The 42,014-nt window shown below is 48.4% G+C and carries 45 protein-coding genes; 17 read left to right on the forward strand and 28 right to left on the reverse strand.

The window, feature by feature from the left end:
• Positions 1–150, forward strand: a 150-nt coding sequence (locus tag JRI46_02860) for a hypothetical protein (GenBank protein ID MBW2038522.1), incomplete at its 5' end; no start/stop codon positions are given.
• Between the two features lie 65 nt (positions 151–215).
• Here JRI46_02860 and JRI46_02865 read toward each other — a convergent pair.
• On the reverse strand, positions 216–1,448 hold the full coding sequence (locus JRI46_02865) for an LL-diaminopimelate aminotransferase (GenBank protein ID MBW2038523.1): 1,233 nt from the start codon (positions 1,446–1,448) through the stop codon (positions 216–218).
• A 325-nt stretch (positions 1,449–1,773) separates the two neighbouring features.
• Between JRI46_02865 and JRI46_02870 the strand changes: the two genes are divergently transcribed.
• From JRI46_02870 to hisF, 3 genes are all read left to right on the forward strand, one after another.
• Positions 1,774–2,619, forward strand: a complete 846-nt coding sequence (locus JRI46_02870) for a diaminopimelate epimerase (GenBank protein MBW2038524.1) — start codon at positions 1,774–1,776, stop codon at positions 2,617–2,619.
• A 269-nt stretch (positions 2,620–2,888) separates the two neighbouring features.
• Positions 2,889–3,500 (forward strand): imidazole glycerol phosphate synthase subunit HisH, encoded by a 612-nt coding sequence (gene hisH, locus JRI46_02875; GenBank protein ID MBW2038525.1) that lies wholly within the window; start codon positions 2,889–2,891, stop codon positions 3,498–3,500.
• A 2-nt stretch (positions 3,501–3,502) separates the two neighbouring features.
• Positions 3,503–4,282 (forward strand): imidazole glycerol phosphate synthase subunit HisF, encoded by a 780-nt coding sequence (hisF, locus tag JRI46_02880; GenBank protein MBW2038526.1) that lies wholly within the window; start codon positions 3,503–3,505, stop codon positions 4,280–4,282.
• 28 nt (positions 4,283–4,310) lie between these two features.
• On the opposite strand, the gene JRI46_02885 is transcribed toward hisF, so the two are convergent.
• From JRI46_02885 to JRI46_02915, 7 genes are all read right to left on the reverse strand, one after another.
• A complete protein-coding gene (locus tag JRI46_02885; protein ID MBW2038527.1) occupies positions 4,311–4,706 on the reverse strand; it encodes a type II toxin-antitoxin system VapC family toxin in 396 nt (131 codons plus the stop codon).
• Positions 4,681–4,920 (reverse strand): ribbon-helix-helix protein, CopG family, encoded by a 240-nt coding sequence (locus tag JRI46_02890; protein ID MBW2038528.1) that lies wholly within the window; start codon positions 4,918–4,920, stop codon positions 4,681–4,683. The genes JRI46_02885 and JRI46_02890 overlap by 26 nt, the downstream gene beginning before the upstream one ends.
• A gap of 152 nt (positions 4,921–5,072) precedes the next feature.
• On the reverse strand, positions 5,073–6,407 hold the full coding sequence (locus JRI46_02895) for a glutamine synthetase (GenBank protein MBW2038529.1): 1,335 nt from the start codon (positions 6,405–6,407) through the stop codon (positions 5,073–5,075).
• A 264-nt stretch (positions 6,408–6,671) separates the two neighbouring features.
• Positions 6,672–7,106: a GAF domain-containing protein gene (locus JRI46_02900; protein MBW2038530.1), complete on the reverse strand. Its 435-nt coding sequence runs from the start codon at positions 7,104–7,106 to the stop codon at positions 6,672–6,674.
• Complete coding sequence (asd, locus tag JRI46_02905) at positions 7,107–8,156, reverse strand: aspartate-semialdehyde dehydrogenase (GenBank protein MBW2038531.1); 1,050 nt, start codon at positions 8,154–8,156, stop codon at positions 7,107–7,109.
• A gap of 20 nt (positions 8,157–8,176) precedes the next feature.
• Entirely contained in the window at positions 8,177–9,277 is a 1,101-nt protein-coding gene (locus JRI46_02910; GenBank protein MBW2038532.1) for a (Fe-S)-binding protein, read from the reverse strand.
• A 54-nt stretch (positions 9,278–9,331) separates the two neighbouring features.
• A complete protein-coding gene (locus JRI46_02915) occupies positions 9,332–10,309 on the reverse strand; it encodes a hypothetical protein (GenBank protein MBW2038533.1) in 978 nt (325 codons plus the stop codon).
• A gap of 183 nt (positions 10,310–10,492) precedes the next feature.
• Here JRI46_02915 and JRI46_02920 point away from each other — a divergent pair, with 183 nt between their 5' ends.
• From JRI46_02920 to JRI46_02930, 3 genes are all read left to right on the forward strand, one after another.
• Positions 10,493–10,975 (forward strand): hypothetical protein, encoded by a 483-nt coding sequence (locus JRI46_02920; protein MBW2038534.1) that lies wholly within the window; start codon positions 10,493–10,495, stop codon positions 10,973–10,975.
• Between the two features lie 166 nt (positions 10,976–11,141).
• Positions 11,142–11,843: a sigma factor regulator FecR gene (locus JRI46_02925; protein ID MBW2038535.1), complete on the forward strand. Its 702-nt coding sequence runs from the start codon at positions 11,142–11,144 to the stop codon at positions 11,841–11,843.
• Between the two features lie 4 nt (positions 11,844–11,847).
• Positions 11,848–12,483 (forward strand): transglutaminase domain-containing protein, encoded by a 636-nt coding sequence (locus tag JRI46_02930; GenBank protein ID MBW2038536.1) that lies wholly within the window; start codon positions 11,848–11,850, stop codon positions 12,481–12,483.
• 366 nt (positions 12,484–12,849) lie between these two features.
• Here JRI46_02930 and JRI46_02935 read toward each other — a convergent pair whose 3' ends face one another.
• Together JRI46_02935 and JRI46_02940 are read right to left on the reverse strand one after the other, a co-directional pair.
• Complete coding sequence (locus tag JRI46_02935) at positions 12,850–13,776, reverse strand: site-specific DNA-methyltransferase (protein MBW2038537.1); 927 nt, start codon at positions 13,774–13,776, stop codon at positions 12,850–12,852.
• Positions 13,773–14,495 carry a PaeR7I family type II restriction endonuclease gene (locus JRI46_02940; protein MBW2038538.1) on the reverse strand — a complete coding sequence of 241 codons (723 nt, stop codon included), beginning with the start codon at positions 14,493–14,495 and terminating at the stop codon, positions 13,773–13,775. Before JRI46_02940 ends, JRI46_02935 begins: the two co-directional genes overlap by 4 nt.
• Positions 14,496–14,686: 191 nt before the next feature.
• On the opposite strand from JRI46_02940, the gene JRI46_02945 reads away from it, so the two are divergent.
• The 3 genes from JRI46_02945 (at position 14,687) to JRI46_02955 (ending at position 17,168) form a co-directional block, all read left to right on the forward strand.
• A complete protein-coding gene (locus JRI46_02945) occupies positions 14,687–15,430 on the forward strand; it encodes a tyrosine-type recombinase/integrase (GenBank protein ID MBW2038539.1) in 744 nt (247 codons plus the stop codon).
• 125 nt (positions 15,431–15,555) lie between these two features.
• Entirely contained in the window at positions 15,556–16,728 is a 1,173-nt protein-coding gene (locus JRI46_02950; protein ID MBW2038540.1) for an acetyl-CoA acetyltransferase, read from the forward strand.
• A 2-nt stretch (positions 16,729–16,730) separates the two neighbouring features.
• Positions 16,731–17,168, forward strand: a complete 438-nt coding sequence (locus tag JRI46_02955) for a Zn-ribbon domain-containing OB-fold protein (GenBank protein MBW2038541.1) — start codon at positions 16,731–16,733, stop codon at positions 17,166–17,168.
• Positions 17,169–17,279: 111 nt separating this feature from the next.
• On the opposite strand, the gene JRI46_02960 is transcribed toward JRI46_02955, so the two are convergent.
• The 8 genes from JRI46_02960 to JRI46_02995 all read right to left on the reverse strand — a co-directional run bounded on the left by JRI46_02960 (position 17,280) and on the right by JRI46_02995 (position 26,324).
• Positions 17,280–18,389, reverse strand: coding sequence for a response regulator (locus JRI46_02960; GenBank protein MBW2038542.1), 1,110 nt, complete (start codon positions 18,387–18,389; stop codon positions 17,280–17,282).
• A 13-nt stretch (positions 18,390–18,402) separates the two neighbouring features.
• A complete protein-coding gene (locus tag JRI46_02965; GenBank protein ID MBW2038543.1) occupies positions 18,403–18,762 on the reverse strand; it encodes a response regulator in 360 nt (119 codons plus the stop codon).
• Complete coding sequence (locus JRI46_02970) at positions 18,759–21,068, reverse strand: PAS domain S-box protein (GenBank protein MBW2038544.1); 2,310 nt, start codon at positions 21,066–21,068, stop codon at positions 18,759–18,761. The genes JRI46_02965 and JRI46_02970 overlap by 4 nt, the downstream gene beginning before the upstream one ends.
• A gap of 25 nt (positions 21,069–21,093) precedes the next feature.
• Positions 21,094–22,200, reverse strand: a complete 1,107-nt coding sequence (locus tag JRI46_02975; GenBank protein MBW2038545.1) for an ABC transporter substrate-binding protein — start codon at positions 22,198–22,200, stop codon at positions 21,094–21,096.
• A 141-nt stretch (positions 22,201–22,341) separates the two neighbouring features.
• A complete protein-coding gene (locus JRI46_02980) occupies positions 22,342–22,500 on the reverse strand; it encodes a hypothetical protein (protein MBW2038546.1) in 159 nt (52 codons plus the stop codon).
• Between the two features lie 212 nt (positions 22,501–22,712).
• Positions 22,713–24,425: an adenine deaminase gene (gene ade / locus JRI46_02985; protein MBW2038547.1), complete on the reverse strand. Its 1,713-nt coding sequence runs from the start codon at positions 24,423–24,425 to the stop codon at positions 22,713–22,715.
• Positions 24,426–24,654: 229 nt separating this feature from the next.
• Positions 24,655–25,494 carry a nucleotidyl transferase AbiEii/AbiGii toxin family protein gene (locus JRI46_02990; protein ID MBW2038548.1) on the reverse strand — a complete coding sequence of 280 codons (840 nt, stop codon included), beginning with the start codon at positions 25,492–25,494 and terminating at the stop codon, positions 24,655–24,657.
• Positions 25,494–26,324 carry a transcriptional regulator gene (locus JRI46_02995; protein ID MBW2038549.1) on the reverse strand — a complete coding sequence of 277 codons (831 nt, stop codon included), beginning with the start codon at positions 26,322–26,324 and terminating at the stop codon, positions 25,494–25,496. The genes JRI46_02990 and JRI46_02995 overlap by 1 nt, the downstream gene beginning before the upstream one ends.
• Positions 26,325–26,697: 373 nt before the next feature.
• On the opposite strand from JRI46_02995, the gene JRI46_03000 reads away from it, so the two are divergent.
• Positions 26,698–28,185, forward strand: coding sequence for a radical SAM protein (locus JRI46_03000; protein MBW2038550.1), 1,488 nt, complete (start codon positions 26,698–26,700; stop codon positions 28,183–28,185).
• Positions 28,186–28,301: 116 nt separating this feature from the next.
• Here the strand turns inward: JRI46_03000 and JRI46_03005 are convergent, their stop codons facing one another.
• The 7 genes from JRI46_03005 to JRI46_03035 all read right to left on the reverse strand — a co-directional run bounded on the left by JRI46_03005 (position 28,302) and on the right by JRI46_03035 (position 33,039).
• Positions 28,302–28,712, reverse strand: a complete 411-nt coding sequence (locus JRI46_03005) for a DUF1844 domain-containing protein (protein ID MBW2038551.1) — start codon at positions 28,710–28,712, stop codon at positions 28,302–28,304.
• A 27-nt stretch (positions 28,713–28,739) separates the two neighbouring features.
• Complete coding sequence (locus JRI46_03010; protein ID MBW2038552.1) at positions 28,740–29,471, reverse strand: RNA 2'-phosphotransferase; 732 nt, start codon at positions 29,469–29,471, stop codon at positions 28,740–28,742.
• 171 nt (positions 29,472–29,642) lie between these two features.
• The gene (locus tag JRI46_03015; protein MBW2038553.1) at positions 29,643–29,900 is read right to left on the reverse strand and encodes a hypothetical protein; all 258 of its coding nucleotides are present in this window, start codon (positions 29,898–29,900) and stop codon (positions 29,643–29,645) included.
• 358 nt (positions 29,901–30,258) lie between these two features.
• Positions 30,259–30,624: an aspartate 1-decarboxylase gene (locus JRI46_03020; GenBank protein ID MBW2038554.1), complete on the reverse strand. Its 366-nt coding sequence runs from the start codon at positions 30,622–30,624 to the stop codon at positions 30,259–30,261.
• 1 nt (position 30,625) lies between these two features.
• Positions 30,626–31,474: a pantoate--beta-alanine ligase gene (locus JRI46_03025; GenBank protein ID MBW2038555.1), complete on the reverse strand. Its 849-nt coding sequence runs from the start codon at positions 31,472–31,474 to the stop codon at positions 30,626–30,628.
• A gap of 7 nt (positions 31,475–31,481) precedes the next feature.
• Entirely contained in the window at positions 31,482–32,288 is an 807-nt protein-coding gene (gene panB / locus JRI46_03030; GenBank protein MBW2038556.1) for a 3-methyl-2-oxobutanoate hydroxymethyltransferase, read from the reverse strand.
• Between the two features lie 106 nt (positions 32,289–32,394).
• A complete protein-coding gene (locus JRI46_03035) occupies positions 32,395–33,039 on the reverse strand; it encodes a deoxynucleoside kinase (protein MBW2038557.1) in 645 nt (214 codons plus the stop codon).
• A gap of 520 nt (positions 33,040–33,559) precedes the next feature.
• Between JRI46_03035 and fdnG the strand changes: the two genes are divergently transcribed.
• From fdnG to JRI46_03065, 6 genes are all read left to right on the forward strand, one after another.
• Positions 33,560–36,622: a formate dehydrogenase-N subunit alpha gene (gene fdnG, locus JRI46_03040; GenBank protein ID MBW2038558.1), complete on the forward strand. Its 3,063-nt coding sequence runs from the start codon at positions 33,560–33,562 to the stop codon at positions 36,620–36,622.
• A 13-nt stretch (positions 36,623–36,635) separates the two neighbouring features.
• A complete protein-coding gene (locus tag JRI46_03045) occupies positions 36,636–37,373 on the forward strand; it encodes a formate dehydrogenase (GenBank protein MBW2038559.1) in 738 nt (245 codons plus the stop codon).
• Between the two features lie 127 nt (positions 37,374–37,500).
• Positions 37,501–38,367, forward strand: a complete 867-nt coding sequence (locus JRI46_03050; GenBank protein MBW2038560.1) for a formate dehydrogenase accessory protein FdhE — start codon at positions 37,501–37,503, stop codon at positions 38,365–38,367.
• Positions 38,364–39,128 carry a formate dehydrogenase accessory sulfurtransferase FdhD gene (gene fdhD / locus JRI46_03055; GenBank protein MBW2038561.1) on the forward strand — a complete coding sequence of 255 codons (765 nt, stop codon included), beginning with the start codon at positions 38,364–38,366 and terminating at the stop codon, positions 39,126–39,128. The genes JRI46_03050 and fdhD overlap by 4 nt, the downstream gene beginning before the upstream one ends.
• A 73-nt stretch (positions 39,129–39,201) precedes the next feature.
• Entirely contained in the window at positions 39,202–39,342 is a 141-nt protein-coding gene (locus JRI46_03060) for a hypothetical protein (protein ID MBW2038562.1), read from the forward strand.
• A gap of 39 nt (positions 39,343–39,381) precedes the next feature.
• On the forward strand, positions 39,382–40,299 hold the full coding sequence (locus JRI46_03065; protein MBW2038563.1) for a hypothetical protein: 918 nt from the start codon (positions 39,382–39,384) through the stop codon (positions 40,297–40,299).
• A 153-nt stretch (positions 40,300–40,452) separates the two neighbouring features.
• Here JRI46_03065 and JRI46_03070 read toward each other — a convergent pair whose 3' ends face one another.
• The 3 genes from JRI46_03070 to JRI46_03080 form a co-directional block, all read right to left on the reverse strand.
• Positions 40,453–41,079: a class I SAM-dependent methyltransferase gene (locus JRI46_03070; GenBank protein ID MBW2038564.1), complete on the reverse strand. Its 627-nt coding sequence runs from the start codon at positions 41,077–41,079 to the stop codon at positions 40,453–40,455.
• A 9-nt stretch (positions 41,080–41,088) separates the two neighbouring features.
• Complete coding sequence (locus tag JRI46_03075) at positions 41,089–41,655, reverse strand: isoprenylcysteine carboxylmethyltransferase family protein (protein MBW2038565.1); 567 nt, start codon at positions 41,653–41,655, stop codon at positions 41,089–41,091.
• On the reverse strand, positions 41,645–42,014 hold a 370-nt coding region (locus tag JRI46_03080; GenBank protein ID MBW2038566.1), incomplete at its 5' end, for a hypothetical protein. The genes JRI46_03080 and JRI46_03075, both read right to left, overlap by 11 nt.

Raw genomic sequence — 42,014 nt, forward strand, 5'->3', positions numbered from 1 at the left:
AGTGATCAGAAGCAGCGGTGGTTGGCCACGGCACTGTTGGATATTGAGCCCCGGTTGAACAGGATCAAGGGGTATAGGTATTTACCTGCATTAAGGAAAGCGATCCAGCAGGAGTTTGGGATAGAGGTGCAGGAGGTAGTAGCTGCGTAATGGAAAAGATGGGCCGCTACAGAATTTCAACTAAAAATGGGATTGACTCATGCCGACCCCTTTCTTTAAAATGTAAGCTCAAGTCTTAATAACCTCCGTTTTAACTCCTCAACAATCTTCTTTTCTTCATCATATCCATCTGCTTCAAATGTAACTGAAAATCTTAAATATGATCCAGCCTCATCCCATGGTACTGTTGATATTAATGCCTTTTTGATTAGATACTCAGAAACCTCTCCAGCATTTTCAAATCTGATTCCTGACTTTGTTCCCTTAGGACATTGAACATAACAATAGAAAGTACCTTGGGGCTTTTGTGCTGCAAATCCCACTTCATTTAAAGCTGTACATAAGAGATCAAATCTTCTCGAATATCTTTCACAGATCCCTTTGGTAATTTCAGGATGATTCAAAGCATATATACCTGCCTTCTGGATAGCCCTAAACTGACCAGAATCCGTATTATCTTTAACAGTTCCATACGCCTTAATGATCTTTTCATTACCTACTACAAAGGCAAGTCTCCAACCAGTCATATTAAATGCTTTTGATAAAGAATGTACTTCTACTCCGACTTCTATAGCCCCCTTAACTGATAAAAAACTAAATGGTTCATACCCATCAAAAGTAATTGGTGCATAAGCTGCATCAGATAGAACTACAATATTATTTTTATAAGCAAACTCAACTACTTCTTTATAAAAATCGTCAGTTGCTACTTGTCCTGTAGGATTATTGGGATAATTTATATAAAAAAGCTTGGCCCTTTTTAAGACCTCTTTTGGTATGGCTGAGAAATCGGGATAGAAGTCGTTCTCTTTAAACAGAGGAAGGTTATAAACTTCTCCACCAATATATTTTGTATAGGTTGCTGCTACTGGATATCCAGGAGTTGTCATAAGAGCAATATCGCCTGGATTTATTAAACAGAGAGCAAGCATAGCCAAAGCAGGCTTAGATCCAATACTGTGCAAGATATTTTCATATGGATTTAACCCTCTTACATTATAGACTTTCTCAAGATAGCTGGCAGCGGCTTCTTGGAATTCTGGTATCCCATTATCTGCGTACAATCTATTTTCAGGCTTCCCCGCTTCCTGAGAAAGCACTTTTACAATACCAATATCAGCAGGTTTATCTGGTTCTCCTACACCCATATCTATTAAAGGAATATCAGGGTTCTTTTCTTTCGCTTCTTTCTTTGCCCTTTTTATCCGTTCAAATTTGTAAACTTCTGTCCCGCTTCCAAAATCTTTACCACCCAAACGATTTGCTATTTTATCTCTAAAAAAATCCACAGCAACTCCCTCCAATATTTTTGTCTGTATTTTTACGTACTATTTCATTTATCCTGACAGATAGTATGTTATCACAAATCTTTTTCTCTGTCTCTGGATACATACGGTTTCATGTTTACTTAAATTTTCCTTTTTACTCATTAGTGTCCCCGCAGGTTTATGAGAACCTTTTTCTTGACTTTTCCTGATTATGTTTCTTTAATCGTAAAGTAAGGTCCTTGGTAGTAGTTATGTGACCTTTTACAATGAACTGAAATTTTCTATGGTTATTGGGTTATACGGAAGTTTTTCTGTGTAAAGAATAGTTAGACGCAACGGAGGATTCATGGAATTTTTCAAATATCATGCACTTGGAAATGACTATGTCGTGTTAGATCCTTCCAGTGTTGGAAGTACGTTAAGCTCGTCCCAAATTCGGCTAATTTGCCATCGCAATTATGGCGTTGGTTCTGACGGTATTCTTCATGGTCCATTTGAAACTTCAGAATGTGACTTTGCCCTGCGCATTTTCAACCCCGACGGTAGCGAAGCAGAAAAGAGCGGCAATGGCTTGCGCATTTTTTCTCGGTATCTCTGGGACATAGGACTAGTTCAAGAGGAACAATTCACGATTCTGACGGCTGGGGGTAAGGTTAGATCCCAGGTCCACGAGGGGGGCAAAATTGTCACGGTCGAAATGGGTAGGGTCAGTTTTGATAGCAGCAAAATACCCGTCGAGGGAAAATCTCGGGAGGTCATAAACGAAAAAATCACCCTCGATGGGCAAGAGCTACTTTTTTGTGCTGCTACTATTGGGAATCCACATTGCGTCATCCTACGCGATGAGGTTTCCGCGGAAGAAGCCCGAAAATGGGGACCCCTGGTCGAAAATGATCCTCGTTTTCCAAATCGGACGAACGTTCAGTTTATGAAAGTTTTAGATCGTGCGAACCTTCAGATCGAAATTTGGGAACGCGGGGCAGGGTACACTTTGGCCTCGGGTAGCAGTAGCAGCGCAGCAGCAGCCGTTGCCTACCGGTTAGGGTTGTGTGGCTCTCAAATAGCTGTCCACATGCCCGGAGGGAAAATTGACATTACCGTCTCAGACGATTTTTCTATTTCAATGACCGGGCCGGTCACAAAGATCGCCCAAGGAACCATCTCATCGGAGATGTTTAGTCAGACCTTCTAAACAATCAGGCGCTGCCCTCATCGTCCTCCTGGTGCTGAACATCATGAGGCGAAGAAGAAGCCCTTAAATGGGTTTGGGGGCAAAAAACCTTGACAGCCGGTTAATTAATTGATAGAAAATTAATATAAGGCACCAGGGTGTGTCTGAAAACTGACAAGGGCGTCCACAAGGGCGTCCTTTTTTATAAACTATGAAAAATTTAAAAGGCATCACAGATGCTTTAACTTATAGAAAAGGTCTTTTTAGTTTTAACAGCATGAATATGGGACATGATTTCAATTATTGACTACAAGGCTGGAAACCTGACATCTGTGGAGAGGGCTCTAAGGCACCTCGGTGTGTCATGTAAGATTACCGACAGAGCCGAGGAGATTATCTCATCAAAGGGGGTAATATTTCCAGGGGTAGGTGCAGCGGGCAAGGCGATGGAGGTAATAAGATCCCAGAGACTTGATCAGGTTATTTATGATGTAATAACCCAAAATATACCATTTCTTGGAATATGCCTGGGCGCACAAATCATCCTGGATAAAAGCGAAGAGAATGACGCTACATGCCTGAAGATAATCCCCGGCGTTGCAAAGAGGTTTTCGGATATAGGGTTAAAGATCCCACATATGGGATGGAATGATGTCTCTATCGTGCATGATCACCCCATCCTTGAGGGTGTAAATCCAAAGGCGCAGTTCTATTTCGTACATTCTTTCTATCCAGAACCTGATAGCGATAAGGACATCGTAGCAACAACTCATTATGGTATTCAATTCGCGTCAATAATCGGACGGGGTAATGTAGTTGCCACACAATTCCATCCAGAAAAGAGTGGAAGATATGGCCTACAAATCCTAAAAAATTTTACCAAGTGGGATGGTGAATTATAACTATGCTGAGCAAAAGGATTATCATCTGCCTGGATGTCAAGGAAGGCAAGACCACTAAAGGTATCAAGTTTAAAGGAAATATAGACGTAGGCGACCCTGTGGCCATGGCCAAGGAGTATTATGAACAAGGTGTGGATGAGCTTGTCTTCTATGATATTACTGCATCATCTGATAAGAGGGATATCATTATAGATGTAGTAGAAAAGGTAGCAAGAAACATATTCATCCCATTTACTGTAGGAGGTGGGATCAGGTCACTGGATGACATGTACAATATCTTAAATGCCGGTGCAGAAAAGATAAGTATAAATGCTGCTGCTGTCCTAAACCCGGACCTCATTGCGCAAGGTGCTAAGTTCTTTGGAAGTCAGTGTATTGTTTTGGGGATGGATGCAAAGATGGTAAAAAGCAGTGCCAAGGTCCCCTCTGGATATGAAGTATTTATAAATGGTGGTAGGACACCCATGGGCATAGATGCTGTAGAATGGGCAAAAAAGGCCCAAAGCTTAGGTGCTGGTGAAATTTGCCTCAACTCCATTGATGCGGATGGCACAAACCAGGGATACGAACTTACCCTGACATCCATGATATCCAATGCTGTTTCCATACCTGTAATTGCATCCGGTGGTGCTGGTAAATCTGAACACCTAAGAGACGTATTTATAAAGTCTGGTGCAGATGCAGCGCTCATCGCCTCTATGGTTCACTATAACCGGTATACTGTAGGTCAGATAAAGGCCTACCTTGCAAAGGAAGGGATACCGGTCCGGGAGGTCATATAGGATCTCTGAAAGGTGATAGACACCCTTCTTACTCCTTAGCTTGTTTCCTTAGATTCACTATGTTAAGCCCCTTTTTTCCAAAAGACTCAAGGTGCCCATCAGTGGTGTATATAACGCTGCATCCTCCTCTGAGCAGGGAGGCGAGGATTAGCGAATCCACAAGGGGCATTCCGGTTCCATGGCTGATGCGGGCTGCCTCTTCGGCCTCTCCTTCTTTCACCGGCACCCAGACAATGGCCTCCTTCAGGAGATTCGAAAGCTCAGAGGCTACCCTTCCTCTGATGATATGCCTCAAGACCTCTGATAGCACTACGGTAGAGGATATGAGGGTTGCGTCAGAATTCATGACTCCGATGGCCTCGGTATTGCCTTCCTGGAGGGAGAAGAAAAAACCGGTATCAATGCCTATCAGCTGAGCGCTCACGATGGATCTCCTCCCAGGTCTCCCAGGTGCCCAAGGGCCGTGTCTCCAAGAGAAGTCTTACCACACCCTCCCTGGCCTTCCTTTTACGCTCTGCTTCCAGGTAAACCTTCACCGCTTCCCTTAGAATCCTGGAAACAGGCTTGCCTTTCAGTTGTGCCTCTGCCCTCAGCTTCTCTTCCAGATCCTTTGGCAGATAAAAGCTCACTGCCGGCATGGCTGCCTCCTTAACATATATCTTATTATGATATTATATTAACAGCCAGATTTTGTCAACCCTCGAATTCTGTAGTAGGGGAAACATCTATCGAAATCATCTCATCCTGCTGTTATCCAGAGGAGTTCTCCATAGCGCTGCCTGCAAAAATATCACAATATGGCTAGATAACGCTTTATCTCATACTCCGCCACCTGGGCCCTGTAGTCGTCCCATTCAGCCCTCTTGTTCCTGATGAAGCTATCAAAGATGTGATCGCCCAAACACTCCCGCACCAGTTCACTCTTCTCCATGAGGTCTATGGCTTCACCCAGGCTGCGGGGCAACGTAGCAATTCCCCGCTCTACCCGCTCTGCCTCTGAGAGGTGATAGACATCCACTTCCACTGGGGGCGGCAGTTCATGTTCTTCCTCAATCCCCTTGAGCCCTGCTGCCAGCATTACACTGAAGGTAAGATAAGGATTGCAGGCAGGGTCAGGGGAGCGAAACTCCGACCGGGTGGCCTTCTCCTTTCCTGGCTTGTACTCGGGCACCCGCACAAGGGCCGAGCGGTTCCTGGTCCCCCAGGAGATATAGGCAGGGGCCTCATAACCAGGGATGAGCCTCTTGTAAGAGTTTACCCACTGAGAGGTCACCGCCGTTATCTCCGGCGCGTGCATGAGCAAACCAGCGATGAAGCAACGGGCGGTCTTTGAGAGATGATAGGGGTCTTTTTCGTCGAAGAAGGCGTTTTTGTTCCCTTTGAACAGGGATTGATGCACATGCATCCCACTTCCGTTGATGCCAAAGACGGGTTTGGGCATGAAGGTGGCGTACACCCCGTTCTGCAAGGCCACCTGTTTAACCACTACTTTGTAGGTCATCACATTGTCGGCCATGGTGAGGGCGTCTGTATATTTCATATCTACTTCATGCTGGCTGTAGGCCACCTCATGATGGCTGTACTCCACTGATATCCCCATCTCCTCAAGGAGAAGCACTGTATGGCGGCGCAGATCTATGGCAAGATCGAGAGGGGTCATGTCAAAATAACCGCCCATGTCCAGAAATTCTGTCCCCTCAGAGTTCCTAAAATAGAAGTATTCGAGCTCTGGGCCCACATAGTAGGTAAAACCCTGCTCAGCGGCCTTTTTGAGGTTTCTTTTTAATACGTACCGGGGATCACCCTCAAAGGGCTCTCCCTCCGGCCTAAAGATGTCGCAGAACATCCTTGCCACTCCATACTCCTTGGGCCTCCAGGGCAGGATGCAGAAGGTAGAAGGGTCGGGCATGGCGATCATATCGCTTTCCTCTATCCTGACGAATCCTTCGATGGAGGAACCGTCAAATCCCACCCCTCCCTCCAAGGCATCAGGGAGCTCTTCCGCTGTTATGGTGAAACTCTTCAAGAAGCCCAGGATATCGGTGAACCACAGCTTGATGAACTTTACCTGTTGCTCCTTCACCACGTTGAGCACATATTCCTTTGCCTCCTTGGTATTTTCCATATCACGCCCTCCTTTTCAAAAATTTCTAGTTACACAATCACCAATTTATTACGGGAATATTACAGAACGAAAAAACTTTTTGGAGGTAATTACGCACGACGGCGCGCCACCCACGAAACATGAACATTCATTATCCTCCTTCTCCCGCCAGCGGGAGAGGGTCGGGGTGAGGGTGGATATGGTCTCAGATGGGTTCCCCCTCACCTTCTTCCTCTCCCCGAGGGGAGAGGAAACTTTGCGGTATATTTTCCAAGTGATAAAAGATCAGTTTATCAGCCCGATCCCCTTCCCCCTGACTACCATGGGGACGCTCAACATAGAGCAAAGACCCTCTTTGCGGGCCAACTCCTTTTCTTTGTAGTGGGGTTCTTCCAACACGTTGTAGATCTTGGCAGATTTCTTCTCCTGGGCCACCCAACCCACCACCCCCTCCCCCAGCCGCAGGACCCTCTCCTTTAGGTACTCCTCACTTATGCTCTGGGTGGCCTTCAGGGAAAGGGTCTTTTTGCGCTCGTCCAACAACCAGAGGGAGCAGATTTTGGAGTCCATCACATTGGCCGTCACCGCCACGATCAGCCTCAAGATGTCCTCCAGGTAAAGGTCGGAAGAGATGGCCTTGCTGATCTCTGACAGGGCCTTGATCTGCTCGGCATAGGAGGGCTCCTCCCTTTGTTCTTTCCTCCTGATTCCGGACGCCATCTATAAGTAACCTTTCTTGTACAGATATTCGGCGTTCAGGACGGCGGCCCCGGCCGCCCCCCGAATAGTGTTGTGGCTTAGAACAAAAAACTTGTAATCTAAGATAGGACACTCCCTCACCCTTCCCACCACACAGGCCATCCCCCTTCCTTCATCCCTGTCCCGGCGTGGCTGTGGGCGGTCATTCTCCCTCCTGACCACGATAGGGGGGGAGGGGGCTGAGGGTAGTCCATAACCGGCTAGGGGATCGAACTCCTCCCAGGTCTCGATCAAATCCTCGGGCGAGGCCTCTTGTTTCAACTCCACGCTCACGCTCTCCATGTGGCCGTCCCGCACATTCACCCTGGTGCAAGAGGCGCTGACCTTGAGCTCGGCAAAGACAAAACGTCCATCCTCCAGACAGCCCAAGATCTTGAGGGGTTCTGTCTCCACCTTGGCCTCTTCCCCGCCGATGAAGGGGACTACATTATCGATGATATCCAAAGAAGCCACCCCTGGGTATCCCGCACCGCTTAAAGCTTGAAGGGTTGTCACTATGGCCTTGGTAACCCCAAACCTCTTGTGTAGGGGGGCGAGGGGCATGACCAAACCGATGACAGAGCAGTTGGGGTTGGTGATGATATAGCCCCCCCTTGCCCAGCGTCGTTTCTGGATCGGGATGACCTCCAAATGATCGGGGTTCACCTCGGGGACCAGGAGAGGGACATCGGGGGCCATCCGGTGGTTGCGGGAGTTGCTACTCACTACATATCCTGCTTGGGCAAACTCCTCCTCGATAGGGCCGGCCACGTTGGCATCAAGGGCCGAGAAGACCAGACGACAGTCCAGCTCTGGAGTGCACTCCTTTACCAAAAGCTGGGCCACAGAAGGGGGAATGTCACCCTCCAGCTTCCACCTCCCCTCCATCACCTCCCCATAGGGGCGACCGGCACTACGCTCTGAGGCCGCTACCTCGGTTACCTCGAACCAGGGGTGTCCATCCAGGAGCTGGATAAACCTCTGACCCACCATCCCGGTGCCCCCCAAGATCCCCACTTTAATCCTCTTCATATCTGCAGCAACCCTCCAGATTAGTCCTTCAGAGAATCGAGGACGATTTGCGAAAAATAGACCACCTCCTTACCGATCTCCTTGGCCTTAGAGGTAGAACTTAGTTGAAAGGTACAGAAGGGGCAAGGGCTTACCACCACCTCCCCCGGGGCCATCTTCAGAAGCCGGGAGGCCATCTCCGTCGAGAGATCACGGTACAGAGATCTGATCCCACTGCCTGAACCGCAGCAGGGGGCCTGCTCCCTGCTGAGCTCGGTATCTCTCACCTCAGCTCCGCACCAGGCGAGCAGTTCCCTGGGCTCCTCAGTTATCCCCTCTCCCCTGGCCAGGCGACAGGGGTCTTGGTAGACGAGGGTCCTTTTTACCTTTTGCAGGAGGGAGCGGTTCTCCTTTAAGGCTTCGTATATCACCTCCACTACATGTGAGACCTGAAAGGGGAATTCCCCAAGGACATCAGGATAAAAATACTTGAAGCACTTCAGACAGCCGTTGCAGGGGATAATAAGTCTCTTTATCCCCAGGCCCCTGAACCTATCGACGTTCTTCTGAAAGAGCTCTCCTGCAAGATCGACGTCTCCCGCCTCATAGATGTAGGTACCACAGCAACCCTCATCCTCCAGGATCATAAAGTCGACCCCCAACCGTTTTAGGGCGAGATAAGAGGCGGTGGCAGCATCTTTCACCAGGTAAGAGGGAAGGCAGCCGAGGTAGAGGAGGGTTTCCGATTCCTTTCGGGGGAACTCTTCGGGTAGCCACTCCAGGCGCTTGCTCGGGTCGCCGTTGACAGCATTCCCCTTTTTGAAGATCCCCCCGATGATCTTCTTCCCCCGCTCCAGGGGTCCTAACCCCCTCTTCACCAGTCCTCTCCTGCCAGCGTTCACTATCTGGGTGATTTCTATCTCCACAGGGCAGACCGTCTCACACTTCATACACTTGGGACAATTGTAGAGACTCTCCACCATCTGCTCGGAGATATCACCACCTTCCAACACCTCCCGTACTGTCTGCAACCGGTGCATGGGCGAGAAGAGCTCTTCACCCGTGATCTGGTAGGTGGGGCAGACCTCCATACATTGCTCACATTCGTTGCAGGACTCTATCTGCTCGAGGACCTTCTCCATCTCTTACCTTCTTTTTTAAGGCGAAGCTTACTATAACAGAAGAGTTATTAAAGATCAACGACCTTGGCCGAGTTCCTTCAGGGGGTCTTTATGAGTGCCCTCCTTCTCGATGATCTGATGAAGCTTGGTAACCAGCTCCCTGAACTTTCTGAAATCTCTGAATCTGAGCTCCATCCTGAACTGATCCCCCTCGAAGAAGGCTGGAGGTTGAAAAGAGATCTGGGGGGGGAGGGAGAGGGACCGCCTATACTCAGCAAACCTCCCCTCTAACTCTGTCAGGCGGGGGTACCTCATCTCCTTGAGGACCCTCCTGGCCCTCTCGAGCCGCTGGGGCCGCGGGGTCTGCTGATCGCCAATGACTTCCTCTATCTCCCCCCTGGCCAATAGGGAGGAGATGGATACCCCATCCCTCAGAGAGATCTCCCGCAAAAAGGTGATGATCTCCTTAACGCGGTTTTCCCCCGGCCTCAAGGCCTGCAGCAGGGGGTGGATAGCCCGCTGCCCCTCCCTGTTGAGGTGGAGGAAGAGGACCGAGGCGGAGAGGGAAAGACCTTCCCTTACCAGATATTTCTTCAAGTCTTCTTCCAATCCTAAAAGGCCGGTTACCTGCTTTAAGATCCTGATGTTGGGCTGAAGACCCAGGAGGGGGAGAAAACGGTCTATCATCTCCCTCTCATCAACCCCGAAAGAGATGAGTTTCCCCAAGGCCTGGGCCTTCTCCATGAGGTTGAGGGGGCGCAGCAGATTGTGTCCCAAACTTAGCAGCAGGGCCTGAAGGTCGCCCAATTCGCCATGGGAATAGATGAGGGCCTCCGCCTCGGAGATAGAGAGATGACGCAAGGCTTCGGCCCTTTTAAAGCCACAAACGAGCTGATACCATCCATCACCCCTCACCCGCACGAGGAGGGGTTCCAGGAGGCCGACTAACTGGATGGAGGTAAGTAAGGGCTCCAGCTCTGGCATAAAGGTGATGGCAAAGGTGGTATCCTCCAGATCGATCTGGGCCAAGGAGACCCTCTCTAATCTGCGCATTCTTCTCCTCCCATTTTCAGGATTGGCGGGCCAAAAGATTATACCCTTCCTCCTCAGGGCTGCCAAGTTTTAAAATCTCACTTTTTTCCCATCGAAAGGCAAGGAAGGAAACAATAAATTCCTTGACGATTTCAACAACAAATGGTAAAGAGGCAAAAAATACAAATTTTGGGGGGGATAATTATGGGCAAAAAAGGTCTCATCTGGTCACTGGCAATATGCATCCTTTTTATGTTTTCTATAGGCTGCGCAGAACTCACCAAATCCACCAAGACAGAAGGCGCAAAGGCCGAAGGGGGAAAAGCCGGAAAGGTTTCCCCCATGTATTCTGAATTTAAAGATGTGATGATCCCCCCCGATATGGAGTTGGACCGTAATGAATCCCTGGTTTACGAGAGCCATAACCTGCGCATGGGGGTGTTATATTACTCCGGGCGGGCGGAATTACCCGAAGTCGTAGACTTCTTTAAAGAGAACATGAAAAATGATGGATGGGAACTCCTCAATAGTTTCAGGCACAAGACCTATATCCTCAACTTTGTAAAAAAGGGGCGCAACTGCATCATCACCGTGGAGAAAAAGGGCGGCAAGGCAGATATCCAGATCTGGATGGGACCCTTGCAGAAGAAATTGGAATCCACAAAGAAAAAGCTCCGGCGCAGATAAAAACCTTAACAAGGTCATCTAGTTTCGATAGCAGGCTTCAAAACATCTCACCCGCTTTTGAGTTCCGGTAGTGGTCGAAGATTATGGGATAGAAGGGCTCGAACCCCCTCTTTAAGCTCAGAGTTTAAAGGGGGCTGACAGAGTAAGAAACCCGATTTGCATGGCGATGAATGGAGATCTTGAACAAAGGATTGAGGTCCTGGCCCAGTGGCTTTATGAATTGAGCTATTTGGTGGTCTTCACCGGGGCAGGGGTGAGCACGGAGTCAGGGCTCCCGGACTTCAGGGGGCCCGATGGGATCTGGACCAGACAAGAAAAGGGGTTGCCGCCGCCACCCATGCAACGTCCCTGGTCTGAGGTGGACCCCAATCCGGCCCATTACGCCATCAGAGCGCTGCAGGATCTGGGAAAACTGAAATTTCTGATCTCCCAGAACGTGGACAATCTCCATCTCAAATCGGGGATTCGTCCAGAACTGCTGGCAGAACTGCATGGCAACATTACCAAACTGCGTTGCCAGCGCTGTGGGGCTATAGTAGATAGGGAAAAAGCAGAGTCAAGGTGCAGTTGCGGGGGGAGGTTGGTTCCCAGCGTAGTGGACTTTGGGCAGCCCCTGCCAGAGAAGGACCTGAGGGAATCATATTACCACTCGGAGCATTGCGACCTCTTTGTAGCGGTGGGCTCCAGCCTGGTGGTGACGCCCGCAGCCGACATGCCGGTGGTGGCCCTGAGGGCAGGGGCAAAACTGGTGATCATCAACCACGGTGAAACCCCCCTTGATCAGTACGCACACCTCCGCTTCCACGAGAGTGCCGGAGAAGTCCTCCCTAAGGCCGTGGTCCTGTTGAAGCAGAAATTGAGGGGATGAGAAAATGGATCCCTTTCTCCAGGCCACCGAGGCCATTGATTGCGATAACCCGCTGATCCAGGACCTGGCACATAAAATAATCGAAGGTGCACCAGATGTGCCCGGACGGGCACGGCGGCTCTTCTATTTTGTCCGGGATACCATAAGATATAATCCTTATTCCCCCTTCTTCCTCATGGATCACTACAAGGCCACCACTACCCTCCGTCGGGGCAGGGGATATTGTGTCCAAAAGGCGGTCCTGCTGGTCGCCCTGGCCAGGGCGGCGGAGATCCCGGCACAACTGGTCTTCGCCGACATCCGCAACCACCAGGCCTCAGAGCGGCTGGTGGAGATGATGGGGACCGATCTCTTTGTCTTCCATGGCTATGTGGAGTGGTTCTTGGGGGGGCGAAGGGTGCAGGTGACCCCCGCATTCGAGACAGAGCTGTGTCAAGGACAAGGCTATCCCATTGTAGAGTTCAACGGGCGTAAAGACGCCATCTTTCCCCCCTATGACAGCAGAGGCCGAAAATTTGTGGAATATGTGCGACACCATGGCACCTTTTCCGATGTCCCTTTAGACCTGATCCTCCGGGGCTGGGAAGAGGCGTACGGAAGCGAGAGGGTACGAGAGTGGAAGAAGACCTTTCATGAATAGCGTTCCCGAGGTTTTTATTGGCATCTCTTAGCGCGGGCAATAAAAAGGCCCTTTTTGGGGCTTGATTAGCAGATATTTTGTGGAGGGATGGCTCTAATTTTCTAATTTCCTTGGTTAAACTTGGTTATTCCCTGTAGCTTGCTACAGGGTTACCTTATCTTTTCCTCCCCCTCGATGGGGGAGGGGAGGTGGGGGTGATTCTAGGTGTCTTTTTCTCACCCTCCCCTTTATCCCCTCCCATCAAGGGAGGGGATAATAAGATACCCCGCAGCTTGCTGCGGGGAGGTTCATTGAACCTTACGACTAAGCTCACCTGCTGCTATGGAGCGCCAGCGGAATAGCGGTTGGGTGGAGCGCTTTGTTGGCCTATACTAATACTTTCCTGGCTGGTCGCACCTCATACAAAGCACGATCTTCACATACTTGCAGTTGCCCCATAGGTTGTTTCTCAATCTTTTCGAATTTTAACTGAACATTGTTGAACAAGGTGCTCGCTTCCGCCTTAAGTTGACGAGCAGCCATTCTGCAATACTCAGGTTCAATTTCAACACCAATACTATTCCTACCACTCCTTATAGATGCTATCATTGTTGTTCCTGTTCCGCAAAATGGATCAAGCACGGTATCACCTACGAATGAGAACATTTTTACGATTCTTAGGGCCAGCTCAAGAGGAAATGGTGCGGGATGATTTCTGGTAGAAGCACCTGGTATATTCCATATTTGTTGAAACCAATTATTAAAGTCTTTTTTGTTAATTTTACTTAGTTCGCGCTGTTTATTAGTTGGTTTACGATATCCTCTAGGTTTTCGTTGCATCAAAATAAATTCGATATCATTTTTTATTATTGCATTTGGTTCATATGGCTTTCCAAGAAATTTAGAGCCGTTAGCAACTTCATAATTAGCATTTGTTATTTTGTGCCATATTATTGGATTCAAATTATCAAATCCTATTTTTCTGCAAATCACGCAAATATCTGCATGCAACGGAAAAACAAGATGGCGACCGAAAGATCGCCTGGAGACACATACATCACCAACTACACATACTAAACGTCCGCCGGGTACCAACACACGATAGACTTCCTTCCATACCTTTTTTAATTCAGATAAGAATTCCTCATATTGATCAATATGGCCGAGTTGATCTGGGTTATCTTTATATTTTTTAAGATTCCAATATGGGGGAGAGGTAAGTACAAGGTGAACACTCTCATCCTCGATGAAAGACAAATCTCGTGCATCACCTTTGACCAATTTATGTACGGTTGGTATTTGTTCATTTGTCATATAAATGACCTCACATGGGAGCTTAGAGTTTTTGCAAAATTTTTAAAAGAAAGATCATCAGCAGGCTCTCTGTAAGTTCCATGTTCTCCCCGAGAACTATCTGAAACAATAAACGATGATGCGGTATAATGCCGTTCTAATACCAGTTTACGACAAAAAATCTCATATCTCTTCAAGTAAGAGGCACCAACAAATTCTGGAAAAACTTTGAAGTGAGGTTCTTTTACGCGAACAGGCCTATTGGAGGCTTCGCAATCTTCAAGCATGAAAAAATATCCAAGAAATGGTTGTCTGCCTCCGTTGAAGGCCCCCTCTCTAAAAGCAGTCCATAAATCCAGCGCACTCCCCATTGCCTCTTCAGTTCTATTGTTAAAATTGTTGCCAAATGAAGGTCCAACTTGAGATTTTGCCTCAATAGCAACAACCAGACATCCATCCTTAATCACGAGCAAATCCCACTCCTTTGTTGGCCTAAAAAATCCTGGAAGTTCTATGTGTCGTTTGTAAAAAACATACTCTTCTTTGATACCAGATTCGACAATTAACCTGGTAAACAGATCAATGAAGCCGTCCATTTGTGCTCCACCAGTTACAGCACTTCTTAGTCCGGCATCATTGACACCCCTTTTTTTCTGTCTTTCTCGTTGCAGCCGTCGTGTACGCCAGTAATGCGCGACAGATTTGCTGATATATTTATCAATATTATCTATTATTGCCATATATACCCTCTGATGATCGTATTTTTAAGGCCAACAATTAATATACGAAATTACCGTTTGCTCTGAACATGGGTATACTATACCATATGTTAAGCATGGTGGGGAGAGAAAATTCTTTAAAAATCAAGTTGGGGAGGGTATACTACGTCGTATTTTTCGGTAATATGGACTAAAAGCGAAATTCGTATAATATGGGAAATCTGTCCAATAAAGCCAAAGTGACCCTGCCGGAGTTCCAGAAGTTTCTTCTGGAGCGGAAGCTTGTGCCGGCAAAGAACATGACGTTCTTTGCCTACTGGGTGAGCCGGTTTCTCGACTATGCCAGGAAACGTGACCTTTCTGCCACGGAATATCAGGAATCGGTGGTCATCGAATTTCTGGATGTCCTGCGGTCAGAAAAGCGCATTCATGACTGGCAACCTCGTCAGGCTGATGATGCCATACGGCTCTATTATTTCCATTACCTCGGCAAAACAGGCAATCGGGCGTCGGACGGCGATATGCCTGCTGATGTTCTAGGAACGCTTCAGGAGATCAGGCGACTGATCAGGCTGAGGCATTATTCCTACAGCACGGAACGCACCTACCTGCAGTGGGTCGAACGTTTCCTGGCCTATGCGCTAAAGCCGGCATCCAAGCTGCCGGTGGACCCGCGAAGCGGAAAGATCGGTCGTCACCATATCAGCGAAAAGGCAATCCAGGTGGCAGTGAGAAACGCCGTGAACAAGGCCAGCATCGCAAAGCATGCGACGGTGCATACATTCCGCCACAGCTTTGCGACACATCTGCTCCAAAGCGGTGTCAATATCAGGGAGGTACAGAGTCTCCTCGGGCACAAGAATGTTGAGACGACCATGACCTACACCCATGTCCTTCGCGATATGAAAAACGCGCCGCAGAGCCCGCTCGACGCCCTCTATGGGAAGCGGGAGTAAAGGGACTTTACTGAGAACGATGGCCTACTTTTAGCTTGACAAGCGGTACATTGTGATTTATGGTACAAACTGCTGCTTGTTGACAAGGATCTCTTATAAGGAAAAATCTACGAGGGGGTGTACGTATGGAAAAGAAGGTTGGAATTATAGGAGTAGGGCAGAGTGCCTTTGTCCGAGGATATCCCGGTTCTATCCGGGAGTTGGCCTTTGATGGTTTTAAAGAGGCGATGGAGGATGCAAAGATATCGGTTAAGGATATAGATGCCTCCATCATTGCCTCTGCCCCAGAGTATGATAAACAGAGATCACCTGCAGGGGTAATTGCTGAATACCTTGGGCTTGTCCCTAAACCCACATGTTATGTTGAGACTGTCTGTTCTTCCAGCAGTATGGGAGTGATGGTGGCCTATTCCATGATTCAAGCTGGTCTCTATGATGTGATCGCAGTTGTTGGGTTCCAAAAGATGTCAGAGCTCTCCTCGATGGAGGTCCAGGAGAGGATGGGAAGGGGTGCCGATATCCAGTGGGAAGCTCCTTTTGGAACTATGATGCCGGCATATTATGCCATGTATGCCCAGGCCTATATGGCAAAATATGGGTTAACCCTTGATGATCTGGCCAATGTCAGGGTTAAAGCAGCTACCTATGGCCAGTTAAACGAGAAGGCGGTCTACCGAAAGGCAGTAAAATTAGAAGACTTTAGTGATCCAGAAAGTCGGATCTCAGGTCCGATAGCGGATCCATTGAGGGTAGGTGACTGCTGCGCCAATGCAGATGGTTCTTCTGCTATTATCGTAGCGAGCGAAGAAAAGGCCAAGGCCATGTGTGAGAAACCGGTCTGGATTTTGGGGGTGGGGGCCGCCTCCGAAGCGGTCAATATGGCGGGGAGACCTAATCTTACTGGTGGTTTAAGGGTAGGGATTGAGGCAGGAAAAGCGGCCTTCAAGATGGCAGGGTTGACCCCTAAGGATATTGATGTGGCTGAGGTTCACGATTGCTTCACCATCGCTGAGCTGATGGCCTACGAAAACTTGGGGTTTGCCAAACCAGGCGAAGGTAAGGAGCTGATCCGATCAAAGGAGACTTATAAGGAAGGGAGTATCCCGATTAATGTTGATGGTGGACTCCTCTCCAAAGGCCATCCCATCGGTGCTACTGGAGGCTCTCAGATCAGGACAATCGTTTTGCAGCTTAGGGGAGAGGCAGGAGCAATGCAGGTCAAAGACCCTGCTATTGGCCTGGTTCACAATATTGGCGGTGTGGGTCTGTATGGAAATGTGACTATATTAGGGAGGTAAAAATGGCTAAAAAAGAAAAGGAAGAAGATACCAGGTTCAGCAAGTTCGGTACGGTAAGTTTTACTGCCCTTACCAAGACTAATGACTTTATAGACTACCTGGAAGGAGGAAAGGTCATGGGGACAAGGTGCAAGAATTGTGGCAAGGCCTTCTTTCCTCCCCGTGCCGATTGCTATAATTGCCTCTCCAGTGATATGGAGTGGTTTGAAGTTTCAGGGAAGGGAAGGCTTTTGAGCCACACGAATCTGATGTATGCCCCTGTCGGTTTTGAGGATGATCTCCCCTATGCCCTGGCATTGGTTGACTACGGAGACTATAAGATCTTCGGGAGGCTGAACAAGGAGATCCCTGGAGGGGAGATCAAAGTAGGAATGGAGGTGGTACCCAAGGTGGTAAAGCTACCTGAAGGGCACATAACCTATGAGTTCACTAAGGCATAGGAAGAAGTGCAGGAAAAGGAGAGGTTCCTTTCGTCAAGAAGGAAATGGGTTCTCTTGACTCAGGGTTTATTTAATATGTGTGTTCGTTAAAGTTGCTGCCTTCGTCTCTTACTAGAACTTAAACTCTTTCTCATAAAAAAGCTTCAAGCAGGCATCTACAACCTTAGGATCGTAAAGGATACCCTTATTATGTAAGATCTCCTCTAGTGCATCACCTATACCGCGAGCCGCTCGGTAAGGTCGGTGAGAAGCCATGGCCTCAACAACGTCAGCTACAGCCAAGATCCTTGTCTCTAGGAGGATATCATCACCAGAGAGCCCCTGGGGATATCCAGAACCATCCTGTCTCTCGTGATGTTGCAGCACTATTTGGGCAACAGGCCATGGAAATTCCACGGTCTTCAGTATATCGTAACCAACTCGGGGATGAGTTTTAATCATATCGAATTCGATCTCGCTCAACTGCTCGGGCTTGCTGAGAATTTCGGCAGGTATATGTATCTTGCCGATATCGTGAATAGACGCTGCCAGTCGGAGCCCCTCGATCTGCTCCCCAGAAATGCCCATCTCTCTGGCGATGGCACAGGCAAGATCCATCACCCGCCGTTGATGACCAGCAGTATAAGGATCCCTTATTTCAACTATCAATGCCATAGTCTGGATGATTCCCCCCAAGATTTTTCGCACTTTCTCTAGACTATGTTGTAATTCTTTCTCTACATGCTTGCGCTCGGTGATTTCTCTTTCCAGGTCCAGCATCTTTTTCTCCAGCTTTTTCACCAGACGCTCGCTGTAGAGCTTAAAGACCTCTTTCTCCTCTGAAATCGGCTTCCTGGGCTCTACCTTGCCCTTCTCAACATCCCTAATCAAACTTTTAATGGTCTTTATGAACTCATCCGGCTCAGCGGGTTTTCGTATGAACTTATCCGCTCCCAGCTTTAAGGCGAACTCCTCATCTTTTTCATCGATATAGGTGGCTGTGTAGAAAATAAAGAGGCTATCCTTCAGTTTGTCGTCCCCCTTCACCTCCCTGCAAAGCTGAAACCCATCCATGACCGGCATGAGGATATCGGCGATTATCATACCAAAGCGCTCGGCACGAAGTTTTTCCAGGGCTTCCGCTCCATTGGTAGCCGATACCACCTCGTAATCGTTGCCTTTCAGCAAAGTCTCCAATAGGTAGAGGTTCTCTTTCTCATCGTCCACGATAAGGATTTTCATTTTCTCCCTCCGTTCATAGGTATTTCTCTATCTCCGCCATGAAGGTTTCAGGGTTGATGGGCTTTTCGATGTAGCCGGTGCAGCCGGCAGCCAGGGCCTTCTCCTTATCACCTGCCATGGCGTAGGAAGTTAGAGCGATAATGGAAATCTCACTATCTGCCTCAGATGCTCTTATCCTTTTCGTGGCTTCCAGACCGTCAATGTCCGGGAGTTGAAGGTCCATGATGATCAAATCCGGCTTCTCCTTGACCGCCAATTCCACACCCTCAGCACCCTCCCTCGCCTCGATGACCTCGAACCCGTTCTTCTCAAGGATGAACCGGATCAGATAGAGATTGGTCTCGTTGTCCTCAACAACCAGCACCCTCTTCATTTCTTTGTTCCTCCTCTTAGTGGTATGGTAAAGGTGAACTCGCTTCCCCTGTCATATTCGCTCTTCGCAGAGATTTCGCCACCCAGAAGGGCGAGCAGCTTCTTGCAGAGGTATAGCCCCAGCCCGGTTCCTTCGTACTTCTTCGTAAGGGACATGTCAATCTGCTGGAAAGGCTCGAAGAGCCTGTTCACGCCCTCTTTTTTTATCCCTATCCCCGTATCAGTGACGCGCATCTCCAGATTCTCATCTCTTAAAACTCTGGCGGTAATCCTTACGCTCCCCTGGTCGGTGAACTTGACGGCATTGCTCACAAGATTCATCAAGACCTGCTTCACACGTCTCCTATCGCTGAAGGGCGTGATGCCTTCGGGTACTTCTGTGAGAAGCTCCAGGCCCCTCTCCATTACCGCAGGTGAGAAGGTCTCAACCACCTCTCCCACCACATCATCGAGCCTGAATTCCTCCAGCGAGAGTTCCACCTTTCCGGCCTCTATCTTGGATATGTCCAGAAGGTCGTTGATCAGGCTCAGAAGATGATGGGCGCTGTTCTTCACCATGATGAGCTGTTTTCTCTGCTCCTCGCTGATTTCCCCGACCATGCCCATCAGGATTATGCCAGTGAAACCTATGATTGAGTTCAGCGGCGTCCTGAGTTCATGGCTCATGCTGGCCAGGAATATGGATTTAAGGCGGTCAGCTTCCTTAAGGCGGATATTCGCCTCTTCGAGCTGTTCTGCAGATTGCTTCAGCGCCTCCTCCGCCCGCCGGCGCTCGGTGATGTCTCTTGCGGCGGCGAACACCCCGGCTACACGCCCCTGTGCATCTTTATAAACAGAAGCATTGTAAAGGACAGGAGTAACTCTTCCATCACGGTGCTTGATCTCAAGTGGATAATCCCGGACATAATTATCTCGGAAAACCTGTTGGTAAACCTTACGAGCCGCATCAGGGTCAATGAAGTAGTTTGAAAAGTCCGTCCCGATAAGCTCCTTGCTGGATAGTCCCGTGATTAACTCCATTGCACGGTTTACATCAGTAATCTTGCCTTCGGCTGAGAGCGTCACCAAAGCATCCAGATTGGCTTCAAAGAGCCCGCGCGTATAATCTCTGGAAACTGTTGTCCGCCGCAAGTCTTCGATCATCTTTTTGAAAGAAGTAGCCAGTTCACCGATTTCATCATTTGACTCGACCTCAACCTGGGTATCCAGGTTCCCCCGGGCAATTTCGATTGTAGCATCTCTGAGTTTTGTAACAGGTTTAGAGATGGAACGGGAGATAAAAAAGGCAATAAGAATACTCATTGTGATCAAAATAAGAGAAGCGGCTATCATACTGTTTCTTAATACAAAAGCGGGTTTTAATACCTCTTCTGCATCATGTCTCACCACAAGCATCCATTGCAGTCCTTCAAAGTCCCTGTAACCTTTTGAGTGTGCATAGGAAAACAATTTTTCTCTTCCGCCCTCTTCGGCAACAAAGAATCCGCTTTCACCTTTTATATTCTTGAAAAACTCTTTCTCAGATACATCTTCTAAAAATTTGTATGGTTTTGTTGCATAAATTAGTCTCCCATCCTTTGTGATTAATTCGATTTCTGTTGTTTCATATTTTTTTGTAGCAATCACTGCCTCCTTTATAAGTCCGGTAACATCAATTGCTGCCTTTATTATCCCTATAAAGTTTCCTTTTTCATTATCAACCCTTATCCCAATACTAATGCTATATATTCCAGCACTTTCACCATATTCAACGTCACCCACATAAAGACCTCTTTCTTTTGCAATTTGCCACCATTCTTCATCCTCCTGCCTGTAATCAGAAGTCCTTCCAGTTTGAGCAACATTTGCTCCGTATTTATTCGTCACAGAAACTTCTCCAAAAACCCGGTAGCCATATTTTTTTTCATAAAGTTCAATAAATTCTTTTCTTAGATTATTTGACAATTCATTGCTAATCAGTTCTTGCATGAAAGGGGTTATTTCTTCTTTTGGTGCAGAAGTCCATTTTTTATCTTTTTTGTTAATATACTCTTGTATATTATCTAATTTCTCAAATTCTTGATTTGATTCTGAAACGGTTTTTTGTAACCACAAACCATGGGAGCGTGCCCGAAGGTGCTCAATCCTAAAATAGATGATATTATCAATTCTTTTAAGCATTTCCTCAATCAATGACGTAGAACTCTCACCAACAGATTCCTGCAGCGATTTCTGGCTCCTATTAACTGAATACAGTGTAAGAGCAACCATTAGTAATACAACCAGCATAAAGCCAATAATTAATTTTGTGCTTATTTTTATTCTCATGTCTTTTATTTTTTATTCCTCCTTTTTATCGCAGATACTTAACCTCTCCATCTACAATCTGGGCAGTATCCAATAGAAAAGCTATACCGTGTTCTCCTCGTTTTACATCAAGATTTCCAAAAACTCCGGGGTATATGAAACCGTCTTCCAGCAGACTCTTCACACTCTCACGAGAAATTTCTTTATCCTCCAACAGACCTGCCAGCAGTTTTATGAGGTCGTAACCGTTTGCTGCATAATGGTTGAAAGGCCTGTTGTATTCGGTCTCATATTTTTCCTTTACCTCTTTGGCAAAGAGATAGTTTGGATTGTAAATGATGGGTGCGGCTACATATACCCCATTTGCCTCTGGCATGCTTCTGACAGAAGGCAAGGTAGCAGTGGCTGGCCCAAGTATAAACCCGCTAAAATTCTCTTTTTTCAATTGCTTAAACACATTCTTAAGATTACTGTCAAAACCCACAGAATAGATTGCTTCCATATCTTTAAGTTTTGCTATTTGCTTTTTGAAATCAGAGTCCTTCGCCTCAAAGGTTTTACCTCTGACTATTCCCCCAGTTCTTTCAAACTCTTTCTTGAGTAATTCAAAGACAGATGTACCATAATCATCATTTAAGTAAAGTATGCCAAGCTTCTTGACCTTCAGTTCTTCCAACATTGACAGGATTGGTGGCACTTCAGCCTCTGCTGTTGCGTAATACCTGAAAACCCATTCATTTTGCTCTGTAAGTTTTGGATTTGTTACTACTAATCCAACAAGAACAACTTCATTTTCCTCTGCCAGAGGAGCTAAAGCCATCGAAACAGAACTTAAGGTTGAGACATACAAAACAGGGTGATGAGTTGCTTCTATTTTGCTAAATGCCTCTTCACCTTTTTGTGTGCTTGTTTTGCTGTCTCCAATAATCAATTCTATTTTCTTTCCATTTATTCCACCCCAGGAATTGATTTCATCAACAGCCAAAAGCATACCACCCTTTACTTCCTCTCCCACATATGATGCAGGGCCAGAAATTGAAAGCACTGCACCTATTTTAATTGCCTTTTCTGCTTGCGACATAAAAAATATGACAATCGCTGCAATAACAACAACTGCAAGAATTCCAGAGATTAACTTAACACTTATCTTCATTTTTTTGACCCCCTTTTTGATTATTTCGCATAGTTTGCCCTATGGATCAGGCAAAGATGATTATATGGCTTGAATCTCCCCAGCTCATTTATGAGTTGGTCTTTTGTTTTACCTGCCTGTGCTAACACGACAGACAGGTCTTCATAAAAGTAAAAGGGGACGGTTCTGTTTTTCTTCTTTTCCACCATTCTTCGGTCTACCTTTTGGCTTTATTAATTCCTCTATTTTATGTTTTCTCTTTATCTCCTCTATAAAGTTTTTGTTTCCATATATCATCCTTCTGTCCATCTCACCCTTCATCGCATTTCTTCCCTTTATCATCCCTTTTACAAATTCTCTGTCGAGCAAAAGGAGAGCAGGGAATAATGTGAATATAATGTATCCTTCTTTAGAGAAGTATATCTAAAATAGATTTATTGTCAACAATATAGGGAAATTAGCTCACGTCCCCGGTTTGGTTGCAGGATGGGAGCGGATATATGTTCTTCGGATAGCTGAAGCGTTAAGAGGTATTAAAACTCCCCGAACAAGGGGATGATCTCGAATCTTGTCACATCCACCAACCCCTTGTCTGTGATCTTTAACTCCGGGATCACAGGTAGCGCCAAAAAGGAGAGGGTCATAAAAGGGTCCTCCAACTTGCCCCCCATCTCCTTGACTGTCCGGTGCAGGAGATCAAGCCTGTCCCTCACCTCCTCTATGGATAGATCGGCAATCAGCCCCCCGATGGGCAGGGGTAGGGAGGCCAATACCCTTCCCCCTCTTATTGCGATCAACCCTCCCTTCATCTCAACGATCCCCTGCACTGCCTGGGCCATGTCCTCATCCATCACCCCTACTACCACGATGTTGTGAGAATCATGGGCCACAGAGGAGGCGATGGCCCCATCTCGCAGGCCAAAGCCCTTGACAAAACCCAACCCCACGTTTCCTATCCCCTTATGTCTCTCTACCACCGCGATCTTCAGGATATCCCCTGAGGGGTCGGCCACAGCCACCCCTCCCTCTGTCTTGACCTCATAAAACCCCCTTTTTGTCACGATCTGGTTTGGGATGACCTCGATGACCTTCGCCGTGGTGGTCTGGGCCTTTATCTGGAATCGCTGGGTGGAGAAACCCTGGATGTGGAAAGTATTCTCTGTTTCGATCCTCTCCTCCTCAATGGCCCCAGGGAGGACCTTTCCCTCTTCGGCCACCAGGCGGCCATCCTTGAAGACCCGCTGGATCTTGACCTCTTTGAGGTCTTCTATCACCAGGAGGTCTGCTCGATAGCCAGGGGCGATGGCCCCGATTCCTGGGAGGGGGAAGTATTCGGCAGGGTTGATTGTGGCCATCTGGATAGCGATGATTGGATCGATCCCCAACTGAATGGCCTTTCTCACACAGTGATCTATGCTTCCCTCGGAGATGAGGTCCGCGGGGTGGCGGTCGTCTGAGACGAACATGCATTGGTGGGCATTTTTCGGAGTGACCAAAGGGATGAGTTCCTCCAGGTTTTTGGCTGTGGAACCCTCTCTGATCATGATGTACATCCCCTTGGCCAGCTTCTCCTCGGCTTCTTCTCTTCGGGTGCATTCGTGATCCGAGGATATCCCGGCGATGATATAGGCAGTGAGGTCCTTGTCGCTGAGCCCTGGGGCGTGGCCATCCACCCTTTTGCCCTGGGCCATCTGAATCTTTTTCAGCACCTCTGGCACCCTATGGATTACCCCGGGGAAGTTCATCATCTCCCCCAGCCCCTTTACCCACTTTTCTTTCATGAGGCCTTGTAAATCCTCTGCCTTGATATCGGCCCCGGATGTCTCCAAGGGGGTGGCCGGGACACAGGAGGGGAGCATGACATAGAGGTTTAAGGGGGTTGATTCCATCCCCTCTTGCATGAGCCTTATCCCCCTTATGCCCATGACATTGGCGATCTCGTGAAAGTCAGTCACCACCGTGGTCACCCCATGTGGGAGGATGGCCCTGGCATATTCCCTCATCCCGACCATGCTGCTCTCTATGTGGACATGGGCGTCGATGAAGCCAGGGGCAAGAAACTTCCCTTCCAAGTTCATTACCTCTCGGGTGCGATAGTGCCCGAAACCTACAACCATTCCTTGGGCGATGGCCACATCCCTGGGTTCGATCTTTCCCGAGAGGACATTGATGAGCTGGGCGTTTTTCAAAAGGAGGTCCACCTCCCTTTCACCCCTGGCGAATGCTATGGCCTCTTTTAGCTCCATGATCTCCTCCAACTAAAGTGGTCTTTAAAATATACCCCCTTTGCAGTGGTAAGATAATTCAGGCAAATTTTACCAAGTTATACTAAGTAACATAGAGGATTAAGGAAGTGAAAATCAATAGAACTTTTTCAGTTCTCAGTTGACTCCTTCATCATCACCAAAGGAGAAAGGAGGCAGAAAAGAGGATGATAAGGAGAAGCGGGTATATGCAAGTCTACAGCTCTAATAGTTAATTTAAAAATCCTGCCTGTCTCAATTCTCGTAATACTGCTCGATATGCTTGACTGAATTCAGGGAGTGTTGCTATGTGAGAAGAAAGACGTATTCGCCAAAGTTTCTTTAAGCTTGCTTCTTTTCGTAGAAACTCTTCTCTCACATCGGTTAATTTTTTGTCCCGGAATTCACTTTTCAGCTTGATAGCTTCGGCCAACTCAGCAAGATTCATGTATCGATTGGTAGTTAGGTACCATATATCGTAAAGGTCGCGAGGTTCATTTCGTGCACGATCTAATAGAGCTATTACTTTTTCAGCAGCTATTTCAGCAAGGGAATAGACACAAACAGTTGCATCCTTAGGCAAGTCTTCATATTCATCATATCCTTTAAGGACTATTCTCTCTTCAATGGGAAAGACAATTTTTTCTCGTATTGTAATATCTACTTTGATCTCCTTACCAGAGACGCTGGGCAAGGGACCTTCATATTCTAAGAAAAAGGTATAGCTGTTTCCATGGGTATGACGGTCATGACGGCTAAAATGTAGTATGATCCCTGAGGCTTGCTGTGTATGTTTAAAGGCAATATCGAGATCCTTTTGGATTTTTTCAATGGGAACTTCCCTTGCCAAGGTGAAATCAAGATCTTCTGAAAAACGATAGTCTGGGAAGTAGCATTTCTTAATGGCTGTACCTCCTTTGAATAAGAAAATATTTTTAAGGGGACTTTGGGATAACCCTACTAAAAACCAGGAGATGCAATAGTCACGCTCAAGGATTGCTTCAGTAATACGGCGGTCTCCTTTTCGGGCGAGTCGATTGGATAGTAGTGAAAGATTTCGCTGGGGAATCATTATGTTCTTACCACAGATAGAAGTTCTTCAGGAGATACATTAAGCTGAAGTCTCCATTTTCGGAGGAATTTCCCCTCAGATGGTAAAAGCGGATCTAATCGCACATAGGTTTCTGTTAGATATGAGCGGAGAATTTCCCGGTCTTCGGGAGTACCAATCTTATAAAGTTCAAGAATATAACCCAGTCTGCGGATAACAGAACCCCTACTCATCTTCACCGCATACTCGATAAGTCGGCTTGCATTTATATCCTGTTGGCGCATCCAAAGTCCTTTAGCTACTTCTGTCAAACCACCGCAATATTCTGGTTGTTTAAGAGCGTCAATGACTGTTCGTTCAAGATTGCTTATTTTTATTTTTTCCTGCTTTGTTACCCAGTGGTCACTCAAGCCAAAGAAAAATTTCTTTTGACTATGGATAAATCGAAATTCAATGCCCAGTGCATTAACAGGCCTGCGTGATTTTAAGGTCGTTACATAGACAACTAATTGAGGCTGAGTTACCATCCCATGAATTTCCATAGCTGTGCCATGAGAAAGATAGTAACCCTTTCCACCTACAATCTCACGGGCCACAACGAACGGGTTTCCTATGTACTCACATTCTTTCCCGAGCTCAAACGGTATTAAGATGAAAAGACCTGATTTTAAACGTGTAACAAGCCCTCTGGCCACAAGCTTTCGGACAAAATTACGGGAGGAAGCTTCGTCCAGATGAAGGATCTTTTGTACTTCTTTCAGTCGGAAGATAGGCCTATTTTGCTCATAGAGCGTGGTAACCAAATGAGCGGATTGAGGACCCAGGGTTTTTAGTTTATTATTGTAACGCATTTCGTGTCCTCCTAAGACACATTCTATATTAGTAACATAACATTTTCAACTATTAAATTATATTCAAAATGCATTTAATGCCTTATCAGGACATTATTTGCATTTATAATAAAATAAACTCAGATCCTAGAGAAATTGGCTGTATGTGAGGTATCAGAGAGGAGAATATCCGCATAAAATGTAATATACTCTCTTTATCCAGACCTCCCCAAGATGATCCTTCATGTTATCAATAAAAGCAAGAGTTGTAAGAGGGGATCAGAATTAAGTTGATGGCAATTGCAGTAATAGGACAATATCGCAAAAGGGGGGTAGGTGAAAAACCTTTGCCCTCGGGGATGGGTTAGAATGAGATTGCCCGCCAGGAGGGGCTATGATATATTTTTTGAGTGGAGAGGAGAAGATGTCCCCTTTATCTTTAGATCCCCCAAGGGTACTCCTGATCAACCCCAATAAGATGAAGCCCCCGGTCACCCCCATCGGCCTCGACTATATCGCCAGTTCCCTGGAGGTGGCGGGCTTTGAGGTGGACCTGATCGATCTCTGCTTTGCTTCCTCATGGCAGGGAGAATTGGACGCATATTTCGATGATCATGCCCCCCTGGCCATCGGGGTCACCGTGCGCAACACCGATGATTGCTTGTACCTCAGCCAGGACTTCATAGTCCCGCGGATAAAGGTGGTAATTGATTATCTCAAAGAGAAAACAACTCGTCCCCTTATCCTGGGAGGGGTTGGTTTTTCGGTGATGCCTGAGCACATACTGGCGTATTTAGGGGTGGAACTGGGGATCTGGGGGGATGGGGAGTGGAGCTTGCCTGCACTTTTGAAAAAGATGGCAAAGGGGGAGGACTTTTACGGAATCCCCGGTCTAATCTACAGGAGGAATGGGGAATACCATAGGAATCCCTCTGAGCTTTCCGACCTCCTGGAACTCCCGCTCCCGCTGAGGGAAGCCGTGAATAACCCCAGGTACTTTCGAGAGGGGGGCATGGGAAGTGTGGAGACCAAGAGGGGATGTGAGCAAAGGTGCATCTATTGTGCCGATCCCCTGGCCAAGGGGAGGAGGTATCGTCTGCGTCCACCGCACATAGTGGTGGATGAGATGGAGATCCTCCTAGAGATGGGGGTGGATCATCTGCACATCTGCGATAGCGAGTTCAACCTCCCCTATGACCATGCCATAGGGGTCTGTGAGGAGATCATCAGGCGCGGTTTGGGCAAGAGGCTCTCTTGGTATGCATATCTGAGTCCAGTCCCCTTCTCTGAGGAGCTGGCCCAGTTGATGTCCCAGGCTGGGTGTAAGGGAATAGACTTTGGGGCCGACCATGGGGACGATCGGATATTGAAGAACCTGGGTCGGCAGTTCACCTCCGCTGACCTGAGAAGGACGGCCACCCTCTGTCACAGATATGGGATTCCCTTCATGTATGACCTCCTTTTGGGTGGCCCTGGAGAGGGTAAGGAGAGCCTAACCAAGGCCATCTCTCTGATGAAGGAGATAGGGCCCTCGAGGGTGGGGATCTCGGCAGGTATCAGGATCTATTCCGGGACGAGGTTGGCCGAGATCGTCCAGAAGGAAGGAATCCACGAGGGGAATCCCAGCCTGCGGGGGGTCGTGAGGTCGGACTGTTTCGCCCCTATCTTCTATGTCTCACAAGGCTTAGGGGATGAGTTGATCCCCTTTATCACCTCTTTGGTAGAAGGAGACGAAAGGTTCTTTTTTGGGGGTGGGGAGGAGGCTGAGGCCAACTACAATTATAATGACAACAGCGTCCTCATGGAGGCCATCAAGAGGGGATATCGCGGCGCTTTCTGGGACATATTGAGGAGGTTGGTCGAAGAAGGCCGAGGTGGGTAGGGCCCTCATCCTGGATTGCTATTGAAATAGCTCGTAGCTCATGGCTGATAGCTGATTGCCCCTTGTGTCATTCAATGCGTTGACTACTTTGGAAAAGATCCTTTTGTCTAAACCTTTCAGCCCGTTACCTTGACATACCTCATCCGCAGGTCATAAAGGAGGCTGCTGAGCAGGTTTTCCTCATCTTGGTTGAGATTCCCTTTGGTCTTTTCCTGGAGGATCCCCAAGATATCGATGGTCTGTTTCGCCAAGGGGATATTCTTGGCCATCTTCTGGGTGGTGGGTTCTGGGATTTCCCCCAGGTGGATCAAGACGGAGGTGCTCAGGGAATAGACAAAGGTGGAGAAGGTTACCTCCGGCAAAGGAGGGATTTCCTCCTTTTCTTCTCTCTTTTCCTCTTGTTTTCGCTCCTCTCTTCTCTCTTCCTTTATCTCCTTCTTTTTCTCTCTTTTTTTCTCCCCTTCTTCGGCAGTGAACCTTTTGTCTATAACCCTGAACCCCTTTTTTTCCTCCTTTTCCTCTTCCATTCTCCTTACCTCCTTTAATCTGGACATCTAAACATGACGTTGTCTGCGGCGATATCTCCGGGAACGGTCCTTCCAGGTCTTTGCTTTTTCCTTCTGGTGAAGGGGTTCCATCCTCAAATTGAGCACTACGGAGCCAGGAAGCTCCCTCTCGACGGGGGGGCTTTTCCTTTTTGCAGGCCGCTTCTTTTCCGGCATGACCTTGGAGATGGGTGGGCCGATGACATAGGTTGGAGGAATGTGGTCCGCTAAATAGATCAAAGGGTTTGCCTGATAAAATGTTATTCCCTGCTCGTAGGCCCTCTGAGCCATGATCTCCAAGATGAGGGGGTGAGGGTCTCGACGTCTGCCGATCCGCAAGGCGAGCTCCGGGGAGGTGCTGAGGTGGATGTACTGTCTTCCCATGGGATCGAGGCCTCGTTGGATGATATGCGGATATGTCTTACGTCTGGTCCCGTGATAGAGGATCTTGGGGGGTGAGCTGGGTTCATACCTTATCCTTTGGGGTAGAGAATGCCCATAGGTGGCCCTAATCCTCTCCCCTTGCACATTAAATCTCTCCCGGTCGCTGGTATAAACCACCTCCAAGATGTGAGAGCGTCTTACATAAGACCATCCCTCCTCCTCGGCAATGGCCTGTTGTAGCTCTTTAATGGAGATAAACCCGTCTTCGTCGAGGACCAATCCAAATTCATCGGGACGGTGCCGCAAGATGTAGGCCATGAGCTTGCTCAGGGCAATTACCCTATGCCTATGGGACATCTCAGTTGAGCCTCCGTCGAAACTCCTCCTTGCACTCTTCCATCTCCTCTAAAAACTTCTCAATGTGTTTTAAGGCCTGTTCTTTATATCCCTTTTGGTTACTGACGGTGTACATGTACATGAGTTTGACGATGGTTTGGTAAATCCCTTGAGGGTCCTTGCACCATTTCTCTATGGGGCAGATGAGGCAATTTTCCTGGTACTCCAGGCAGAAGGCCCCCCCATGCGGGCACTCTCGATGATGGGCCCGAGTTCGGACATCTCCTCCAGCGAGAGGAGGGACTCCTTAATCCTCATCCACTTTTCTATGGTGATGTCGAAGAGGTTTCCCCCCTTCCTGAACCTCTCCACTATCTCCTGAAAGGTCAGCAGCCTGGTCCCCATCCCTCCCCTTGCGGACAAAAAAGGGACATAAATCCCTTTTCCCATCAATCCCTTTGCCGAGGGCTTAGTTTCATGGTTCTTCTCCAAAAAAGTTGCTAAAAAGGGTCCACGGATTCGAGGATTCAAGGGTTCAAGTGTTTGTCTTCTAAGGATTTAATATTTTATAAGTGCCTCGATCATCCTTTCAACATCTCCTATATCCCTTATAGGACTCCCTCCTTATCTGTGATGCTAACTCATATATTTCCTTCCTCGGAAGACCATTGTAACCTTATAAGTTTCAACAATTCTTAAGTATTTCACTTGACCACTGGAATCCTTGACCCCTGGAATCCTGTCAATTCCACCAACCAAGATGGAAAAGATCCAGTTTTATATAATAATAATCCAAGGGCTCTCTTTGTCAATCTCCGGATTTTACCTTGATGATCCTGTTTTCTTCATCTACGTAGATGAGCTTTGGGTGATGGTGGCTGATCTCCTCCTCATCGAGGAGGCCATAACTGGCGATAATAATCAAGTCGTCTTTGCTCGCCTGGTGGGCAGCGGCGCCGTTGATGCAGATGACACCAGACCCCCTTTCCCCTTTAAGGACATAGGTCTCAAAACGGTTCCCATTGGTCAGGTTGTAGATCTGGACTTGTTCAAGGGGGAGGATACCTGCGGCCTCCATAAGCCCTTCATCGATGGTGATACTCCCCTCGTAGTCGAGGTTGTCCTCAGTTACCTTTGCCCGATGGATCTTGGCCTTTAACATAATCCTCTGCACTTTATCCCTCCTTTAGGATGAGGTTGTCGATCAACCTGGTTCTACCTATCCTTACGGCCAAGGCGATAACTGCCTCGTCCTCGATCTCCTCGATATCCTCCAGGGTTTGTGGATCACAAATCTTGGCGTAATCGATCTGTGCTGACTTTTCTGCCTCGATGATCTCCCTTATCTTCTGGAGGATAACCTTTGCGCTTCTGGTGCCCTGGCGAAAGAGTTCTTCGCCCATGAGCAGGGAACGATACAGGCTCTGGGCCGCCTTCCTCTTCTTTGGATTGAGGTAGGCGTTGCGCGAGCTCATGGCCAGGCCATCGGCCTCCCTTACAGTGGGCATCCCAATGATCTCGATATCCATGTTGAGATCCCCCACCATCCTCTTGATGGTGACCAGTTGTTGGTAATCTTTCTGGCCGAAGAGGGCGAGGTGGGGCTTAACGATGTTAAATAGCTTAGCCACCACCGTGGTCACCCCGCGAAAGTGGTGGGGGCGCGAGATACCGCAGAGGTTCTTGGTGACCTTTTCTACCTCCACAGAGGTCTGAAATCTGGTGGGGTACATCTCTTGGACCGAGGGGGTGAAGACGATATCCACCCCCACCTTTTGGGCCAGTTTGAGGTCCCTTTTCATGTCACGGGGATATTTCTCATAATCCTCCCCTGGGCCGAATTGGGTGGGGTTGACAAAGATGCTAATGATCAACACATCTCCCCTCTTCCTCCCCTCCCGCATCAATGAGAGATGGCCTTCGTGCAGGTACCCCATGGTGGGGACGAAGGCGATGGTCTTTCCCTCCTTTTGGAGCTGTTGCGCCTGCCGCTGCATCTCTTTGACCCCAGCGATGATCTCCATCTCGCCCTCAGAGGTAAAAGCTGTGTTCCTCGGTGGGGAATGCCCTCTCCCTCACCTCCTTTATATATCCTCCCACTGCTTGGGAGATGACCTTTCGCAAGTCTACATAACTCTTCACGAATTTGGGGCGAAACTCCCCTAAGAGTCCCAACAGGTCATGGATCACCAGTACCTGGCCGTCACAATGCACGCCTGCCCCGATGCCGATGGTGGGGATGCTCAGCTTTTCGGTGATCTCTTGTGCCAGCTCCACAGGTATGCACTCCAGCACCAGGGAGAAGGCCCCGGCCTCCTCCACTGCCAAGGCGTCCTCCAATATCTTTCGTCTCTGTTCCTCCACCTTGCCTTGTACCTTATATCCCCCCATTTGGTGGATGGACTGGGGGGTCAGGCCAATATGGCCCATGACCGGGATGTCGATGCCGACGATGGCCTTGATAACCTCCTTCATGTTGGACCCTCCCTCCAGCTTTATCGCCTCGGCCCCGCTTTCCTTGATCATCCGTCCTGTATTCCTCTTTGCGTCCTCAATGCTTATCTGGTAGGACATGAAGGGCATATCGATGACCACCAGGGCCCTCTTGACGCCCCTGACCACAGCCCTGGTATGGTAGATCATCTCCTCTATGGTAACCGGGAGGGTGTTGGGATAACCTGCCACCACCGAACCAACCGAATCTCCCACCAGGAGGATGTCCACCTCGGCCTCATCTAGGATACGGGCGAAGGGGGTATCATAAGCGGTGAGCATAGCGATCTTCTCCCCCCTTTCCTTCATCTCCCTTATGCCAGGTACCGTTACCTTCTCCTTCATTTCCCCCTCCTTGATTTTGATGTTGTTGGTATTAGGACAAAAGGCCTCCTGGACCGTCCCAGAAGGCCTTTTTATTCTATTTAATACCTTCCGTCTCAGTCCAGCCCTACCTGGATCCAAGCGGGATGTAATACCACGTCCCCTTTCTGGTCCCTTTGATTTCCCTCAATAGGTCCTCAAAATCCTCCCTGCTCTGGACAAAGTCGATCTCTGTCGTGTCCACCACCAGAAGAGGGGATTCGCTATAATAGAAGAAGTAATCCCTATATGCCTCCACCACCTCCTTCAAATACTCCAAGGAGATATCCCTCTCATAGTGCATCCCCTGTGTCCTGATCCTCTCTTTGAGGACCTCGGGCCGGGCCTGCAAAAGGATCACCAGATCAGGTCGGATGATCCTGCTGTCCAAGAGGGAATATATTCCTTCATACAACCTCAGTTCATCTTTGTCAAGATTTATGTGGGCGAAGATCCTGTTGCGGTCAAAGAGATAGTCGCTGATAATCATCTCTTGGAAGAGGTCTAGTTGGCTGAGGTCCTTTTGTTGTTGATAGCGGGTGAGGAGGAAGAACAACTGGGTTTGAAAGGCGTATCCCTTCCTGTCCTGGTAGAACTTTTCCAAAAAGGGGTTGTCCTGCGTTCTCTCCAGGAGTAGTTCTCCCCCCAGCTCGGTGGCCAACATCTTGGCCAGGCTTGTCTTGCCCACGCCGATGGGCCCCTCTACCGCGATATATCGCTTCTCACCTTCCATATTTTACCTAAGCCCTCATGAGGGTTTATCCTCACCCATGCCTATAAAAATACAGGGTTCAAGGATTCGAGGGTCCAAGGGTTCAAGTCTTTGTACTGTAACTTCTGCCTAACATTTAATCTTAATAATTCTTAACTATTTCACTTGACCCCTTGAATCCTTGACCCCTTGAATCCTCCAAAAAGGGGGAATACCTTTTGGGGATTTCAGGGGGCGCAGCCCGCTGAAGCAAGCCCAATAGACCCAAAAAGTTCAAAGATGATAAAACGCTTCTTCTTACCGTGAAGTATTTTCACGGTAAAATTATCACAAGACCTCCCTCCTGTCCATCCTATACATAGTAATTTTTCCCAAAAGGATCTTTTTGCCTATTGGGGGGGTTGACAAACATAGGCCCTTTTGATAACTGTCACACCAAGGGGAGGTGGAGATGATTTCTTTATAGGATTAATTAAAAGGAGGTGAAAGTTTAAGTCTTTTATCTAAGAGAGAATCCAAAAAGAGGGGAGGTAGATATTAAATGAAGGTAACGCGAAGGGACTTCATAAAGATTTCTGGAGTTACCGCGACAAGTTTATATTTAACTCAATTGGGGTTTGATCTCTCCCCTGTGTCTGCCTACGCCAGCGGACTCCGCATCAAGGGTGCCAAAGAGACTACTACCATTTGCCCCTACTGTGCAGTTGGGTGCGGTATTATCTGCCACTCTAGGGGAGGGAAGGTGATTAACACCGAGGGGGATCCCGACCATCCCATCAACCAGGGTGCGCTCTGCGCCAAAGGTGCAGCCCTATTTCAATGGGTGAACAACAAAGACAGGATTACTACACCCCTTTATCGGGCCCCAGGTAGCGACAGGTGGAAACAGGTCTCCTGGAACTGGGCCTTAAGCGAGATCGCCAAGAGGGTCAAGGCTGCCAGGGACGAGGGATTCACCAAGGTCAACGCCAAGGGCCAAAGGGTAAACAGGACAGAGAGCATCGCTCACATTGGCTCTGCGGCGTTGGACAATGAGGAGTGCTGGATCCTCCAGGCCATGATGAGGGCCCTGGGGCTCGTCTATATCGAGCACCAGGCCCGTATCTGACACAGCGCTACGGTAGCGGCTCTGGCAGAGTCGTTCGGACGTGGCGCCATGACCAACCACTGGATTGATATCGGCAACAGCGATTGCATCCTCATCATGGGGAGCAATGCGGCGGAGAACCACCCTATATCCTTTAAATGGGTGACCAAGGCCATGGAACGGGGAGCCACCCTCATTAACGTTGATCCCCGGTTTACAAAAACTTCTTCAAAGTCCGACATCTATGCACCCATCCGTTCTGGCACCGATATAGCCTTTTTGGGTGGGATGATAAAATACATCCTGGACAACAACCTCTACTTCCGGGAGTATGTGGCCGAGTACACCAACGCCCCGTTCATCCTGACTGAGAAGTACTCCTTCAAAGATGGGCTCTTTTCAGGATATAACCCCAATACCAAAAGCTACGACAAGAGCTACTGGGCCTTTGAGAAAGATGGAAAGGGTATCCCCAAAAAGGATAAATCCTTCAAGCACTCCCGCTGTGTCTATCAATTGCTCAAGAAACACTATTCACGCTATACCCTTGACAAAGTATCAGCTATCACGGGGACACCTAAAGAAGACCTTTTGAAGGTCTATAAGACCTACGCAGCCACGGGTGTCAAAGGTAAGAGTGGAACCATCATGTACGCCATGGGCTGGACCCAGCATACAGTTGGTGTCCAAAACATCCGCACCATGGCCATAATCCAGCTCCTTTTGGGCAACATGGGGGTGGCTGGAGGCGGGGTCAACGCCCTAAGGGGTGAGTCCAACGTGCAGGGCTCCACAGACCACTGCCTGCTCTGGCACATCTGGCCCGGCTACCTCAAGACCCCCAGGGCTTCCAACACTACACTCGCCGCCTACAACAAGAGATGGACCCCCAAGACCAATGATCCTCTGTCTGCCAACTGGTGGGGTAACTACGCTAAATACTCGGTGAGCTTCCTCAGATCCATGTTCGGCAAGGCGGCCAAGCCGGAAGACGAGTTCGGCTACCAGTGGCTCCCCAAGGTGGACGACGGGGGCACCTACACCTGGCTCGACCTATTTGACAGGATGTATAGAGGCAAGTTCACTGGGTTCTTTGCCTGGGGCCAAAACCCTGCCTGCTCCGGGGCCAACTCCAACAAGACCAGGCAGGCGTTGGCCAAATTGAAATGGCTGGTGAACGTCAACATGTTCGAGAACGAGACGGGTTCTTTCTGGAAGGGCCCAGGGATGAACCCCAAGGAGATCAAGACCGAGGTCTTTTTCCTGCCCTGTGCGGTATCAGCGGAGAAGGAGGGCTCGATAACCAACTCCGGCCGCTGGATGCAGTGGCGATATGCCGCGGCCAAGCCGCCTGGAAAGGCCATGGGTGATGGCGAGATGATCGTCGAGCTATTCAATAAAATCAGGGGGCTCTACAAGAAGGAGGGGGGCGTTTTCCAAGAGCCGATCTTAAACCTCAAGTGGGACTACACCACCAAGGGAAAGTTTGACTCCCACAAGGTGGCCAAGGAGATAAACGGCTACTTCTTGAAGGACGTCACCATTGAGGGCAAGACCTTCAAGAAGGGGACCCTCGTTCCTTCCTTCGCCTTTCTGAAGGCAGATGGTTCCACCTCGTCGGGCAACTGGCTCTACTGCAACTCTTACACTGAGAAGGGGAACATGGCTGCCCGCAGAGGCCTTAAAGATGCCTCCGGCATTGGGCTCTACTCCCAGTGGTCCTGGTGCTGGCCGGTGAACCGCCGGATCATCTACAACCGTGCCTCTGTAGACCTGAAAGGCCAGCCTTGGGACAGGAAACATCCGGTGATCCGCTTCGTCGGTGAAGTCAAAAATGGCAAGTACGTGACCAAGAAGTGGGTCGGTGACGTGCCAGACGGCGGATGGTACCCAATGATGAACCCGGACGGGACACGGCGCGCTGATGCCAAATACCCCTTCATTATGAAGCCCGAGGGTCATGCCCACATCTTCGGACCAGGCCGGACAGATGGCCCTTTCCCCGAGCACTACGAGCCCTTGGAATGTCCAGTGGATAGGAACCTGATGAACTCACAGTTTATTAACCCCACGGTAAAGCTGTTCAAGACCGAAATGGACAAGTTCCTCACCTGTGATCCTCGCTATCCATTTGTGGGCACAACCTATCGGGTAACCGAACACTGGCAGACAGGACTCATGACTCGGTGGCAGCCGTGGTTGGTTGAGGCAGAACCCCAGCAGTTCTGCGAGATGAGCGAGGAGCTGGCAGCCATGAAGGGCATTAAGAATGGCGATAAGGTTGTTGTGGAATCGGCCAGGGGCAAGGTGACTGCGATAGCCATCGTGACCAAGCGGTTCAAGCCCTTCAAAATCATGGCTCAGATTGTCCACGAGGTGGGGCTTCCGTGGTGCTTTGGTTGGGTGACCCCCAAAGACGGCGGTGATTCCTCCAACCTGCTTACCCCGTCGGTGGGCGATCCCAACACGAAGATACCTGAGACCAAGGCCTTCATGGTGAACGTGCGGAAGGCATAAAGGAGGTGATCCCATGTCTGATAAATCGTTTTTTATCGATACCACCAAGTGTACTGCCTGTCGAGGCTGTCAGATAGCCTGTAAACAGTGGAACCAACTCCCTGCCACCAAGACCAAGAACTGGGGAAGTCACCAGAACCCGGCGGATCTCTCCTTTGTAACCTACAAACTCGTTCACTTCTCCGAGGTGGTCTCGGAGGGAGAGCTCCGCTGGTACTTCTTCCCTGAGCAGTGCCGTCACTGCGTTGAGCCTCCCTGCAGAGATATCGCCGAGGAGCTGGGATACAAGGATGCCATAAAGGTAGATAAGGCCACTGGGGCAGTGCTCTTTAACCAAAAGGTGAAGATCAAACCGGAAGACTTCAATGAGATCAAGGAATCCTGTCCCTTCAATATTCCGAGATATGACCCAAAGCGGATGGTCATGTCCAAGTGCACCATGTGCATCGATCGGATCTCCAATGGTTTGTTGCCAGCGTGCGTCAAAGCCTGTCCCACCGGGGCCATGAACTTCGGTGATCGGGACAAGATGCTGGCCTTGGCCAATAAGCGCCTGAAGGAGTTGAGGGCCAAATACCCCAAGGCCCAACTCCTCAACGAAGAAGATGTCCGCACCATCTATCTGATCATAGATGACTCTGAGAAGTACTATGAGTTTGCCAAGGCAAAGGACACTTTGGGGATTACAAGGATGATAGCCATGAAGAAGCTTATTCGACCCCTGGTAAACCTCTGGGGAGCCAAGGGGTAGTTTAATCATTCACGCAACGTAATGGATGGGCTTGTCCCGAAGGGTTTCCTCTCGGGACAAGCCCTTTCTTTGCTCATCTGGATGGTATATTATCAAAACAGAGAGGGTTGCGCTTATGGGGGAGTCGTTGGAGAAGATAAAAGAGCGGATCGCCTGGTTTAAGGAGGAGCGGCCCATCTATCGGGAGATCCTCGATTTTTATGCTCAGGTCCTGGAAGAGCAGGGGAGAGTTCGACCCCAGTTGAAGATTAGAGCCTTGGATCTCGATAAGAAACTGGTAAAATCCAGGCAGCATAGCGGAGTTCCCCTGCTACAAAGAGAGGAATTCGAGATAGACCTTGAGGCCGCAAAGGGGCTCTTTCATGCCCTCTGCCTGATCGGCCAAGGGGCAACGCAGAAGATGGGGGAGGAGATACCGAAGATTGTAAAGGTGTTACAGAACGATAAATTGAACTTGGAGCATCTCCTCAGCAGACATTATGATGGGGATTATCTCGACCAAGAGGCAGAGAGGTGGGGATTTGATATGGGGATCTTTTTCTTCTTGGTCAAGGCCAGCGTCAGGCCTTCCTTGGAGGCCCAGATGGAGCAACTAAGGGGGTCTATCGATCTGGAAGAGTGGCTACAGAGGTATTGTCCCATCTGCGGTTCATCCCCCCAGATGGCAGAGTTAAGGGATGAAGGGGGAAAAAGGTATCTTCAGTGCTCCCTTTGCGGCTGCCATTGGCGGTGGGAGCGTTTGGCCTGCCCATATTGTCACAACAAGGCATTTGACTCGTTGCATTACCTCTTCTCCGAAGAGGAGGAGGCCTATCGGGTGGATCTATGCGATCGATGCAAGGGATATATCAAGACGGTGGATTCCCGCAAACTCGACTATGAGCCCTATTTGGATCTCGAGGACGTCGTTACCATCCACCTGGACCTCCTGGCTTTGGAGAAGGGTTATAAAAGGCCTGTCCCCACCCCTTGGGGGCCGATGATCGTTAAATGAGGGAAGGGGAATTGAAGACGTTAAAGAAGTACCCTGCTCTTTTGATACAGGACGGAAGGGCGCAAGAGGTCGAAGACTGGGTGGTTGCAGAGGACTCTTATGAGCTCTATCTCAACGATACCCTGGTGGATACAATGGTGGTCTCTTTCTCGGACCTAGAGGCCCATGCCATGGGTTACGTGGTGACCGAAGGACTGGTTAAACCAGAAGAGGTAAAGGATGTCCAGCAGAAAGGACATCAGGTCTTTGTCAGCACCGTGGGTAGGAAGAAGGTTAACCCATCCAAGACCCTTTGGCGGAGCTCGGCCTATCGGGGCAGTGAAGGGGCATCGATTCCCGTGGTTTCCTCCAGCGCAAAGATTACCCCTGCCCTGATCGTGCAGTGTGCCAAGCAGATCTCTGCCCAGGCCGAGAACTGGAGAAAGACCGGGGGGATACACATCTCCCTGCTGTTCAATCAACAGGGGGGGGTGATCAAGGTGGTCGAAGATATCGGGCGGCACAACAGCGTGGACAAGGTAGTGGGATATGCCCTCCTTCATCATATCCCTTTGACTGAGACCATCTTGGTCTGCAGCGGCAGGCAGCCTGAGGGGATGATCCTGAAGGCTGCCCGTGCAAGAATCCCCATTGTTGTCACCAAGGCCGCTGTGACCGATAGAGGGATTGAGACAGCAGAACGGTTAGGGGTGACCCTCATCGGCTTTGCCAGGAAAGGGCGTTTTACCATCTATTCCCATCCAGAGAGGGTGAGCACGTAGTTTTTTTCTTGTTTCCTCCTCTTCTTTGCATTAAAATGCAATAAGACTGAAACCTAAAAGGGGAGGGTGAAAAATGGCTAAACGAATTTCAAGAATCGTTTTCTTTCTCCTTTTTTTCGTCGCATTAATAGTCCCCTCCGCTCGGAGTGAGGTCAGGCATGTCACCATCCTTTACAGCAACAACATCAACGGACAAGTTAATCCCAGCGGGTGAGGGGCGGCCAGGGCTGGCGGTCTGGCCAGAAGAGCAGGGTTGATAAAAGAGATAAAGAAGGCAGGGGGAGACCTCCTTATTCTCGATGCGGGGGACCTCCTCTTCAAGAGATACGTTACCCCCAGCCTTTCCGCTTCTCTTCAGAAGGAGGCCTTATTGGACGCCAAATTGATGGTCGAGGCATTCAACCTCATGGGGTGTGACGCTGTAGGGATAGGGGATTACGAGCTCACCTTGGGCGCAAAGGCCTTTGCCGAGCTGAAAAAGAGGGCCAAGTTCCCCTTTGTTTCCTCCAATGTGATCTTTAAGGATGGCCGTAGGATGCCCGTCCCCTATGTGATAAAAAGGGCAGGGGGCCTGAGATGGGGAATTTTTAGCCTCTTGAGTGCCAACCTATCTTCAACATCTAAAACCCGGGAGTGGAAGGTGCTGGACCCGCTGGAGAAGGGTAGGGAGGTGGTAAAGAAGCTGAAGAAGAAGGCTGATCTTATCATCCTTTTGGCCGACATGCCCTTGAAAGAGCTCAGGGCGCTCCTGTCCCAGCTGCAGGGGATAGCGATAGTCGTGGCGGGGCATAGCTCATCCGGGATGAGAAGGCCCATGCAGGTGGGGCAGACCATCGTGGTTCGCAGTTATGGTTTGGGCAGATATCTGGGGATGTTGGATCTCTATCTCAAGGACCCCAAGGCATCCTTTGTTGATGAGGCCAGGATCATGACGTTGGAGCGAGATCTGGCAGTGGTGAACAACAAGATAAAAGGGGGAGCCCCAGGGAACTTTGAAAAGGTAAAGGCAAAGATGGAGGCCCAGCTCAGGGAGTTGAAAAGGGGGAATATCTATCGAAATCAACTCATTCTCTTATCATCCAGGCTCCAGGAAGATAAAGGGGTGAAGAGACTAATGCAAGATTTCAGCGCCAAGAAAAAGGAGCTGAAAAAGAGGTGTCCTGAGAAATAGGTGCCGGAACGGGCCAGGCCTTACAGGGCTTGATCTGCCCGATTTTATCAAGGGGAAAATCTTTCTCTTGCCCAGGGTCTTTAATATGTGTGTGTTGGGCGACCCGAAAGGTAAAAATCTATTGAGAATTTTGAGGTCAAACCCCACAGATTTTCATTTTTTGATTAGAACTCTATAACTTGTGTGATGATGTTTCCAAAAGGGTGAACCCTTAATTTGTTTCTCAGTATGAAATTTATTCCCTTCAATTAATTCAGCAGGATGTAAACCATGCATAATCCCGGAATTTCCAGTAGACAATTTTAGAAAAATTCTGTGAAAGACATCTGTGGGGAATTCTTGGAACTCTAAAGAGATATATCTGCCATTTGGTTCAAGAACTCTGTAAATTTCTTTCAATGTTTGATCCTTTTCTCCGTGGCTTAGATGGTGATACAGCAGGCAGGTAAACACAACATCAAATTCACAGCTTTCGTAGGGTAATTTAGTAGAATTTCCAACTCTATAATCTATGTCATACCCTCTTTCTTTTGCCTTTTCCCTTGCTATTTCTATCATTTTAGGGGCTATATCAATTCCATGGATAAAACCCTCGTCCAGAATTTCAGCAATCATTAAATCTAAATTTCCTGGCCCGCAACCAATATCCAAGACCTTTTCGTTCCCTTTTAAATCTGCCAATTCAGTCAATCTTTTGTAAATTTCTCTTAAATTGTGCTTCGCCCATCTGTCATAAATACCTGCGCCAAAGTTAAGGATTTTTGTTATTGAGTATTTCATATTCGTATCTCACAATAATTTTGGAATCATCCGCCAGGGGACTTTTCTTTTGTACTCTTTGTATTCCTCCCCATATTTTTCCAGAAGCTCCTTCTCTTCAAAATGTATAATGGGTAGATAAAGAAGGGCATAGGGAATCGAGAACAAAAGCGCATACATTGATTTAAGGAGAACAGCCATGCCTACAGCCAATAGAAAATTACTCATGTATAAAGGATTTCTAACGGTTCCATATACGCCCCTTGTAACCAAGCTTCCTTTACTTTTTAAGGCAGGGGCTATACCTATCTCTTTTTGAGCCAATATCTTTATGATGAAATTTGATCCCAAGAGAATTATCCCCACAGTCAAGGCAGCAGGAGTTTGAATTGTTATCCTTGGTCCTTTAGTAAAGGGTAAAGCGATGATGGGTGCTATAAAAGTCAGAAAAATAAAAATTCTGACAATGGGTTTTGGTATTCTGTTTTTAACCTTGGTTTGCATACCAGGTAGACTGAGCACTACTATCGTTATCGTATAACCCATTAGATAGGCACCTATCCAGAGAAGGGGGTTGGCCCAAAAATTATTTGACATTTTGATTGCTTTCTTTTAACGCCTTATAGGCTCGATAACTGAAATAGATAAGTGACAAAGTTATCCAGCCATTAAAATATGGGCGATTCTGAAATGGAGCAATGCCCAATATAAGTAACACCAGCGGAAACAGATTCAAGACTCCGAGTATAACAGCGAGAAGATAACCTATCCATAGATTAGCCAGGCACAATAGACAGATGACAGCCCAGGCGATTGTAAAAATTACTATAACAGTGAATGCCGGCATAGGATGTGTTTCAGCAAAGATTTTTGAACCCTCAAATTCAAATATTATCTTGAAAAGAATCTGAGCAACGATAAAAGCGATCGCTGCTTGTGCTTCCATTGAAAATTTG

Source organism: Deltaproteobacteria bacterium (assembly GCA_019308925.1).
Taxonomy (GTDB): domain Bacteria; phylum Desulfobacterota; class B13-G15; order B13-G15; family RBG-16-54-18; genus JAFDHG01.

What these genes read in the sequence shown, in the direction of transcription:
- JRI46_02870 (MBW2038524.1), top strand. Translation starts at nt 1,774, where the DNA reads ATGGAATTTTTCAAATATCATGCACTTGGAAATGACTATGTCGTGTTA.
- hisH (MBW2038525.1), top strand. Translation starts at nt 2,889, where the DNA reads ATGATTTCAATTATTGACTACAAGGCTGGAAACCTGACATCTGTGGAG.
- hisF (MBW2038526.1), top strand. Translation starts at nt 3,503, where the DNA reads ATGCTGAGCAAAAGGATTATCATCTGCCTGGATGTCAAGGAAGGCAAG.
- JRI46_02890 (MBW2038528.1), bottom strand. Translation starts at nt 4,920, where the DNA reads ATGCCGGCAGTGAGCTTTTATCTGCCAAAGGATCTGGAAGAGAAGCTG.
- JRI46_02895 (MBW2038529.1), bottom strand. Translation starts at nt 6,407, where the DNA reads ATGGAAAATACCAAGGAGGCAAAGGAATATGTGCTCAACGTGGTGAAG.
- JRI46_02900 (MBW2038530.1), bottom strand. Translation starts at nt 7,106, where the DNA reads ATGGCGTCCGGAATCAGGAGGAAAGAACAAAGGGAGGAGCCCTCCTAT.
- asd (MBW2038531.1), bottom strand. Translation starts at nt 8,156, where the DNA reads ATGAAGAGGATTAAAGTGGGGATCTTGGGGGGCACCGGGATGGTGGGT.
- JRI46_02910 (MBW2038532.1), bottom strand. Translation starts at nt 9,277, where the DNA reads ATGGAGAAGGTCCTCGAGCAGATAGAGTCCTGCAACGAATGTGAGCAA.
- JRI46_02915 (MBW2038533.1), bottom strand. Translation starts at nt 10,309, where the DNA reads ATGCGCAGATTAGAGAGGGTCTCCTTGGCCCAGATCGATCTGGAGGAT.
- JRI46_02920 (MBW2038534.1), top strand. Translation starts at nt 10,493, where the DNA reads ATGGGCAAAAAAGGTCTCATCTGGTCACTGGCAATATGCATCCTTTTT.
- JRI46_02925 (MBW2038535.1), top strand. Translation starts at nt 11,142, where the DNA reads ATGAATGGAGATCTTGAACAAAGGATTGAGGTCCTGGCCCAGTGGCTT.
- JRI46_02930 (MBW2038536.1), top strand. Translation starts at nt 11,848, where the DNA reads ATGGATCCCTTTCTCCAGGCCACCGAGGCCATTGATTGCGATAACCCG.
- JRI46_02935 (MBW2038537.1), bottom strand. Translation starts at nt 13,776, where the DNA reads ATGACAAATGAACAAATACCAACCGTACATAAATTGGTCAAAGGTGAT.
- JRI46_02940 (MBW2038538.1), bottom strand. Translation starts at nt 14,495, where the DNA reads ATGGCAATAATAGATAATATTGATAAATATATCAGCAAATCTGTCGCG.
- JRI46_02945 (MBW2038539.1), top strand. Translation starts at nt 14,687, where the DNA reads ATGGGAAATCTGTCCAATAAAGCCAAAGTGACCCTGCCGGAGTTCCAG.
- JRI46_02950 (MBW2038540.1), top strand. Translation starts at nt 15,556, where the DNA reads ATGGAAAAGAAGGTTGGAATTATAGGAGTAGGGCAGAGTGCCTTTGTC.
- JRI46_02955 (MBW2038541.1), top strand. Translation starts at nt 16,731, where the DNA reads ATGGCTAAAAAAGAAAAGGAAGAAGATACCAGGTTCAGCAAGTTCGGT.
- JRI46_02960 (MBW2038542.1), bottom strand. Translation starts at nt 18,389, where the DNA reads ATGAAAATCCTTATCGTGGACGATGAGAAAGAGAACCTCTACCTATTG.
- JRI46_02965 (MBW2038543.1), bottom strand. Translation starts at nt 18,762, where the DNA reads ATGAAGAGGGTGCTGGTTGTTGAGGACAACGAGACCAATCTCTATCTG.
- JRI46_02970 (MBW2038544.1), bottom strand. Translation starts at nt 21,068, where the DNA reads ATGAGAATAAAAATAAGCACAAAATTAATTATTGGCTTTATGCTGGTT.
- JRI46_02975 (MBW2038545.1), bottom strand. Translation starts at nt 22,200, where the DNA reads ATGAAGATAAGTGTTAAGTTAATCTCTGGAATTCTTGCAGTTGTTGTT.
- JRI46_02980 (MBW2038546.1), bottom strand. Translation starts at nt 22,500, where the DNA reads ATGAAGGGTGAGATGGACAGAAGGATGATATATGGAAACAAAAACTTT.
- ade (MBW2038547.1), bottom strand. Translation starts at nt 24,425, where the DNA reads ATGGAGCTAAAAGAGGCCATAGCATTCGCCAGGGGTGAAAGGGAGGTG.
- JRI46_02990 (MBW2038548.1), bottom strand. Translation starts at nt 25,494, where the DNA reads ATGATTCCCCAGCGAAATCTTTCACTACTATCCAATCGACTCGCCCGA.
- JRI46_02995 (MBW2038549.1), bottom strand. Translation starts at nt 26,324, where the DNA reads ATGCGTTACAATAATAAACTAAAAACCCTGGGTCCTCAATCCGCTCAT.
- JRI46_03000 (MBW2038550.1), top strand. Translation starts at nt 26,698, where the DNA reads ATGATATATTTTTTGAGTGGAGAGGAGAAGATGTCCCCTTTATCTTTA.
- JRI46_03005 (MBW2038551.1), bottom strand. Translation starts at nt 28,712, where the DNA reads ATGGAAGAGGAAAAGGAGGAAAAAAAGGGGTTCAGGGTTATAGACAAA.
- JRI46_03010 (MBW2038552.1), bottom strand. Translation starts at nt 29,471, where the DNA reads ATGTCCCATAGGCATAGGGTAATTGCCCTGAGCAAGCTCATGGCCTAC.
- JRI46_03015 (MBW2038553.1), bottom strand. Translation starts at nt 29,900, where the DNA reads ATGGGAAAAGGGATTTATGTCCCTTTTTTGTCCGCAAGGGGAGGGATG.
- JRI46_03025 (MBW2038555.1), bottom strand. Translation starts at nt 31,474, where the DNA reads ATGGAGATCATCGCTGGGGTCAAAGAGATGCAGCGGCAGGCGCAACAG.
- panB (MBW2038556.1), bottom strand. Translation starts at nt 32,288, where the DNA reads ATGAAGGAGAAGGTAACGGTACCTGGCATAAGGGAGATGAAGGAAAGG.
- JRI46_03035 (MBW2038557.1), bottom strand. Translation starts at nt 33,039, where the DNA reads ATGGAAGGTGAGAAGCGATATATCGCGGTAGAGGGGCCCATCGGCGTG.
- JRI46_03045 (MBW2038559.1), top strand. Translation starts at nt 36,636, where the DNA reads ATGTCTGATAAATCGTTTTTTATCGATACCACCAAGTGTACTGCCTGT.
- fdhD (MBW2038561.1), top strand. Translation starts at nt 38,364, where the DNA reads ATGAGGGAAGGGGAATTGAAGACGTTAAAGAAGTACCCTGCTCTTTTG.
- JRI46_03060 (MBW2038562.1), top strand. Translation starts at nt 39,202, where the DNA reads ATGGCTAAACGAATTTCAAGAATCGTTTTCTTTCTCCTTTTTTTCGTC.
- JRI46_03070 (MBW2038564.1), bottom strand. Translation starts at nt 41,079, where the DNA reads ATGAAATACTCAATAACAAAAATCCTTAACTTTGGCGCAGGTATTTAT.
- JRI46_03075 (MBW2038565.1), bottom strand. Translation starts at nt 41,655, where the DNA reads ATGTCAAATAATTTTTGGGCCAACCCCCTTCTCTGGATAGGTGCCTAT.